The sequence below is a fragment of the Mycolicibacterium sp. MU0053 genome, assembly GCF_963378095.1.
Taxonomy (GTDB): Bacteria; Actinomycetota; Actinomycetes; order Mycobacteriales; family Mycobacteriaceae; genus Mycobacterium; species Mycobacterium burgundiense.
Window position 1 is genome coordinate 964254 of sequence record NZ_OY726397.1, and the last position, 57549, is coordinate 1021802.

General features: G+C 66.5%; 50 protein-coding genes, 1 tRNA gene, 3 pseudogenes and 1 other annotated feature (2 of these 55 running past the window's edge). Of the genes and pseudogenes, 30 read left to right on the forward strand and 24 right to left on the reverse strand.

Annotated features, from left to right (window positions below; genetic code table 11):
• The 3 genes in view from efeB to efeU are tightly spaced (each overlapping or abutting the next) and all read right to left on the reverse strand, a layout consistent with a single transcriptional unit that may run on beyond the window.
• Positions 1-708: the 5' portion of an iron uptake transporter deferrochelatase/peroxidase subunit gene (efeB, locus tag RCP80_RS04495; protein ID WP_308481202.1), read on the reverse strand. 609 nt of this gene lie to the left of the window's left edge; the window shows 708 of its 1317 coding nt (coding positions 1-708); it begins with the start codon at positions 706-708; its stop codon lies off the left edge, out of view.
• Positions 689-1855 carry an iron uptake system protein EfeO gene (gene efeO / locus RCP80_RS04500; protein ID WP_373693447.1) on the reverse strand — a complete coding sequence of 389 codons (1167 nt, stop codon included), beginning with the start codon at positions 1853-1855 and terminating at the stop codon, positions 689-691. Before efeO ends, efeB begins: the two co-directional genes overlap by 20 nt.
• The gene (gene efeU, locus RCP80_RS04505; RefSeq protein WP_308481203.1) at positions 1852-2772 is read right to left on the reverse strand and encodes an iron uptake transporter permease EfeU; all 921 of its coding nucleotides are present in this window, start codon (positions 2770-2772) and stop codon (positions 1852-1854) included. Before efeU ends, efeO begins: the two co-directional genes overlap by 4 nt.
• 231 nt (positions 2773-3003) lie before the next feature.
• Between efeU and RCP80_RS04510 the strand changes: the two genes are divergently transcribed.
• From RCP80_RS04510 to RCP80_RS04545, 8 genes are all read left to right on the forward strand, one after another.
• Entirely contained in the window at positions 3004-3678 is a 675-nt protein-coding gene (locus tag RCP80_RS04510; protein ID WP_308482703.1) for a lytic transglycosylase domain-containing protein, read from the forward strand.
• Positions 3679-3783: 105 nt separating this feature from the next.
• Positions 3784-5067, forward strand: a complete 1284-nt coding sequence (gene eno, locus RCP80_RS04515; RefSeq protein ID WP_308481204.1) for a phosphopyruvate hydratase — start codon at positions 3784-3786, stop codon at positions 5065-5067.
• A gap of 19 nt (positions 5068-5086) precedes the next feature.
• Positions 5087-5797, forward strand: a complete 711-nt coding sequence (locus tag RCP80_RS04520; RefSeq protein ID WP_308481205.1) for an FtsB family cell division protein — start codon at positions 5087-5089, stop codon at positions 5795-5797.
• On the forward strand, positions 5790-6281 hold the full coding sequence (locus RCP80_RS04525; RefSeq protein WP_308481206.1) for a DUF501 domain-containing protein: 492 nt from the start codon (positions 5790-5792) through the stop codon (positions 6279-6281). Before RCP80_RS04520 ends, RCP80_RS04525 begins: the two co-directional genes overlap by 8 nt.
• Positions 6278-7219 (forward strand): Ppx/GppA phosphatase family protein, encoded by a 942-nt coding sequence (locus tag RCP80_RS04530; RefSeq protein WP_308481207.1) that lies wholly within the window; start codon positions 6278-6280, stop codon positions 7217-7219. Before RCP80_RS04525 ends, RCP80_RS04530 begins: the two co-directional genes overlap by 4 nt.
• A complete protein-coding gene (locus tag RCP80_RS04535) occupies positions 7219-7749 on the forward strand; it encodes a YdcF family protein (protein WP_308481208.1) in 531 nt (176 codons plus the stop codon). Before RCP80_RS04530 ends, RCP80_RS04535 begins: the two co-directional genes overlap by 1 nt.
• Before the next feature lie 117 nt (positions 7750-7866).
• Entirely contained in the window at positions 7867-9363 is a 1497-nt protein-coding gene (locus tag RCP80_RS04540; protein ID WP_308481210.1) for an FAD-dependent oxidoreductase, read from the forward strand.
• On the forward strand, positions 9360-9962 hold the full coding sequence (locus RCP80_RS04545) for a TetR/AcrR family transcriptional regulator (RefSeq protein WP_308481211.1): 603 nt from the start codon (positions 9360-9362) through the stop codon (positions 9960-9962). Before RCP80_RS04540 ends, RCP80_RS04545 begins: the two co-directional genes overlap by 4 nt.
• Before the next feature lie 413 nt (positions 9963-10375).
• Here RCP80_RS04545 and RCP80_RS04550 read toward each other — a convergent pair whose 3' ends face one another.
• The 4 genes from RCP80_RS04550 to RCP80_RS04565 form a co-directional block, all read right to left on the reverse strand.
• Positions 10376-11350: an ImmA/IrrE family metallo-endopeptidase gene (locus tag RCP80_RS04550; RefSeq protein WP_126332650.1), complete on the reverse strand. Its 975-nt coding sequence runs from the start codon at positions 11348-11350 to the stop codon at positions 10376-10378.
• The gene (locus RCP80_RS04555; protein WP_308481212.1) at positions 11347-11940 is read right to left on the reverse strand and encodes a hypothetical protein; all 594 of its coding nucleotides are present in this window, start codon (positions 11938-11940) and stop codon (positions 11347-11349) included. Before RCP80_RS04555 ends, RCP80_RS04550 begins: the two co-directional genes overlap by 4 nt.
• A 450-nt stretch (positions 11941-12390) precedes the next feature.
• Positions 12391-15513: an MMPL/RND family transporter gene (locus RCP80_RS04560; RefSeq protein ID WP_163902113.1), complete on the reverse strand. Its 3123-nt coding sequence runs from the start codon at positions 15511-15513 to the stop codon at positions 12391-12393.
• Positions 15514-15786: 273 nt separating this feature from the next.
• On the reverse strand, positions 15787-16428 hold the full coding sequence (locus RCP80_RS04565; RefSeq protein WP_067773629.1) for a TetR/AcrR family transcriptional regulator: 642 nt from the start codon (positions 16426-16428) through the stop codon (positions 15787-15789).
• A 104-nt stretch (positions 16429-16532) separates the two neighbouring features.
• Between RCP80_RS04565 and RCP80_RS04570 the strand changes: the two genes are divergently transcribed.
• Positions 16533-17402 (forward strand): metal-dependent hydrolase, encoded by an 870-nt coding sequence (locus RCP80_RS04570; RefSeq protein ID WP_308481214.1) that lies wholly within the window; start codon positions 16533-16535, stop codon positions 17400-17402.
• Positions 17403-17514: 112 nt separating this feature from the next.
• On the opposite strand, the gene RCP80_RS04575 is transcribed toward RCP80_RS04570, so the two are convergent.
• From RCP80_RS04575 to RCP80_RS04590, 4 genes are read right to left on the reverse strand one after another with little or no spacing between them, the layout of a single operon-like run.
• Positions 17515-18405 (reverse strand): alpha/beta fold hydrolase, encoded by an 891-nt coding sequence (locus tag RCP80_RS04575; RefSeq protein WP_126332654.1) that lies wholly within the window; start codon positions 18403-18405, stop codon positions 17515-17517.
• A gap of 58 nt (positions 18406-18463) precedes the next feature.
• The gene (locus RCP80_RS04580) at positions 18464-18916 is read right to left on the reverse strand and encodes a PaaI family thioesterase (RefSeq protein ID WP_126332655.1); all 453 of its coding nucleotides are present in this window, start codon (positions 18914-18916) and stop codon (positions 18464-18466) included.
• The gene (locus tag RCP80_RS04585) at positions 18901-19062 is read right to left on the reverse strand and encodes a hypothetical protein (RefSeq protein ID WP_163792016.1); all 162 of its coding nucleotides are present in this window, start codon (positions 19060-19062) and stop codon (positions 18901-18903) included. Before RCP80_RS04585 ends, RCP80_RS04580 begins: the two co-directional genes overlap by 16 nt.
• Before the next feature lie 26 nt (positions 19063-19088).
• Positions 19089-20285 (reverse strand): cytochrome P450, encoded by a 1197-nt coding sequence (locus RCP80_RS04590; protein WP_308481215.1) that lies wholly within the window; start codon positions 20283-20285, stop codon positions 19089-19091.
• 73 nt (positions 20286-20358) lie between these two features.
• On the opposite strand from RCP80_RS04590, the gene RCP80_RS04595 reads away from it, so the two are divergent.
• Both RCP80_RS04595 and RCP80_RS04600 read left to right on the forward strand, forming a co-directional pair.
• Positions 20359-20955 (forward strand): TetR/AcrR family transcriptional regulator, encoded by a 597-nt coding sequence (locus tag RCP80_RS04595; RefSeq protein WP_308481216.1) that lies wholly within the window; start codon positions 20359-20361, stop codon positions 20953-20955.
• Entirely contained in the window at positions 20952-22001 is a 1050-nt protein-coding gene (locus RCP80_RS04600; RefSeq protein ID WP_126332658.1) for an LLM class flavin-dependent oxidoreductase, read from the forward strand. Before RCP80_RS04595 ends, RCP80_RS04600 begins: the two co-directional genes overlap by 4 nt.
• Before the next feature lie 42 nt (positions 22002-22043).
• Here the strand turns inward: RCP80_RS04600 and RCP80_RS04605 are convergent, their stop codons facing one another.
• The 3 genes from RCP80_RS04605 to RCP80_RS04615 form a co-directional block, all read right to left on the reverse strand.
• Positions 22044-22508, reverse strand: a complete 465-nt coding sequence (locus tag RCP80_RS04605; RefSeq protein ID WP_308481217.1) for a DUF6188 family protein — start codon at positions 22506-22508, stop codon at positions 22044-22046.
• Positions 22509-22585: 77 nt separating this feature from the next.
• Positions 22586-23257, reverse strand: coding sequence for a TetR family transcriptional regulator (locus RCP80_RS04610; RefSeq protein WP_126332660.1), 672 nt, complete (start codon positions 23255-23257; stop codon positions 22586-22588).
• Complete coding sequence (locus tag RCP80_RS04615) at positions 23254-23766, reverse strand: PaaI family thioesterase (RefSeq protein WP_126336679.1); 513 nt, start codon at positions 23764-23766, stop codon at positions 23254-23256. Before RCP80_RS04615 ends, RCP80_RS04610 begins: the two co-directional genes overlap by 4 nt.
• A gap of 103 nt (positions 23767-23869) precedes the next feature.
• Here RCP80_RS04615 and RCP80_RS04620 point away from each other — a divergent pair, with 103 nt between their 5' ends.
• The 3 genes from RCP80_RS04620 to RCP80_RS04630 all read left to right on the forward strand — a co-directional run bounded on the left by RCP80_RS04620 (position 23870) and on the right by RCP80_RS04630 (position 26409).
• Entirely contained in the window at positions 23870-24562 is a 693-nt protein-coding gene (locus RCP80_RS04620; RefSeq protein ID WP_126332661.1) for a TetR/AcrR family transcriptional regulator, read from the forward strand.
• A gap of 544 nt (positions 24563-25106) precedes the next feature.
• Positions 25107-25424, forward strand: a complete 318-nt coding sequence (locus RCP80_RS04625) for a hypothetical protein (RefSeq protein ID WP_064927654.1) — start codon at positions 25107-25109, stop codon at positions 25422-25424.
• A 118-nt stretch (positions 25425-25542) separates the two neighbouring features.
• The gene (locus RCP80_RS04630; RefSeq protein WP_163902132.1) at positions 25543-26409 is read left to right on the forward strand and encodes a hypothetical protein; all 867 of its coding nucleotides are present in this window, start codon (positions 25543-25545) and stop codon (positions 26407-26409) included.
• Positions 26410-26413: 4 nt separating this feature from the next.
• Here RCP80_RS04630 and RCP80_RS04635 read toward each other — a convergent pair whose 3' ends face one another.
• The 3 genes from RCP80_RS04635 to RCP80_RS04645 all read right to left on the reverse strand — a co-directional run bounded on the left by RCP80_RS04635 (position 26414) and on the right by RCP80_RS04645 (position 28849).
• Entirely contained in the window at positions 26414-26875 is a 462-nt protein-coding gene (locus RCP80_RS04635) for a transposase (protein ID WP_126332663.1), read from the reverse strand.
• Positions 26876-26954: 79 nt separating this feature from the next.
• The gene (locus tag RCP80_RS04640; RefSeq protein ID WP_163902134.1) at positions 26955-28517 is read right to left on the reverse strand and encodes an AICE element replication initiation protein; all 1563 of its coding nucleotides are present in this window, start codon (positions 28515-28517) and stop codon (positions 26955-26957) included.
• A 134-nt stretch (positions 28518-28651) separates the two neighbouring features.
• Complete coding sequence (locus RCP80_RS04645) at positions 28652-28849, reverse strand: helix-turn-helix transcriptional regulator (RefSeq protein WP_013471006.1); 198 nt, start codon at positions 28847-28849, stop codon at positions 28652-28654.
• 195 nt (positions 28850-29044) lie between these two features.
• Between RCP80_RS04645 and RCP80_RS04650 the strand changes: the two genes are divergently transcribed.
• The 9 genes and pseudogenes from RCP80_RS04650 (at position 29045) to RCP80_RS04690 (ending at position 36990) form a co-directional block, all read left to right on the forward strand.
• Positions 29045-30256 (forward strand): tyrosine-type recombinase/integrase, encoded by a 1212-nt coding sequence (locus RCP80_RS04650; RefSeq protein ID WP_064927108.1) that lies wholly within the window; start codon positions 29045-29047, stop codon positions 30254-30256.
• Positions 30257-30276: 20 nt separating this feature from the next.
• Positions 30277-30350, forward strand: a tRNA-Leu gene (locus tag RCP80_RS04655).
• Positions 30351-30500: 150 nt separating this feature from the next.
• Positions 30501-31145 (forward strand): TetR/AcrR family transcriptional regulator, encoded by a 645-nt coding sequence (locus RCP80_RS04660; protein WP_308481219.1) that lies wholly within the window; start codon positions 30501-30503, stop codon positions 31143-31145.
• 144 nt (positions 31146-31289) lie between these two features.
• Positions 31290-32915: a flavin-containing monooxygenase gene (locus RCP80_RS04665; protein WP_308481220.1), complete on the forward strand. Its 1626-nt coding sequence runs from the start codon at positions 31290-31292 to the stop codon at positions 32913-32915.
• 32 nt (positions 32916-32947) lie between these two features.
• Positions 32948-33325 carry a nuclear transport factor 2 family protein gene (locus tag RCP80_RS04670; RefSeq protein WP_308481221.1) on the forward strand — a complete coding sequence of 126 codons (378 nt, stop codon included), beginning with the start codon at positions 32948-32950 and terminating at the stop codon, positions 33323-33325.
• A complete protein-coding gene (locus tag RCP80_RS04675; RefSeq protein WP_308481222.1) occupies positions 33325-34872 on the forward strand; it encodes an AMP-binding protein in 1548 nt (515 codons plus the stop codon). The genes RCP80_RS04670 and RCP80_RS04675 overlap by 1 nt, the downstream gene beginning before the upstream one ends.
• A 127-nt stretch (positions 34873-34999) precedes the next feature.
• Positions 35000-35956, forward strand: coding sequence for an SDR family NAD(P)-dependent oxidoreductase (locus tag RCP80_RS04680; protein WP_308481223.1), 957 nt, complete (start codon positions 35000-35002; stop codon positions 35954-35956).
• Between the two features lie 380 nt (positions 35957-36336).
• Positions 36337-36444 (forward strand): annotated as a pseudogene (locus RCP80_RS04685) (TetR family transcriptional regulator); the annotation flags it as partial.
• Positions 36445-36585: 141 nt separating this feature from the next.
• Positions 36586-36990 carry a DUF2628 domain-containing protein gene (locus RCP80_RS04690; protein WP_308481224.1) on the forward strand — a complete coding sequence of 135 codons (405 nt, stop codon included), beginning with the start codon at positions 36586-36588 and terminating at the stop codon, positions 36988-36990.
• Between the two features lie 91 nt (positions 36991-37081).
• Here the strand turns inward: RCP80_RS04690 and RCP80_RS04695 are convergent, their stop codons facing one another.
• From RCP80_RS04695 to RCP80_RS04705, 3 genes are all read right to left on the reverse strand, one after another.
• Complete coding sequence (locus tag RCP80_RS04695) at positions 37082-38419, reverse strand: hypothetical protein (RefSeq protein ID WP_308481225.1); 1338 nt, start codon at positions 38417-38419, stop codon at positions 37082-37084.
• A gap of 258 nt (positions 38420-38677) precedes the next feature.
• The gene (locus RCP80_RS04700) at positions 38678-39265 is read right to left on the reverse strand and encodes a hypothetical protein (protein WP_308481226.1); all 588 of its coding nucleotides are present in this window, start codon (positions 39263-39265) and stop codon (positions 38678-38680) included.
• Between the two features lie 39 nt (positions 39266-39304).
• Positions 39305-40566 (reverse strand): IS3 family transposase gene (locus RCP80_RS04705; RefSeq protein ID WP_308481227.1). Its coding sequence is split into 2 segments (ribosomal slippage): positions 39305-40263 and positions 40263-40566, totalling 1263 coding nucleotides; the frame shifts between segments, so codons are not numbered across the junction.
• Positions 40136-40267 (reverse strand) — a sequence feature (AL1L pseudoknot). Its footprint overlaps the gene before it by 132 nt.
• 49 nt (positions 40567-40615) lie before the next feature.
• On the opposite strand from RCP80_RS04705, the pseudogene RCP80_RS26050 reads away from it, so the two are divergent.
• The 5 genes and pseudogenes from RCP80_RS26050 to RCP80_RS04730 form a co-directional block, all read left to right on the forward strand.
• Positions 40616-40948 (forward strand): annotated as a pseudogene (locus RCP80_RS26050) (helix-turn-helix domain-containing protein); the annotation flags it as partial.
• A gap of 690 nt (positions 40949-41638) precedes the next feature.
• On the forward strand, positions 41639-43588 hold the full coding sequence (locus RCP80_RS04715) for a hypothetical protein (protein ID WP_308481228.1): 1950 nt from the start codon (positions 41639-41641) through the stop codon (positions 43586-43588).
• A 163-nt stretch (positions 43589-43751) separates the two neighbouring features.
• Positions 43752-44612 (forward strand): formate/nitrite transporter family protein, encoded by an 861-nt coding sequence (locus tag RCP80_RS04720; RefSeq protein ID WP_308481229.1) that lies wholly within the window; start codon positions 43752-43754, stop codon positions 44610-44612.
• Positions 44609-45058, forward strand: a complete 450-nt coding sequence (gene cynS, locus RCP80_RS04725) for a cyanase (RefSeq protein ID WP_308481230.1) — start codon at positions 44609-44611, stop codon at positions 45056-45058. Before RCP80_RS04720 ends, cynS begins: the two co-directional genes overlap by 4 nt.
• Before the next feature lie 125 nt (positions 45059-45183).
• Entirely contained in the window at positions 45184-46836 is a 1653-nt protein-coding gene (locus tag RCP80_RS04730) for an acyl-CoA synthetase (RefSeq protein WP_308481231.1), read from the forward strand.
• A 24-nt stretch (positions 46837-46860) separates the two neighbouring features.
• On the opposite strand, the gene RCP80_RS04735 is transcribed toward RCP80_RS04730, so the two are convergent.
• From RCP80_RS04735 to RCP80_RS04750, 4 genes and pseudogenes are all read right to left on the reverse strand, one after another.
• On the reverse strand, positions 46861-47496 hold the full coding sequence (locus RCP80_RS04735; RefSeq protein ID WP_308481232.1) for a carbonic anhydrase: 636 nt from the start codon (positions 47494-47496) through the stop codon (positions 46861-46863).
• Positions 47497-47602: 106 nt separating this feature from the next.
• Positions 47603-55387 (reverse strand): PE family protein, encoded by a 7785-nt coding sequence (locus RCP80_RS04740; protein WP_308481233.1) that lies wholly within the window; start codon positions 55385-55387, stop codon positions 47603-47605.
• A 208-nt stretch (positions 55388-55595) separates the two neighbouring features.
• Complete coding sequence (locus RCP80_RS04745; protein WP_308481234.1) at positions 55596-56075, reverse strand: DinB family protein; 480 nt, start codon at positions 56073-56075, stop codon at positions 55596-55598.
• A 48-nt stretch (positions 56076-56123) separates the two neighbouring features.
• A pseudogene (locus tag RCP80_RS04750) lies at positions 56124-56744 on the reverse strand (1-acyl-sn-glycerol-3-phosphate acyltransferase); the annotation flags it as partial.
• A gap of 199 nt (positions 56745-56943) precedes the next feature.
• Between RCP80_RS04750 and RCP80_RS04755 the strand changes: the two are divergent.
• Together RCP80_RS04755 and RCP80_RS04760 are read left to right on the forward strand one after the other, a co-directional pair.
• The gene (locus tag RCP80_RS04755; protein ID WP_308481235.1) at positions 56944-57270 is read left to right on the forward strand and encodes a hemophore-related protein; all 327 of its coding nucleotides are present in this window, start codon (positions 56944-56946) and stop codon (positions 57268-57270) included.
• Between the two features lie 27 nt (positions 57271-57297).
• Positions 57298-57549, forward strand: partial view of a lytic transglycosylase domain-containing protein gene (locus RCP80_RS04760; protein ID WP_373693504.1) — the 5' portion only. 675 nt of this gene lie beyond the right edge of the window; only the first 252 of its 927 coding nucleotides appear in the window; it begins with the start codon at positions 57298-57300; the stop codon falls past the right edge of the window.

Here is a 57549-nt window from a genome sequence, read left to right on the forward strand (position 1 = left end):
GCGGGTGGTCGAGGAGGTGCGGCCAAAACCCAACTGCGAATAGCGAACCGCGGCGGTCCCGAACGCCACCCGGGCCAGATTGCGCACCGCGTGCACCGCGACCTGCGGATCGTTGGCGCAGGCCTGGATGCAGATGTCGCCGCCGCTGCGGGCCGGGTCCATGGTCTCGTTCGGGAACTTCGGCAGATCCTTGAGCAGGGCCGGTCGCTGCCCGCCGAGACCGAAGCGGGCCCGGTTGTCCTTGGCGAAGAACGTCGGGCCGAAGCCGATGGTCAGAGTCAGCTGTGAGGCCGGCAGGCCCAGGGCCTCCCCGGTGTCGGTGGGCGGCGCGTACGGGTTGAGGCCGACGGCACCGGCCTCGGTGGTCTCCTCGCCGCGGGTCATCCGCTCGGCCATCTGCGTCCACTCGCGCAGCATCTGCACGACCTCGTCGCGGCTTTCGGTGGTGACATCGAAGGCCGCGAAGTGCATCCGGTCCTGCGCCGGGGTGACGATCCCGGCCTGGCGCTGCCCCCGGAACGGCACCGGGCTCTGCAGGACGACGTGCCCGGTGTCGGCGGCCGAGGCGCGCCCGGCGACGACGCCGGCCCCGGCGGCACCGGCGAACGCGACGCCCACCCCGGCCGCGCCGAGCAGCTTGCGCCGGGAGAATCCCGTCCGCTCGCGCTGCGTCACCGAGTCGTCGGACTCATCGGCCGGCGATGACACCTTGCACCTGGCTCACCTCTTTGCTGAGCGCGTCGATCGCGCGCGAGAGTTCTTGACGCTGCGGTTCGGTGACCGTGTCGTAGGACACGAAGCCGTCGCCGGCGCGCAGCCGCATCAGCAGGGCCTCGACTTCGGCGAAGCGCTGATCGACCCGCTTGCCCAGTTCCGGATCGCGCTCATCGAGGATCGGGCGCACCGAGGAGACCGCGGTCTGCGATCCCTGGACGTTGGCGTTGAAGTCCCACAGGTCGGTGTGGCTGAAGATGTCTTCCTCGCCGGTGATCTTGCTGGTCGCGATCTCGTCGAGCAATCCCTGTGCGCCACCGGCGATCTGGGTGGAGTCGATCTTCCAGCTGGGATCCTTGACCCCGGCGTCGAGTTCGCGGATGTCGGCCAGCAGCTGGTCGGCGATCTCGCCGGAGTCCGGCTGCAGGCCGTCGACCCACAGATCCTTCTCGAGGCGGTGGAACCCGGTCCACTTCTGGCCCTCGGACAGGTCCGCCTCGCGCAGGTCGATCCGCGGGTCGAGGTCGTTGGGGAACGATTCGGCGACCGGTTCGATGCGCTCGTAGTAGGTGCGCGCGATCGGGAACTGCGTCTTGGCCTCTTCGACGTTGCCGGCCTTGATCGCGTCGACGAACAGCTGGGTGGCCGGGATCAGCGCCTCGGTCTGGCTGTTGACGTAGCGCTTGTAGCTGTCGGCGGCCTCTTTGAACTTGCCCTCGGTGTCGATCTCGACGGCGTCGCCGGTGACGGTGAACTCGCTGCGCAGGCCGTCGCCGACCATGCCGGGCTTGCACGCGGTCTGATAGGTGCCGGGCTCGCCGAGTTGCACGATCAGCTTGCGGTTCAGGCCGGGGGAGATGTTCTCGACCTCGCCCATCACCCGGTCGCCCTCGCCGTACACGTAGAACTCGGTGACCTTGTTGCCCTCGTTGGTGACGACGAAGGTGTTGGCGCCGGTGGTGCCCTGCGTGCTCGACAGCTCACACGAGTCGTCGGTGGCGGTCACCTTGATCTCGGCTGCCTGGGCCGCGCCGTCGGCCGTGTCGGCCTCCTTGGCGGCGCAGCTGGTCAGCGCGAGTCCGGTCAACAGGGCCGCCGCTGCGGCGACGCCGGCCTTCGCGGGCAAGGGAAAACGATTCACGTGGTTGACCTTTCGGGTTCTGCAATGGTTTCCGGGTCCGTACTCGGATCGGGTTCGGGGCTGCGCCGGCCAGGACGCAGGAACAGCACGAGGACCACCGCGACATAGGTCAGCCAGCACAGCAGCTGCAGCACCGTCGGTGTCGGCGTGATGTTGAAGATGCCCTGGATGACCTCGCCGTACCAGGACGACCAGTTGAACCAGGACGTGATGTCGAAGGCCCGGGTGGTCAGGCCGGGCAGCCAGCCGACGGTTTGCAGCGCGCCGACGCCGTAGGACAGCACGCCGGCGGCCACCAGGATCAGGAAGACGCCGGTGTAGGAGAAGAACTTGCCGAGATCGAGCCGCACCGCGCCCTTGTAGAGGCCGTAGGCGATCGCGGCGGCGATCAGCACCCCGATGATCAGACCCGTGAGCGGCCACAGGGTTTCGGCGTCGGCGTAGCCGACCATGAACAGCGCGGTCTCCACGCCCTCGCGGCCGACGGCCAGGAATGCCAACGCCGTCACCGCCAGTGCCCCGGTCTCCAGGGCGGAGGCCATCTCGGAGCGCAGTTGGCCCGACATGCCCGCGGCGGCCCGCTTCATCCACAGCACCATGGTCGTGACGATCACTACGGCGATCAACGAGGCCACCCCGGCGATGGCCTCGGCCGCCAGGCCCGTGACGGTGTTCTCACCGAGTTGGATTCCGAGGAACACCACGACGGTCATGGCGATCGCCGCACCCACGCCCAGCCACACCCATTTCAGGGCGTCGCGGCGGTCGGATTTCACCAGGAAGGCCACCAGGATCATGACGATCATCGAGGCTTCCAAGCCCTCGCGTAGACCGATCAGACCACTGCCGAACACCTGCGATGGGACACTGGGACCGGCAGCGATTATCGCGACAGGAATGGCGCCGTCGAAGCTCATATAGGTGTCCTTGCTGCGGCGCGGTGCAACGCTGACGTTGCTGGGCCGATATCAGGTATGGCTCACCTTAGCAGCGGGGGAAAACCGGCGGAATATCTACGATCCGCTGCGCCGGGACGGCGTTGTGCTCGGTGGGCATGGGACGATATGCCGGACAGAGAAGGGTGAGGGAGGCCTGTGTCGAAGCGTTGGCTGCAGGCTGCCGCGGTGCTGGGCGTGGCAGCGGTGCTGATGGCTTCGAGTTGTTCGTGGCGGCTGGGAAACCCCATCCCCGACGGCGTGCCCCCACCGACGGGTGACCCGGTCCCGGCCGTCGACATCGAGGCCGACGGCAGGCCCGCCGATCAGTTGCACGACTGGGCCGCCGAGCGGGCCCCGGGGATGAACATGCCGGTCACAGCGCTGGAAGCGTATGCCTACGCGGCCCGGGTTGCCGAGGTGGTCAACCCGAAATGCAAGCTGGCCTGGACCACGCTGGCCGGGATCGGGATGGTGGAAAGCCATCACGGCACCTACCGGGGCGCGACCCTGGCCCCCAACGGGGACATCACCCCACCCATCCGCGGGATACAACTCGACGGCACCGGCGGAAACATGCACATCCCCGACACCGACGGCGGGGTCTTCGACGGTGACGCCGAATTGGACCGGGCGATGGGACCCATGCAGTTCATCCCGGAGACCTGGAAGCTCTACGGTGTCGACGCCAACAACGACGGCGTGGTGAGCCCGGACAACATCGACGATGCGGCGTTGTCGTCGGCGGGCTATCTGTGCTGGCGGGGCAAGGACCTGTCCGAGCCCAAGGGGTGGATGGCCGCGCTGCGCGCCTACAACCACTCCGATTCCTATGCGCGGATGGTGCGCGACTGGGCGACGGCCTACGCGAGTGGCGGCGTCCTGTAGCGGTGGTTCCCCGAGCCATTTCGGTGTTGGCCGTGGGCACGCCTTAGGCTGATGCCTGGATTTCGAGGCCGGGTCTGTCGGCCCTCACTCGCAAAGGAGACTTCAGTGCCCATCATCGAGCAGGTCGCGGCCCGGGAGATTCTCGACTCACGCGGTAACCCGACGGTCGAGGTCGAAGTCGCGCTCACCGACGGAACCTATGCCCGCGCGGCGGTTCCCTCCGGCGCCTCCACCGGCGAGCACGAGGCCGTCGAACTGCGTGACGGCGGCGAGCGGTACGGCGGCAAGGGCGTGGAGAAGGCCGTGGAGGCCGTCCTCGACGAGATCGCGCCCGCGGTGATCGGCATTTCCGCCGATGAGCAGCGCATCGTCGATCAGGCCCTGCTCGATCTCGACGGCACCCCGGACAAGTCCCGGCTGGGCGCCAACGCCATCCTGGGCGCGTCGCTGGCCATCGCCAAGGCCGCCGCCGAAAGCGCCGGGCTGCCGTTGTTCCGCTACCTGGGTGGCCCCAACGCCCACATCCTGCCGGTGCCGATGATGAACATCCTCAACGGCGGCGCGCACGCCGACACCGGGGTGGACGTGCAGGAATTCATGGTCGCCCCGATCGGCGCCCCGACCTTCAAGGAGTCCCTGCGCTGGGGCACCGAGGTCTACCACGCGCTGAAGTCGGTGCTCAAGAAGCATGGCCTGGCAACCGGACTCGGCGACGAGGGCGGTTTCGCCCCCGACGTCGCCGATACCCGCGCGGCGCTGGACTTGATCAGCACGGCCATCGAGTCCACCGGTTTCAAGCTGGGCACCGATGTGGTGCTGGCGCTGGACGTGGCCGCCACCGAGTTCTACACCGAGGGCACCGGCTACGCGTTCGAGAAGCAGACCCGCACCGCCGACCAGATGTCGCAGTTCTACGCCGAGCTCATCGACGCCTACCCGCTGGTGTCCATCGAGGATCCGCTGTCCGAGGACGACTGGGACGGCTGGGTGGCGCTGACCACCGCGATCGGTGACCGGGTGCAACTGGTCGGCGACGACCTGTTTGTCACCAACCCCGAGCGCCTGGAAGAGGGCATTGTGCGGGGTGCGGCCAATGCGCTGCTGGTGAAGGTGAACCAGATCGGCACGCTCACCGAGACGCTGGACGCGGTCGCGCTGGCGCACAACAGCGGCTACCGCACCATGATGAGCCACCGCTCGGGCGAGACCGAGGACACCACGATCGCCGACCTGGCCGTCGCGGTGGGCAGCGGCCAGATCAAGACCGGCGCGCCGGCGCGCAGCGAGCGCGTCGCCAAGTACAACCAGCTGCTGCGGATCGAAGAGACCCTGGGTGATGCCGCGCGCTACGCCGGTGACCTGGCCTTCCCGAGGTATGAGGCGAAATAGCCGGTAGCCTGGCCTATTGATGTCCGACGCGAAGCGGCCCGACCCGAAACGACGGTCTCCGACCTCACGGCCGGCGGCCGGCGGTCGTGGCGGGCCCGGGGGTCGCGGCGCGCGCAAGCCCGTGGCGAAGCCACCGAGTTCGTCGACCGCGCGCAAGGACACCAAGCCCAGCTCCAAACCCAACGACGAAAAGGCCAAACCTGAGGTCATCGAGCCGGTCCGACAGTCCATCGCCGAGTCGGCCGAGCAGCAATCCGAGCAGCGCATGGGTTTCACGGCGCGGCGGGCCGCGGTGTTGGCGGCGGTGGTGTGCGTGTTGACGCTGACCATCGCCGGGCCGGTGCGCACCTACTTCGCCCAACGCACCGAGATGCGGCAATTGAGCGCCAGCGAGGCGTCGTTGCGCGCGGAGATCGCCGAACTGGAGGAGCAGAAAGCCAAGCTCGCCGATCCGGTGTTCATCGCCGCGCAGGCCCGCGAACGGCTGGGTTTCGTAATGCCCGGCGACATTCCGTATCAGGTGCAGCTGCCCCCCGGGGCGATCGTCACCGACGATCTCGACGACGTGCCCACGGCGCTGACCAACAACGATCCCTGGTACACGTCGCTGTGGAAAACCATCGCCGACGAACCGCACGGCGCGCCCCCGCTGCTGCCGGCACCGCCGGTGGTCCCCGGTCAGGTGCCGCCCCCGCCGCTGCCTCCCGAGCCCGGGCAGCCAGGTGGTTGACCCCGCGGATCTCGCGGCGGTGGAGCGGCAGCTCGGACGCGAACCGCGCGGGGTGCTGGAGATCGCCTACCGCTGCCCCAACGGTGAGCCGGGTGTGGTCAAGACCGCGCCGAAATTGCCTGACGGGACACCGTTTCCGACGTTGTACTACCTGACGCACCCGGCGTTGACGGCCGCGGCGAGCCGGCTGGAATCCTCCGGGTTGATGCGGGAGATGACGGAGCGGTTGGCCGCCGACCCGGAACTGGCGGCGGCCTACCGGCGGGCCCACGAGAGTTATTTGGCCGAGCGGGATGCCATCGAGTCGCTGGGCACCACGTTCTCCGGCGGCGGCATGCCGGACCGGGTCAAGTGCCTGCACGTGGTGATGGCGCATGCACTGGCGAAGGGACCCGGGGTGAACCCGTTCGGGGACGAGGCGTTGGCGATCTTAGCCGAAGAGCCCGCCATGGCAGGCATTTTGGCGAAAGGACAGTGGACATGACGCGGCTTGCGGCGGTCGACTGCGGGACCAATTCCATTCGGTTGTTGATCTCCGAGGTCGGCGACGACGGCGCCCGCACCGATGTGCATCGGGAGATGCGGATCGTGCGGTTGGGCCAGGGTGTGGACGCGACGGGTCAGTTCGATCCCGAAGCGATCGCCCGTACCCGCGCGGCGCTGCAGGACTATGCCGCGCTGATGCAAGCGAACGAGGTGACCCGGGTGCGGATGGTCGCGACCTCGGCGACCCGCGATGCCGCCAACCGCGATGAGTTCTTCGCGATGACCGCCGAGGTGCTGGGCGCCGTCGTTCCGGGCACCGTCGCCGAGGTGATCTCCGGCACCGAGGAGGCCGAGCTGTCCTTCCTCGGCGCGGTCGCTGAATTGGATCCGGCCGCAGCGGCTTTCGTTGTGGTGGACCTGGGCGGCGGCTCCACCGAGGTGGTGCTGGGGGACCGGCACGTCGCGGCGTCCTACTCGGCCGACATCGGCTGCGTGCGGCTCACCGAGCGCTGCCTGCATTCCGATCCGCCCACCGACGAGGAAGTGTCCGAGGCCCGCGCGGTGGTGCGTGCCCGGTTGCAGGAGGCGTTGTCGGCGGTTCCGGTCGAGAAGGCGCGGACCTGGGTGGGGGTGGCCGGCACCTTCACCACCATTGCCGCGCTGGCGCACCGGTTGACGACCTATGACTCCGATGCGATTCACCTGCGGGAGGTGGGCTTCGGTGATCTGCTGCCGGTGTGCGACGAGCTGATCCGCATGACCCGCAAGCAGCGCGCCGCGCTGGGCCCCATGCACGAGGGCCGGGTAGACGTGATCGGCGGCGGCGCAATCGTGGTGCAGGAGTTGGCCCGTGAGCTTCAGGAGCGCGCCGGCATCACCAGCCTGACGGTCAGCGAGCACGACATCCTGGACGGGATCATCGGGTCGATCGCCTGATGAGGCGGGTGGCCGCGGCGCTGTTGTCGCTGGCGGTGCTCGTGGGGGCTGTGGCGGCGGCCGGCTATCCCGTCTTCGTCGCACCCCAGGTCGACAAGCCGCGCCCGGCCGACGCGATCCTGGTGGTCGGGGGCGATGCGCCGCAGACCCGGTACCGGGCGGGGCTGGCGCTGGCGCGGCAGGGCTACGCGCCGCATCTGGTGCTGTCCAACCCGGCCGGTCAGGTCGACCAGTACTGCGATTCCGACGGCCCCGGGTTTTCGGTGGAGTGCTTCGAGCCGGTGCCGCCCTCGACGCAGGGGGAGGCGCGGGAGTTGGGACGGCTGGCCTCCGAAAGGGGCTGGCGGACAGTGATTGTGGTGACCTACACGCCGCACGTGTCGCGGGCTCGCTACATCATGAGCCAGTGCTTCGACGGTGAACTGGTGATGGTGGGTGTGCCGACGCGGCTGTCGGTGCCGTACTGGGCGTGGATGTATGTCTATCAGGGGGCGGGGTTTGTGAAGGCGTTGGCGCAGCGCGGCTGTTGAGGGGCCATGTGGTCGGCCACTCGGCTGGGGACCGTCATCAATTGTTAACGCGCGGCTCTCGCAGGTCTTTAATTTACGGAACGGTACCGTTATGTTAGTAGGGTGATTGGATCCGAGATGAACACGGACGTCGTCGTAGTGGGGGCGGGGCCGACCGGGCTGACACTGGCCTGCGCCTTGCGGTTGCACGGGTTGTCGGTGCGGGTGATCGACCGGGCGGCGGCGCCGGCGACGACGTCGCGGGCGAACTTCATGCATGCCCGCGGCTCGGAGGTGCTGGCGCGGCTCGGAGCGCTGGGCAGCTTGCCGGAGGAGTCGCTGCGCGCCATGCGCGTCACCACCTACGTGGGTGAGCGTCCGATGATGAAGCTGAAGTTCGGCGATCCCGGGATGGGCACCGCCGCGCCACCCATGGTGGTGTCGCAGGCCAAGGTGGAGGCTGCGCTGCGCGATCGCCTTGCCGACCTGGGCGTTGTGCCGCAGTGGGGCAACGGGTTAACGGGCCTGCGCCAGGTTTCGGACGCCGTCATCGCCGAACTGGAGGACGGGCAGCGGATTCGTGCGCGCTGGCTCGTCGGCTGCGACGGCACGTCCAGCACCACCCGCAAGCTGGTGGGCATCGACTTTCCCGGCGTCAAGCTTTCCGAACGCTTCCTGCTGGCCGATGTGCATCTGGACTGGGATCTGGACCGTGGCGGCACCAGCGGGTGGGTACATCCCGACGGGCTGGTCGGGGCGATGCCGATGCCAGACAAGACTGGCGGCAACGACCTGTGGCGACTCTTCGTCTACGACCCCACCGGCGGCGAAAAGCCCAATGAGGCCGAGATTCTGGAACGAATGAAGGCCATCGTGCCGCAGCGGACCGGCCGCAAGGTGGTCTTCGGCGAACCCGAATGGCTGTCGCTGTTTACGGTGCACCGCCGGCTGGCGCCCACGTATCGGCGCGGACGGGTGCTGATCGCCGGCGACGCGGCGCACGCGCACGCACCGTTCGGCGGGCAGGGCATGCTCACCGGGGTGGGAGACGCCGAGAACCTGGCGTTCAAACTCGCGCTGGCAGTGCGGGGTCGGGCGGAGGAGGCGTTGATCGACACCTACGAGGCGGAACGACGGCCGCTGGCCACCGACGTGCTGCGCGGGACCAGCGCGATGACCCGCATGAATATAGCCAGCAGTCCAATCGGCCGGTTCCTGCGGGACCAGGTGGCGATCCGCATTTTCGGGCTGACCCCGGTGCAGCGGTGGGCGACGTACTCGGCCTCGCAGCTGTGGGTCAGTTATCGCAAGGGCCCGCTCGGCGGCCGGGGCCGAAAGCCGCGGACCGGTGACCGGATTGCCGACCTGGCGTGCACGCGGGCCGACGGCACACCGTCGCGGCTGCACAGCGAACTCGGCGGGCGTTGGGCACTGCTCGAAACGGCTTCTGCGGGTGGGGGTGTCGAGGTGGCGCGGCGTCGGCTTGGCGACTACGTCGTGCCGTTGCGTTACGACGGCAGCGAGGTGATGCTGGTCCGCCCCGATGCGCACTTGGCCTGGCGCGGGGAACCCGGCGACGTCGCGGGGCTGGACCGTTGGCTGGCCGCCGCGCTGCACAGCGGAAAGGCGCGATGACCGAGCCGGCCGGGCGGGGGCGGCCCCGCGACCGCGAAACCGACCTGGCGATCCTGCGGGCGGGGCTGGAGCTGTTCATCGAGCGCGGTGTCGAGGGCACCAGCGTGGAGCAGATCGCCAAGCAGGCCGGGGTGGGCAAGCCGAGCATCTACCGGCGGTGGTCGAACAAGGAGGAGTTGATCGCCGCGGCCATCGAGACGTTGGTGGTCGACGAGGTCCAGTGGGCCTCCGCGGAAGAGGTAGACGCGGAATCGCCCTACGCGCTGGTGGAGGCGGCCATCGACAGTGCGGCAGCCGCCGTCACCGCGCCGCAGTACCGTGCGCTGGTGGCCAGGGTGTACGGGTCGGCGGTCAGCCACCCGGCTTTGATGGCCGCGTACTGGGAGCGCTACATCCTGCCGCGCCGGCAGGTCGCGGCCCGGCTGATCGAACGCGCGCGGGAGGCAGGAACCGTCGCTGCCGACCTCGACGTGGATGTGGCGATCGACATGATGGCCGGCGCGGTGGCTTACCGTGTGCTGCAACCCGATCCACCGGATATCGACGAGATGCGGCGGTACCTGCGTGCGGTGTATCGGCAGGTGGGATTGCTGCCGTAGGCGGAGCCGATGGGGTAGATGACGCGGTCTGAAATAGCATCTGTGCTGCAATGCCCCCATAGCCCAATTGGCAGAGGCAGCGGACTTAAAATCCTCTGAACTGGGCGTTTGTTGTGTTCGCCCGCGCTGATTGATGACCGAGAAATTGGCCCTAGCTGCGACTATAGCGTTGGGCGTGTTGGTGAAGATTGGCGAGCAACGAATTACTGCGGTATCTGCTGCGGTACCGACTGCGAAGGACCGCGCAGTCAGCGGCACACCCGGAGGGACGGGGTCACGACTTTTCGTTCCACCCCGGCAATTCGCCATGTCGAGCTGAATCTGCTCGAGTGTCTCCGACTGCAAACATCAGGACCATCCGGTTACGCGCCGACGATGTTCGTGACAACGACGTGCGTCCGCCTGAGCGGCGTTCACGCCAACCGCAGATGGCTCCAATTCAACACCTCGCCGAGGTGTTTCGGGTTAACCCCAAGCTGCTTTGCGACGTCCTGAGTGCCACCGTGCAGCTCAACGAGCCGCGAGAAAAGAACGCCCGTCACAGGTTGAAATCCGCCCGGCTCGCTTCGACGCCATTTTGACATCTGGATCTGCAGAGCGCGGTACCGAGCGTCGTCGATGAGCCCGCGTTCATGCGCGCGATAGATGATCGCTGCGACCGACACCCCCCATGTCTGCTTGAGCGCAATGAAATCGGACAACTTGGGCCTATCGGGCATCGCAGCGTCGAAGTCATCGGGTGGAATCAGCAGAGCGCCTGCGAATAAGTTGGCTTCGCTTTCGACCGAGTCGTGGCGTCGATCGTGGAACGCCAAATGTCCGCACTCGTGGCCCAAGCTGAACCGGAAACGGTCGCCGGGAACATTAGGATCGAGTCCTATCACTGGCACCCCGTTCACCCATGCGGAAAGCCCGTCGAGGCCCGGCAAATGTGGGATCGGAACGAGGCAGACGCCCGCGCGTTCCACCAGAGCCGTCAGATTCCGGATCGGCCCGGATTCTTCCTGGCCGAGGATCGCGCGCACTTCAGTGGCAGCATCTTCAATTTCGTCTCGGCTGGTGACCGGTGCTCGCCGGCGCAGGAGGATGTCCGGAGCCTTGGGAGTCGCGTCGACCAGCTCTCCGAAGACTTCTCCGGCCAGGCGGAGAAGCTCCTTGGCTTTCTTCTTCGCCGCGGAGGACGTGGACGAGCGCGCGCGATGAATGGGCTCAGACATGTCGGGCAGCGTCAGCCTGCGATCGGCATAGCCGAGCGCCGTGAGCTCACCATTGAAACTTCGCCGACCGCTTTCAATCGCAGAGACCATGGGAACCGACATCCCTAGCTTTTCCGCCAGGTCTGCCTGGTTAATGCCCTCGATGTCGCGAAATGACCGAAGCCTGTTCACAAGCCCTCGGCCTCACCGAAGTCCACGTCGTCCCCCAGATCGTTAAACGGATCCGGTGCACCTTGATCGAAAGTTAGCCCGCCGCCATTATCTGGTGAAGGCACGCCCTCGAAGGGCCAGAAACCGACGTACTCAAGACTCCCGGCGGGTATAAGGCGCTTGCCGGTGGCCGCCTGCTTCGATGCGCTCGACCACAGGTGCATGCCTTCACGTTCGAAGCCGTAAGCCACCATGTTTGGGACGGCGGTTGAGTTCCGAGTGCGGAGTTCGAAGGGAAACGCCAACTGTTCTGGCTGCCCCATTGCCGCCTCGATTTCGATGGCAGCCTTGCTCCTGACCAGGTAGCTGTCGTTCGCTGTGATATCGGTGACCTGCACCCGTCCCAGCTCGGCGAAATCCGGATGGAGCATGAAGCGCTCTGACTGCGTTACCTGTGCCTGCGCGATTGAGCGCATCCAGTGCGACTTGTGCGTGCGCGTGGGTGGAATCCCCCACTCCTCGGTGAAGCTCCTGGCCCCAGCTGCTGCGCCTAGGTATGCCACAACCAGGATCTGGGCGAAAGGGTCAACCTGATCTCGCTCGAGCTGCATGCGAGAGATACTACATATGGAGTAGAAATTCTACGGCGAATGTAGCATCTGGCGTGTCATGGCTACTGAGCCGATGCTCCTTCTCGCCACTTCATTACGGCGGCTTGGTGAAGCCGGAGGTCACCTTCCAATGTGTGGGGCGATCGTACGCATCACGCGTCGATGTCATGACGGCACGGTAGCGGGTCGGCGGTGTCGAACCAGGCTCGCGAGCTTGAAACCGAACTGACAGAGACGGCGCTTCGGTGTCATTCGTGGCGGCTCTACCGCGATGAGATCTCCGACGTTCTCAGGCCTCGCCACCCTCGCGACTCCGGCGGCAAGAATGCACCTTCGAACTTCGTCCGTCGATCACCGGCAGACTGTGCTGGCGTAGGTTCCTATTCGTTTAGGGTGAAAACGCCCTCACGCTGGACGGCATGTAACGCCGGGCATTGCCCTGTTCGCTTCTCACCGATCCTGGACCAGCACGTGAGGTGCGTCCTTCATGCCTCCTGCGTTGGTCTGACCACGTCGCGGGGCTGTTGCTTTAGTGGGCCACCAGCTGGCTTCGCGTAGGAGTGTGGCGATCGCGGGCACGGTGAGGGTGCGCACGAGGAAGGTGTCGAGCAGCAGTCCGAAGCCGATGATGAGGCCGGCTTGGACCATGATGGCGACTGAGCCGACCATGAGGCCGAACATGCTGGCGGCGAATATAACCCCGGCGGAGGTGATGACGGCTCCGGTGTTTGCCACGGTGCGCAGGACGCCGACGCGGATGTTGGTCCCGGATTCTTCGCGGAGCCGTGAGACGAGCAGCATGTTGTAGTCGGCGCCGACGGCGACGAGGATGATGAACGCCAGCAGCGGTACGGGCCAGGCGATCTCTTGGCCCAGTACCCATTGGAAGACCACAACGCCGATGCCGAGCGAGGCGAGGTAGTTGAGCAGAACCGTGCCTAACAGGTAGATCGGTGCCAGGAGAGCGCGCAGTAGCAGGACCAGGATGACGCCGACGATGATCGTGGTGGCGATGGCCAATTGTGCGAAATCCGCCCACAGGAATCGTTGGATATCGGAGTTCACAGCCGGGAAGCCGGCGACGGACACGGTGGCGTCGGCGAGTGACGTGTTGGGTCGTGCGGTGTTGGCAATGTCGGTGATGTGGTTGGCGAGGTCCATGGCTTCGACGCTGTAGGGGTCGTTGCTGGTTTCGATCATGAAGCGCGCGGTCTTGCCGTCAGATGAGAGGAACTGTTTGGCGACGTCGGTAAACTGTCGGTTCTCGAATGCGTTAGCGGGCAGGTAGAACCCGCTTGAGGAGTCGGAGTCAGCCGCTGCGCGCGAAGAGTTCTGTAGTTGGGTGGCGATCTGGCTCATGCCGGACAGCATTTCGATGTTGCTGTCGGCGAGGGTGCGGACGCCGGTGGCGAGTGCTTGGGCGCCGGAGGCGAGCTGCCCGATTCCGTCCTGCAGTCGGCGGAGGTTGGTGGCCAGGTCGGCGGGGTTGCCGAGGGCTCCGAATGCCTTGTCCAGTGAGGCAACCGCGTTTTGGACATTCGCGAGGGTGCCACCGACGGTGGCGTTGGTGGCGGGATCATAGCGGTCGCCGAGGTCGGCGATCTGGTTGAAGAATCCGCTGTCGCGCAAGGTAACCAGGATCTTCACCTGGTCGCGGATTTGGGCGCATTGTGGGGTGGTGGCACACCACGGTGAGGTGTTGAGGGCGCCGACGAGTGGGTCGAGCTGGGTGATCGCGTTTTGGGCTTGGTTGGCCAGCGGTCGTAGTCCTGGGCCGGATTGAATGGCTTGGTCGACGGCGGGCGCGGTGGCGGAAAGCTGTTGCAGCAGCGGCCGGAATTGGTTGACCTGAGTTCCCGCGGATTGGGCTTGGGTGAGGATTCCGGCCAGTGGCGTGAGGGCGGTGCGCACCGTGCCCTGCAGTTGGGCGAGGCCGTCGGCGAGCTGGTCGGCGCCGCCGGTGAGTTTGGCGAGGTCGTCTTTGCGTGAGTTGCCCTCGGCGACCGCGCCGGCCATTTTGTCGCCGATCTGGCCGTTCTGCCAGGCCAGCTCTGCTTGGTCGAGGCGCTCTCCGGTGGGGCGGGTGACTCCGGAAACTTTGGTGACGCCGGGGATTTGGGAGACGCGGGAGGCCATCTCGTCGAGATCGGCCAGTCCTTTCCCGGTCCGCATGTCGGTGGGGTTTTCCACGACGAGGAACTCGGTGATGACGACGTCTTTGCGGAAGTGGCGGTCGAGAAGTTGGTAGCCCTGGTTGCTGGCTGTGGTGTCTGGTTGTCCCTTGCGGTCGTCGTAGCTGATTTTGATGGTTGTGGCGGCTGCCGATAGGGCGAGCAGGATGACCAGGCTGACGATGAGTAGTGGCACGGGACGGCGGACCACGGCGACGGCGACGCTGTTCCAGTAGCGGCGGGTGCGATCGGGTTTGGGTTCACCGATGCCGCGTTTGGCGGCTAGCGACAGCACGGGTGGCAGCAGGGTGACGGTGGCCAGAAATCCGAACAGCACGGCGATGGCACATGCGGGGCCCAGGGCGGCGAAGACGCTGAGCCGCGCGAAGACCATGGCCAGGAACGCGAGTGCGACGGTGGCGGCGGAGGCGAGGATGACGCGCCCGATGCTGGCGGTGGCGTGGATGATGGCCTGATCGGCGGGTACTTCGGCGCGGCGCTGCTCGTGGTAACGGCTGATCAGAAATACCGTGTAGTCGGTTCCGGCGCCGAGCAGAATCGCCGTCATGAAGGCGACGGTGAACTGGGAGACCGGCATGCCCAACTCGCCGAGGACAGACAGCACACCGCGCCCGACTGCCAGGCTCAACCCGATTACCAGGAGCGGCAACAGCGCGGTGAAAACCGACCGGTAGACGATCAGCAGGATCAGCGCGATCATGCCTGCGGTAGCGATAGAGATCAGCAGCAGGTCGTGCTCGGCGGAGGCGATCATGTCGCTGAAGGTCGCCGGTGGTCCCGTCACTTGGACGGTCGTGGTCGAGCCGGTGAACACCTCCGCTGCGATGTCGCGCACTGCGTTCACGGATTCTGAGGCCGTGGGGTCTCCGAGGGTGCCGGTGACACCGACGGGCAGGTACCAGGCTTTGCGGTCGGCGCTGACTGCCTGGGCTTCGGTAATCGGATCGGACAGTAGGTCCTGCACCAGCAGGACGTGGTTGCCTTCGGCCTGCAACCGGCGCACGAGTTCGCTGTAGCCCTGCCGGGCAGTCGGAGTCAAGCCATTGGGGTCTTCCATGGCGACGAACACCATGGTTTTCGAGCCTTCTTCGCCGAAAGCGGCGCTCATGCGGTCAACCGTCTGCAAGGACGGCGCATCGCGAGGAATGAGGTCCACCGACTGTTGGCGCACCACGGTTTCCAGCTGGGGGAACAGCAGCGCAAGGACCACCGCGGCGCCTAGCCATGCCCCGATGACCAGCGCTTTGTGCCGGAGGGTGAATCGGGCTAGCGCTGCCAACCGTTCGCTGTACTCGCGGGTGTCGGCCGGGTCGGGGGATCCGTTGGCCCGCCGGCCACGGCGCGTGGCCTGGCTTGGGGAATCTGCAGTGCCGTCGGCCACTGGACCTCCACTGGTAGCGAATCGTATCGATACTGTCGGTATCGCTACGCTACTGCATGTAGTGCAAGTTGGTGCGGCCGCTATTCAGTCGGGCCCCGGCCGCCGGTCACAGTCGGCAGAGGAATCGTCGAAACTCAGTTGGCTTCTGAAGCCAGGCCGACGTTGTTCAGTCGACGACACTGGCCTTGGCTGCCGTTCAGGGTCTTGCTGTTGCTGGCCCAGACGTTGGCATCGAGGCACGCACGGCCACATCGCGTAGCGGGCCGCGGGCCGCTACCTGTGGGGTCGGGCTTCGGTCGTGGCCGACTGGCCCGTGTTCTGCAGCAGCACGTAATTGCCGAGGCTGCCCAGGAAACCTGCGCAGTGCTGAACGAGTTCATCGGTGGTGAACTCCAGTTCTCCGTCGAGTCGGCGGCGCAAGACTTCGAATAGCCCTCCCACGCCCAAGGTCGAAGCCAAATGGGCAACCCCCACGGCGGAGTCGGCGATGTCGAGGTGGAGTCTGGCCTCGCGCAAGACGAGGTCGGTGAAACCGGCCATCAGTTCGCTGCGTAGCTCCCGGAGCAGCGGCTCGGTTGCAGATTCCACGAACAGGATCCGACCCAGCCGAGGGTCGTCGTCGATCATGCTGACCAGCCTGCGGATCGGCGCGTACGCGAGCACCTCCGGTGGCTCACCGGCATCGGGGATCGCGTCGACTATCACCTCCTGGAAGGTGGCATAGAGCTGCTGGTAGACAGCCCGCAGGAGTGCGTCTCGGCCGGAGAAGTGCTGGTAGAAGTAGCGTGACGTGACACCCGATTCAGCGCAGATGGCAGTCACAGTGGCGGCGGCAACGCCGCGCGTGCCGATCAACTCCGTTGCGGCCTCGATGAGACGGGTGCGCCGGTTCCGGTGACGCTCCTCGGCGGACATCCCGCTATACACCCGCGCCGAAACCACGTGGATAGCTTGCCATCTAATTCTGACAAGGCTTAGAGTCAGATCGCCAGCGTGCCCTTGACGAACGGGAGAACAACATGAGCGACGATTCGTCCACACGGCCCACCACGCGGGTCGTCCCGAAGCCCCGCCGTGTTCGATTCGACATGCCTGCTGGAACCAGTCGGCAGCACTTCGTCGACGGCGACTTGGTGATGAGCCACTTTGTGTCCACCTTGTCGGCCACGTTCCCCGAAGGCGAAGACTTCTTCATCCGGTCAGTCCGCGAGTACCGGGACCACATCAGCGACGCTGACCTCAAGGAGGCGGTCAAGGGATTCATCGCACAAGAGGCCACCCACCGACACCAGCATCGGCTGCTCAACGATCGGCTCCAAGCGATGGGCTATCCCACCGAGGGTATCGATCGGCATATCAAGAAGTTGGTTGGCCGACTTGAGAAGCGTTTTTCTCAAAAGATGCGCCTGGCTGTGACGGCCGCCCTCGAGCACTACACGGCGACATTCGCCGAGATCATTCTCACCAGCGACGAAGCTCAAGAATTGATCGGCGACACCGAAGTGCGGCCTATTCTGCTCTGGCACGCACTGGAAGAATGCGAGCACAAGGCCGTCGCTTTCGATGTCTACGAGACGGTCGGTGGAAGCGAACGCACCAGGGTCTGGGGGATGCGGATCGCCAGCCTCCTCTTGTTCAGCGAGTTGGTCATCCAGACCACCCGCTCTCTGGCCGGTGACCGTGCCGCCTACAACCCGGTGCGGTTGCTGCGCAGCCTTCGAGCCTTCCGTCATAACCCGCTATTCAGCCCAGCAGCAATTGAGCGCTTTCGTTCCTACACCCGCGCCGGATTTCATCCCGACGACTGGGACAGCGCAGAAATCCTCGAACGCTGGACCAAGGAACTCTTCGACGCCGATGGTGGCCAACAAGTGCGTAGTAACGTCTAGCTCGACCAGAGCCCGTCGCGGTCAAAGTCGGCCTTAAGCGAAGAACAATTCATGGGCTTCGCTCCGCGCTTCTTTCTACTGGCCGCTCGATGGTGCTCGATCACGTCGCGACCTACAGGAAGCTCCGGCCGAGGAACTCGGTGACGGCTGAGCCGAAGGCGTCGTTGTCGTCGCCGGCGATCATGTGTCCGGTGCCGGATACGTCGACGGTCTCGGCGTGGGGAACCAGTTGCTTGAACTCGTCGACGGTGGCTTGGGAGACCACGTCGGACAACAGGCCCCTTACGAGAAGTGTTGGGGCGCTGACCCGTCGGGCTCCGTCGAGCAGCAGGTGGCTGATTGCGTCGAATTGCTCCGTTCCCGTGGTCGATTCGTCGCGGAGGAAGTCGAAGTTGGAGTGAATGAATGCCGGGTCCCACCGCCAGATCCAGCGGCCGTCGTGACGCTGCCGTAGCACCTTCCGCAGGCCGTCGACGTCGGCCGGGCGCGAGCGATGGGGGTTGTACGCGGCGATCACCTCGGCGGCGTCGGAGAGGGTGCCAAAGCCATCGGGATGTGCGGCCATGAACGTCACCACGCGACGAGCGCCCTGTAATTCAAGCCGCGGGGTGACGTCGACCAGGACGACCGCCGCCCACGACGCCCCGGATGTCAACAGATGCGTGCCGAGCACGGTCATGCCCCCAAGGGATGCACCTACGACGGCAGGGGCGGTATCGGCGCTGAAGTGCTCACGCACGGCGAGGAGATCGGTCGCGAGTCGCTCGATGTCGTATCTGCCGGCTGGGTCCCAGTCGCTGTCGCCGTGACCGCGGGTGTCGTAGGCGACGACTGTGTATCCGCACGCGTGGAGGCGACGCGCTGAAGTGCTCCACGCGTGCCGGTTCTGGCCGCCGCCGTGCAGGAGCAGCACGACGGGACGGGCGTCCTCGTGGTCGTAGCAGTCGGCGGCCAGGGTGATCCCGTCCTGGGTTCGGACCCGATGCTGCACGGCGGAGGTCATGACACCTTCCTGGCGAGATCGGAGTCCGCCCGAAGCGTGCGACCGGCTACAAGCGCCTTCATTGTGCGGTGCCCGCGGCGTTTACGATCGTGACCGTGCCCTGGGCTACGCAGACGGCTTTGTCGCCGTTGCTGATGTCGATGCGCGCTACTCCGCTGCGCTTGCCCAGCGACACGATGTCGGTGACGGCGACACACACCCCGCTGGACACGGGTCGCAGCAGGTTCAGCTTGAATTCGGTGGTGGCGACCCATGATCCGGCCGGTATGACGGGGTAGAACACGACTCCGAGACAGTGGTCGACCATCGCCGATAGACATCCGCCGTGCAGGGTGCCGAAGGGTGTGAGCAGTTCGGCACGGGCTTCCATCTCTGCCACCAGCCGACCGGCGGCGAGTTCGGTGTGCCGAAAGCTCAGGAACGTCGACAGTCCACCGGCTGTGTTCGCCGATCTGAGCAGCTGGTCGGCGATCTGCTCATCGAAGTGCGCGAATGTCACTGCCACCACCATGCCCCTTTCTCCTGTCCGGTCATGTGTCGATCACCGTTCGAGCCTGCGAATCGTTTGAGCATGTCGCCGAATGCGCCGACGTCGCCGTGCGCGGCGGAGGGCTCGACCTCGACGGCGATGGACCTGGCCGTCGCGGTGAAGCGCACGACGCGTCGTTGAAGAGGGGCACGGGCTAGACCGGTGTGGTCCAAGTGATGGGCAGCGATGTGTAGCCGCGGATCGGTCCGGACCGCAGCCGCCGCGCCGATTCAAGATCGACCTCCCAGTCAGGCACCTTGTCCAACAACGCATCCAGAGCGATGCGGGCCTCCATCCGCGCCAGCGCCGCACCCAGACAGAAGTGAATGCCGCGACCGAAGGCGACCTGGTGCTCACTGGTGCGCTCGATGTCGAACACGTCCGGATCGGGGAAGGCACGCTCGTCGCGGTTGGCCGACCCGAACAACAGCAGCACCTTCTCACCTTGACGCATCGTCGTCTCGTGCAGGGTGACGTCGCGGGTCAGGGTTCGTGAAAGTCCCTGTGCAGGTGAGTCGTAACGCAGCAACTCCTCGACCGCAGGCCCCAACAGTGTTCGATCGGCGGCCAGGCGTCGGCGGGTTTGCCGATGCTGGGCCAGCACGACCGCGGAGTTCCCCAGCAGATTGGTGGTGGTCTCGTAGCCCGCGACGAGCAGCAGCGCGCAGAAGCCGAGGACTTCCTCGTCGGTCAGTCCGATCCCGTCGACTGTGGCGTTGGCCAACGCCGACATCAGGTCCTCGCGGGGGTTCTTGCGGCGGTCGGCGAGAAAGTCGGTGAAGTAGGCGTAGATCGCGGCGGCGGCGGTCAGTGCGTCGGTGGTTTGTCCGTGGTTGACGTCGACTTGGACCAGCCGACTCGACCACACTCGGAACTGATCACGATCCGTGGCGGGAACGCCGAGCAGATCAGCGATCACCGCGGCAGGCAAGATCGCGGCGAAGTCGGTCACGAAGTCCGCTGACCCCGACCCCTCGTCGAGCCGCTCGAACAACTCCGCGGCCATCTGTGTGATGGCGCCCTGCAGCCCGGCCACCCGCCGGGGACTGAACGCCCGGCTCACCAGGGCACGCAACTGGTCGTGGCGCGGAGGGTCCATCACGATCATCATCCGCAGGAACGAGCCGATGAAGTCCGATCCCGGCGGGGTGGGGAAGATGCCGTCCACCGAGGAGTACGTGCCGTGATCCAGTCCTGCGGCCTGGACGTCGGCGTGCCGGCTCAACACCCAGGTATGGGATTCCTCGGCGCGGTACACCGGAGCCGCGTCACGCAATAACCGATACGTCGGATAGGGGTCGTTGAGGATCGTGGCGTCGAACGGGTCGTAACGAATCTGCACCGAGACCACAAGACCTCCTACCACCAAAGTAACGACGGTTTAGACTGGCAGTCTAAACCGGCCGAACGGGACAGGTGGGGCAATGCGCAAGATTCCACGTCAGATCTCTGACCGGCTTCCCGCCGCGGCGGACTTGTTCGCCGAGAAGGGGCTCGACGACTCCAAGATCGAAGACGTCGCCGCGGTAACCGGTGTGCCGAAAGCGACGCTGTACTACTACTTCGCCGGCAAAGAGGACATCCTTGCCTTCCTGCTCGAAGACCTCCTCAAGGACATCTCCGATGCCGTGACCACGATCGTGCACACCGACGGCACCGGTGCCGAACGCCTCGAACTCGTCATCCGCGCACAACTGCGGGCAATGGCGCAGCGGCCAGCGGTATGCCGTGCACTCATCGGCGAACTGGGACGAGCGGCCCGCATGCCGGCCATCGCCGAGATGATCAATACCGCCTACCAACAACCCGTCGAAACTCTGCTCGTCGAAGGGGCCCGCGACGGCTCCCTCGTCGCTCAGCCCGATGCACGATCGACGTCCATTGCGCTGTTCGGCGCGGTCACCATCAATGCACTCATGTACCTGGTCACCGGGAACCACCTCGACGAGACGGTGGTCGCCAGCACCCTCAGCGCCGTCATGTTCGACGGCCTGCGCCCGCGCACAGGAGACCAGTCATGAGCACCTACGGCCTGTCGGTTCTCGGCGCGGATTTGAAGTCACTGGCCCAGACCGCCCAGGCCGCCGACGCGGCCGGGTTCGACGCCGTATGGGCCTCGGAGTTCTACTCCCGGTCCGGATCGATCTCCATGGCCGCGATGGCCAACAGCACACAGAACTGCCGGATCGGTTCCTCCATTCTCTACGGCGTCGGCCGAAGCCCCCTGGTGCTGGCCACCGAGGCACGCGATCTCGACGAACTCTCCAACCGACGACTGGTACTCGGCATCGGCAACGGCACCAAACGGATGATGAGCGACTGGCACGGCGTGCCCGACACCTCCGCACCCGCCCTGCGGATGGAAGAACTCGTGATGCTGCTGCGCCGGATCTGGAACCTGCATGAAGGCCCGATCCATCACGAAGGCCGTTTCTACAGAATGAATCTCACCCCTACCGGCGACGTGGGACCCCCCAGCCGGCCGATCCCGATCGTCACTGCCGGTGTCCGGCCCCGGATGTGCGAGGCGGCCGGGCGGGTGGCCGACGGCCTGGCCGGACATCCCCTGTTCACCACCACCTACGTCGAGGAGATCGTCCGGCCCGCTATCGCCAGGGGTGCCGCGCACACCGGCCGCGACCCCAATGACGTGGAAATCATTTCCATGGTGATGTGCGCCATCCACGACGACGTCGAAGTCGCCAGGCGCGAACTGGCGCAGCAGATTGCGTTCTACTCCTCGGTCAAATCCTACGAGACGGTACTCGATGCGAACGGCTTCGCCAGCGAAGGCCGTACCATCCGAGAAGCATTCGCCCAGCGCGATTTCCCGGCGATGTTCGCCGCGGTGTCCGACGAGATGATCAACACCATGGGTGTCGCCGGGACGGCACACGAAGTCCGTGAACAACTGAGACGCTACGACGGCGTCCTCGACCACATCATGCTGTATTCACCCTCGGTCGGCATCGCCCCGGAACGCGTGCAGCAAAACCTCGACAGCATCATCCGGGAATGCTCGCCCGCCTCGATGTCGCCAGGGCGGTCCGGTCCACGTCCAACCTAATCCACGTATTGCCGCCCACGTCGACCCGTCGCCGCCTCCGCATTAGTCGGTCTGCCGCGCCGACCCCGCCGATGATTGCGTGGCGCTGTTGACGATGTTGGCGTCGTCGGTGTCGGGGAGGTCATGGCGGACCACGCGTACCCGTCCTTGAGGCAGGCAGGCCATGTAGCCGTGGCGCATGCCATAGAGCTCCCACGCTGTCTGTTCAGCGTCGGGATCGACATCGATGCGATGTCCGCGCGAGAACCTCAGGTGTAGCCCTCCATCGTCGCCGGACCAAGCCTGGGTGCACACCGCGCCGGCGAGGTTCAGCAGTGGGCGTTCGTGGGTCGCGATCCTGAGGGGGTCAATACGCACCGCCTCGATGGGGTAGGTGCCGACGGCAGGAAGGGTCAATAGCAGGGGGCAGGAGATCACGATTTCGTTGTAGTCATCGAAATCCAGAACCAGGCCTCCACGTATCGAGAGGCGTTGTACGACAAGGTTTTCGATCCATTGGGTGTACATGGCAGTCTCTTTCGACGCATCGTTGAGCCGTATTTACAAAGAGTACGCTAGGTAGCGCTGCGATACTAGTAGTATCGTTATCGGTTCGCGGTGGGCCTAGCGGCGCTGGTGACGACGCGCCTGGTGGCTCGGTCAATGCGGTCGCGGGTGTCGGCGGCTGTCGCGCGGTGGCCGCTGAAGGCCACGAGGTTGGCCAACCAGATGTCGGAGATAACGCCAGCGACGTGCAGATCGGTGGGGGTGGGCTCGCCGCCCCTGAGCGTGCGGGCCAGCAGGATCTGGATCTCATCGGCGGCGCGGTCGAGTTCCGCGGCGGCGCGGGTGTCTGCGACGGCGAAGGCCCGTGTCATGGCCGTCGTCAGCCATGGGTCGCGCTGCCAGCGGTCATGCAGATGCGCGGTGAGCCGTTCGAGCCGTTCCAGCGGTGTGCCGTCACCGGCTGCCCAGTCCCCGGCTGAGTCGAGTCGACGGAATTCACGCGTCAGCGCTGCTACCAACATGTGGGTTTTCGCCGGGAAATAACGGTAAAGCGTGCCGACGGCGATGCCGACTCGCTCGGCAACGGTCCGCATCTGGACCGCCTCGTAACCACCCGACGCAGCCACGGCCAAAGCTGCATCCAGAATCGTTTCCCGGCGCTGTGCGGAGGCGCGCGAGCGCGACGCGGTAGCGGCCCGCTTCTCTGCAGCGACCGAGTTCGCTTCCGAGCGTCGGGTTTTGCCGTGGCTGCGGGCCTGAGGGAAAGTCATGACGGCCCCGGGTTGAGACCGCCGCGGCGCGAGAACTGCTCCAGAAGATCGCCGAAAGCGCTGACATCGCCGTGTGCGGCGAAGTGCTCAGGGCTGACTACGACGAACACTGCACTGGCGGTGAAGCGGGCGAGCCCATCCTCACCCCTGCCTGTGGCCGTGACATGCAGCGCCCGTCCTTCACGAGAGGTGATGTGGGCAGTAATCCGGTGGGTCTGATGCAGCGGCACCGGCCGCAAATATTCCACCGTCAGGGTGCGGGTCACCGCCGGGGTGCCGGCGATCCACAATGTGAAGCCCAGGACGTCATCACAGGCGGCGGCCACCGCCCCGCCATGGGCCAGGCCCGGAGCCCCGATGTGGCGCTCGTCGAACGTCACATCGGTGTACACCGCGTCGCCGCTGCGATGCACCACCAAACGCAGTCCATGAGGGTTGTCCGGGCCGCAACCCATGCACGTCGTGGTGTGCGAGGGCAGCCGCTCCGGCGGCAACACGCTTTCGGGCACCATCACCCTCCAATACGAGCGGTTTCGCTGCGCTACCGTTAGTACCACACTGCTAGACTGCTGTGACAGCATCGCGTGAAAGATCGACCGCCGAGGTGAATGAGTGAGCGACAGTCAGTCAGTGCCAGTCCCTGACGACGACGTGGACCCTCGGCGCATCCGGTCACGCACCCGGCTGCTGGATGCTGCTGCAACGCTTCTGAGCACCGGTGGGGTGGAAGCAGTCACCATTGATGCGGTCACCAAAGCATCCAAAGTGGCCCGAACCACGCTGTACCGCCACTTCCACAGTTCGTCGCATCTGCTCGCAGCCACGTTCGAACGCCTGCTTCCACAAGTGACCACTCCGGCACCGACCAGCGGACCCCTCCGTGACCAGCTGATCGAATTGCTTAGCCGCCAAGCCGCTCTCTTCAACGACGCGCCGCTGCATGTCACGACACTCGCCTGGCTCTCATTGGGGCCCACCGGCTCCACTAACGAAGCGGATGAGCGCCACACATCCGGGGCGCTACGGGCCCGAGTCGTTGACCAATACCGTCAACCATTTGACGCCATACTCACTAGCCCGAGAGCACAAGCCCAACTCGACGACTTCGACCGGGAACTGGCGCTCTGCCAACTCGTCGGACCACTCGCCTTCGCCCGAATGACCGGGCTTCGCACCATCACTCACAATGACTGCGTGAACATCGTCGATGACTTTCTGGCCGCCCACCGCAAGACCGACAGCGACGCCAAAGAGTCGAAGACCGCCACCAAGAAGACGGGCCGCCCCGCGCGCTTAGCTCGCTAGGCAGAACGAAATCACAGCGTCCAGCCGGCTGGTCTTCGGACCCTTTTCGCCTTCTCGCAAATCGCGTCGGCGATGGCATCGAAGGACCGTTCGGTGCCATCATCGGCGAGGCCGTGCGCGCAGATTCCATGGGCATCCGCGTGACGATTCGTGCCGGCAAAGTGAGTGCACCACCCCAGTGTTCGGACCGCCGTTTCCCGCGTTGAGAACTCTTCCCCCTACGTCCGTGAGGTGTCTCGCGGGCAACTCCTCCCATCCGCGGTCTCGCACTGCTTGGGGCGCGGGGTGTCCGCGCCGCGGATCTTTACCCGAATATCGTCCGTCGTTAAGTGATCGTGCTGGCCCCGGAGTGCAAGAGGTGTGTGCCTGTCTGGCCGTTGCCGCTTGGCCGTGCGTGAAGGCGGCAACACGCCCTTGGAAACGGCACGTCGGGATCACGTGCGGTTGAGTAGCCCTCGGGGAGCCTGTCGGTGGCTCGCTTTACTTTGGGCGAATATGGCTGTGGTGGTGGCCGCCGACAGGAGCGGGGTCCTATCGTTCGGCCGTGGATAGGAAAACGCGTACCGACAATGCCGACGCCGAACGGGAGTTGGCCAATATGGCCGATGGCGTGATCCTCACACGTGCACTGGCTGGCGTTGCCGAGGTGAAAGTGTGGAAGCTCGAGACTCTCTCGGCGGCTGGCGATGACATCGATGACCATGAGCGCGTTGAGGCTTCGGCGGAACTCACCATGTCTCTGTGCACGTACAGCAAGCAGGTGAAGCAGATGGTTGATTCCGGACAATCGTTGGCCGACATCGCCCACCTAACGGGCCTGGAAGTCGATGAGCTTCGGCTGGCTGTGTCGTACGCGCCTTGACCGGTGGCTACATAGGCCTCGGGGCTGTGCCTGTTGGCGAACGCACACGAATCTGGGTTGTAGGCGAATGTGGCTGTGGTGGTGGACTATTTCGTCCGTCGGTTCGTAGGTTGCAGGCATGGGAGCGAACGAGAAGCTGAAGGCCCGGTATCGGGCGGTCGAACTGCAGCGCAAGAAGAATGCTGAGCGGGCTCGGCGGGATCGCGCCAATGCGTCCGATGCCGAGTCGATCCGTGCAACGCTGCATAGAGTCGGTGCTGTTGATTCATGGGAGCGCAAGCGTTTTGACCAGGCGGCGGAGAACATCCGTGCTGATGCCGTAAAGCGCAGGGCCGGTCACTTTCGTGGTCTGCAGGCGCTGGTCGGGCAGATGCGTGGTCGTGGTCTGACCTTCGCGCAGATCGCTGAGCTTGTCGGTGTCGATGTCCGTGAGATTCAGGCACAGCTGCGCCGGGCCGGGGGCGAGGGTGGACATGATTCGGCAATCTCCCCGGCAGCACGTTCGAGAGCTGCTGATGTCGTACCCGAAGGCGCTGCAGTCAACGATGATCCGATCTGTGATGGTGTTGAAAGAAATGAGAGCGAGGGCGGCGCCTACGATCCGACTCGGTGTGTCCGCTGCGATGCGGTGATGCTCGATGAGGACGCCACTCCTAGACGTGGCCGACGCCGGCTGTATTGCTCGGATACGTGTCGTCGGGACGCATCGGCGGCCCGTATCGCCGCACAGCGATACGGGGCGCCGATTCGCGTGATCGAAGTCCCGAAAGCCGCTGCATCGCAGAAGCAATCTGCGGGAACACCCGAGCCGCACCGGCCCGTCGCACCGGTGGATGCCGCCAACAGCGTCCTGGACGATGGCGAGGCTTTACGCGGGTTGCTTACTCGCTTGGCAGAGCAGGCTCGGCTCAAGAAACTTGATCGTGCCACGCTGACGGCTGCCCGTGACCTGTCCAATGCCGTTCATCCGCGCCGTAGTTGGTGAGAAGTCATCTGATTCGGCGAGGGCCATTTCTATGGGAACGTCGTGCGGCGGGACTGCACCCGGTCATGCTCGCGACGGTACGGCCAGCGGTGTGCGTAACCGTCTGAGCGAGGTCATCGGCTAGGTACTCGATTCTGGCCTCCAACTCGTAAACGGCGTCCTTTCGTGCTTTGGTGATCATCGTTGATGCGTACTCATGATGAGGCAAGTACCCGTTCTGCCGGCCGAAATCGTCGATCATGACGTCGATGGCGTCGTCGAACCGGGTGGCCAATCGTTGGGCTTCGGTGTCGGCGCGTTCCTCGATGAACTCATCGCGCTCGTCCGGGGTCCAGGATGGCGGGAACCGCAGATGCGTCCGGTATAGGTCGCGGATCGCCGCATCAAGCCGGCCGGAGAATACGATCTCGGGCCAATCGCTGACCGCGGCAGTGGCCAAGTTCTCCAGGTCGTCATCAAGGCTCATCGCAGCTGCTCCCTCTCGGCTGCTCCTGATACTGCCTGCAGGCACCGACAGCTCGTCGAATCTGGACCGCGGGGTGCCGTTATGCGGAGAGGTCGTCGCGGCGCTCGTCGGCGCTAGAAGGGGTCGGGTTCTCTCGGGCGGGCGCTGCGGGGGGACTGGGCCGTAGCAGCGAGGGACGCGAGGGCTGCGAGGCTTGATGGGCAGCCACATCTTTGTGTGGTGGATAGATGGTCCACAGCAGGACGTTGCGGTGGTTGCGGGCTCCGTCGTTCTCGATCGCCCATCCCAGGTTTCGCAGCGCCGGCGCGTGTCTACGGAGCAGGCTTGTCACATCGCGGCCGTTCTTGGGCCATTCCTTGGGGCGTCGCCAGTGATCGCCTGTCGGGGTGAAGAGGGCGAGCAGGTCGACACCGGACTGTCCGCGCAGCGGTTCTAATATGTGGTGGCGCAGCTGTTCGATGAAGAGATCGCCGGACAAGCTGTCCTCCGCGAGCTGATCTGCGCGGGACATGTAGCGGCGTAAGCCATGAGTCGACAAAAGTTCGTCGACGGCCGCCAGCACGCGACCAAAGTCCGCCATGCGTGGCGCATCATCGACCACGATGGTTTCGAGGCGTTGATGAACGGTGGCGGCCAGGTTGAGGAGCCCACTTAAAATGCCTGGTAGAGCCGTGCGCCACTGTTGTCGCAGAGTGGCCTCAGACTGTCGCATGTGGCGTTCGATGCGTCGCAGATCAACCATTGCCATGCGTTCGGCGAGGTCGGGACGTATTGCGCCGACGTCGATGCCGTTAACGATGATGCAGCGGCGGAACTTGATCACTGCGAGGTCCGCATCGGTGTAGAGCGCGCGTTTGACGTTGCCGTCGCCTGTCGCAGCTCGACACAGCGAGTCCGACAACCACGGTGGGATCGCGGACAAATTGTCCAGGGCCACTACCCAGGAACCGGAGGCAGCGGTCACCCACGAGTCGGCGTCGCGGGGCGCCTGGCGCACTTCAATAGAGGAGGGGTCGATGAGATCGACCAGCATGCGCGTCGTCGTGGTTTTGGCGCTGCCTTGCTCGGCGAACAGCGCCAACACAGGGTGCGGGACATCGCACTGGACGAGCGCAGCGATGAGCACTGCAAGCAACACGGGTTGGTCCTCGACGGCAACGTTAACGAAGTTCCATAGCTTGTTGACGTCACCGTTGGCGGGTGGGAGAGGCATCTCGGCGGTCAGCGCTGTCCGCAAGAACCGAACCGGAGCTGAGTCGGCGACTGTCCATCGACCCTGGCCGATGCGGATGACCTTTCCGTCTTGTCGGCCGGTGTCGATGTAGCTCGTGCCGTGGTGGTCGGCGATGCGCAGGTGCAGTTTCTCCGGGGGCTGGTTGGCGGCCAAGCCTTCGAGGACCAGGGTGGCGTCGGTGAGGGCCTGGCCGCCGGCAACGGTCCCGGTGTCATTGAAGTACCGGGAGGCGAGTTCGGCGCGCAGGCCAGCTTTTCCTGCGCGCAGTAGTATCGCCAGATGGGGCCGGCTGCGTTCGGCGCCGAAGGGCTTGCCGTCTTCGGAAACTCCGAGGAGATAGCGTTCTTGGGCCATAGTGACCAGGCGTGCGGCGACGGATTTCTTGTCATTATCTGCGTTGCTGCTCATAGGCAATCAAGCCTGTGGTGCTTCCGCAGGCTGGCATGACGGGTTAGTCTCATGGGGAACTTCCGTTTTGGGTAATCGGGTGGTTCGAACGAAAGGCCTCGGCTAGACCCCGAGGTCTTTCTCATACGTCGGCGTCACGCGGCGTCGCCGCCTCCGCGCCGGGTTGTGCTCTCCCGCTGGGAGATCCATCGCAGAACCTCATCGCGTCGATAAACGACCCGGCGGCCCAAGGTGAAGCTCGCTGGACCGATGTCCGAATGACGCCAGTACCTCAGCGTCCCAACCGGGACACCGGTCAGGTCCGAGACTTCCTTGGCTCCTAGCAATTCCATCAGATTCCTCCTGAATTACGGTTGGTTTGGCTGAGCCAACAGTGACTGCGGCTATGGCGCCGTGTCCACCACCACAGCCACATTGACCGAAAAGTATTTCCGGTCATGCTGCTTCGGATTGAGTTGGCCGAAGGTCGAAGAACGATGGATCGCAAAGCGGACGGATGACGCGGATTACTGCGGTATGTTCGATTCGTGATCACCCGGAACGAACGGGCGGGAATTGATGACCGCTGGCACAAGCGCGTCAAGGAATTAGACGGCACCATGCGCACGGAGCGGTCTGCGGTATACGGCAAGGTTTCGCGGTGGCGTGTCAGGTGGGTCGACAGCACGGGCGCTGAGCGCACCAAGAGTTTTCAGCGCAAGCCGGATGCGCAGGCATACCTCAACGGACTGACCGCTGATCTTCAGCGCGGTGAATACGTTGATCCGCGAAAGAGCGCGGAGACGTTCGGGTCGGTCGCCGAGCAGTGGTTCGCCACCAAACAGCACCGGAAGCCGAAAACGGTCGCAGGCTATCGCTCGTTGCTCGACACCGTAGTCTTGCCGAAGTGGGAAGGTGTTCCGCTGAAAAGGCTTGACTACGAGGCCTATTCAACGTGGTTGGGGTCGCTGTCGGTCGATGGTGGGCAACGCGGAGCCGGTCTATCGGCAAGTCGAATCACCCAAGCGCATCAGCTGGTAGGTGCTGTCCTCAAGTACGCCCAAAGGACTGGCAAGGTGGCGAAGAACGTCGCGTTCGAGATCAAGCGGGACGAGGACCTTCCCGAGCAAGCCGAGCGCGAGCGGCGCTACTTGACTCATGCAGAGCTGTTGATGCTCGCCAAAGCCGCTGATCGTTTCGAGACTCTGACACTGGTCCTGGGCTACTGCGGGCTGAGGTTCGGCGAAGCGGTCGCGTTGCGGCGCCGGCATGTGGGGGATCGGGTACTCACGGTGCGCTCGTCCGCAACCGCAGTCACCGGTAAGGGCATCGTGGAGTCGACGACCAAGACGAAGCGGGATCGCCACGTGCCAGTGCCTGAACCTGTCTGGAAGAAACTAAAGACTGAGTTGCCCGCCGACCCGAACGCGCTGGTGTTTCCCAGTCGGAAGGGCGGGTTCCTACCACTCGGTGAGTACCGCTGGGCATTCGACAACGCGTGCGAAGACGTCGGTATCGACGGGCTGGTACCCCACGGCCTGAGGCACACCACGGCGTCGCTGGCGATCAGCGCAGGCGCTAACGTCAAGGTCGTGCAGAGACTCCTGGGGCACGCAACCGCCGCGATGACGCTCGACCGTTACGGCCACCTGCTCAACGACGATTTGAGCGGTGTGGCAGATGCGCTGGGCAAGGCCATCGATAGCACTGCGGTATCACTGCGGTATTCAGGACGTCAGAATGAGGCTGAAACGGCCTGAACTATGTTCTGAACTGCGACGCCCCCATAGCCCAATTGGCAGAGGCAGCGGACTTAAAATCCGCCAAGTCTGGGTTCGAGTCCCAGTGGGGGCACCGGAGAGCGTCGCTGACTTCTACGCGTTCGTCGCGGATTAGCCCAACCGCGCGTCCCCCGAGTCTCGGTACCGTACCCGCGACCCCGACGCAGTGGTCACCGTCCTGGCCGGCTACGGCTAACGGCACCATGCGATACCGTGGCCCACCATGCCGAAGCCCCTTCCAACGCGTTCGCGACATACCGGTGGGCCATCGCGAGGTGAGGTCCGACGTGAACTTCTCCTCCAAACGCTGGAGGACCTACTTCGCACGCACGCGTTCGCGACTATCGAGATTGCTGACATCACCCGTGCTGCCGGCGTCGCGCGGTCGAGTTTCTACTTCTATTTCCCCTCCAAAGCCGCGGCGGTCGGCGCAATGCTGGGCGACGTTTTCAGCGAGGTCACTACCATCATCGAGACTTGGACAGGGCTCGGCGAAACCCTTGCTGAGCGTCGAAGCCAGCTCTTTGACAGCTTCGAGCAGATCGTGGCGATCTGGCGGGAGCACGCTCACCTGATGGCAGCGATGTTCGACGCGGCTTCTACCGATGACGAGGTCCGGGGCATGTTCGACGACCACATCGAACGGTTCGCGACCGACTCGGCCACCCGCATCCAGCGTGAATGGGAAGTGCGCCTGGCCCCGTCGGGACCCGCACCCGAAGCGCTTGCCCGGGTTCTGGTCGGAATGAACGTCAGGGCGCTCGAGCGGGACATGCGTCAGATCGCGAGTGAGGAATCCGCCGGCGACGACGGCCTTGCCTACGTTCTCGCCTATGTATGGGATCAAATCCTCTTCGGCGCCAACTGATTACCAACCCCCTCGCCGCCGTTCGTCCCGACCGGAGGCTGGAACGAACGCGCGTCAAGTATTCCCAACGCGCGTAGACACCTCTTGACGCGCGTCGATAAATGGCATAGCGTGTGACCCACCGCACGCGAGATAGGAAACGCAATGACCCGGGCAGAATCCAAGCCGTCTGAACAGTCCCATTTCGACGTTCTCGTCATCGGTGCCGGCTTCGCCGGGCTACGGATGCTCATCGAGATGCGCGCAAAGGGACTGAGCGCGCATCTACTCGAAGCGGGTTCCGATGTCGGTGGGACTTGGTACTGGAACCGATACCCGGGGGCCAGGACTGACACCGAGAGCTGGGCATACTGCTACAGCTTCGATCCGCAACTCCTTCAGGAATGGGATTGGCGCGACCGCTATCCCTCACAACAGGAGGTTCAGGCCTACCTCTCGTACGTGACCGACAGGTATGGCTTGCGCGGAAGTATCGAACTCAACTCCAAAGTGGCGGCCATTGTGCATGATTCGACCGGAAACCGGTGGGACGTCACGACCGACGACGGTCGCGCTTACCGAGCCAAGTTCGTCGTCGCTGCCACCGGTGGGATAGCAGCCGGCTACCGTCCGGATCTCCTGGGGTTCGAGGACTTCAAGGGTCAGTGGTTCATGTCGTCCGCCTGGCCCAAGGAGCCGGTGGACTTCACCGGCAAGCGGGTGGGCATTATCGGCACCGGATCGACCGGCGTGCAGCTCATTCCACAGATCGCGCACACCGCCGAGCACCTCACAGTTTTCCAGCGGACGCCCAACTTCGTGATTCCGGGACGGAACATGCCCCTCGAAGAGGAGCAGCAGAAAGCCATCAAGCAGAACTACGAGAGGGTCTGGGAGCTCGCCCACAGCCAGGTGTTCGGATTCCCGATGCGCCAGGCCGGGCGCAACGCCAACGACGTCACGGCCGAGGAACGCGACCGGATCTTCGAACAGGGTTGGGAAAAGGGCGGATTCAGGTTCATCTTCGAGACCTTCGACGATCTCTTCGTCGACGAGCAGGCGAACGAATATGCCGCGGAGTTCGTACGGAACAAGATCCGGGCCATTGTTCACGACCCCGACGTCGCTGAAATGCTCTGTCCGACGAACCATCCGATCGGCACCAAACGCCCGCCGATCGGTAGCCAGTACTACGAAACGTACAACCGCGACAACGTGACGCTTGTCGACATCAGCGTTGATCCGGTCGACCGGGTCACCGAGTCCGGCGTCAACACCACCAACGGCGTCTTCGACCTCGACATCCTGGTCTTCGCCACGGGTTTCAAGGTGGGAACAGGCTCGCTGGAGCGGATCGACGTTCGCGGTGAAGGTGGACTCAAACTCAACGACGTGTGGGCGGAGGGTCCGCAAACCCTCATGGGCGTCGGCGTCACCGGCTTCCCCAACTTCTTCCTCGTGGGCGGACCACATTCCACGATCGGCAATGCACCGCCAGTCGCCGAGCGCGTCACGACGTGGGTCGGTGAGGTCATCGACTACATGGACCAGACCGGCGTCAGCATCATCGAGCCGACCCAGGAAGCAATGGACCAGTGGGGGCACCTGCTGCAGGCCATCGTCGACACCACGCTGCTGGAGAAGGGCAAGGCAGCCGGGTCGTGGTTCTTCGGCGCCAACACACCCGATGGGCCCAACCGAATCGTGCTGTACGCCGCCGGCGTGCCGGGTTACTTCGTCGAACTCGAACAGTCCGCTAAGGCCGGCTATCCCGGCTTCAAATTCCAATAGAACCCCAACGACTTTCGACAAGGGAGCACGCCATGACCGACTTCGTGAAGATCTCGGACGAGTTTTTCGACGCATACAACAGCGGCGACATCGACGCGGTGGAACGAGCGCTGTCGCCCACACTGGACTTCGCGCACAACAACCGGGGATTCGCGACACAGAACCGCGCTGAGTTGATCGCTGTGCTACGTCAATTCGTCGAATCGATCATGCCGGACCGCAACTTCGCCACCCCGTCCCGCGTCACCGCCCTGGGCAACGTCGTGATCAGGGAAGCCCGCTGGACCGGTAATCCCAAGCAGGACATCCCGGGATTCGGCGCCGCCGGCGAATTCCTTGATCTCCAGTTGTGCAGCGTCCTCCGATTCGACGACGACGGGATCATCGTGGAGTGGAAAGACTACGGTTGATGATTCCCGCCCTGTCGACCACGCCGCGGACGCCGCTGGACTGGGTTTCTCAGCTCGAAAGGCATGCGAACACCAAGCCTGACGAGGTGGCGATAACCTATGTCGGCTCGGAATCTCTCACGTGGCTCGAGTTGCGCGAACGGGTCAGCCGGTTGGCCGCCTCGCTGAGAGGGCTCGGCGTCTCCCGCGGCGGCCGAGTCGGGATGGTTCAATCGAACGAACCCGGTTACCTCGAGTCCCTGCTGGCGATCCACCGTCTCGGCGCCATCGCTGTTCCGATCAATTTTCGGCTCTCTGCCAGCGAGATCGCCTACATTCTGTCGGACTGCTCGGCGACGGTGGCGCTCACGGACGCTACGTTGCACGCAAAGACCCAAGAAGCAGCGGCCACCGCCTCGGTCACCGTGGGGGTCGAAGATGTGCGGAAGCTTCTAGCCGATGCGCGAACCGAGGACACGATCGACCACGGGGGCGCGCCCGAACCCGCGTCCGCCGACGAGGCAGTGCTGATCGTCTATACGTCCGGGACGACAGGAAAGCCCAAGGGGGCCGTGCTTTCCCGGGAGAACATGATCGCTCAGACGATCTCCTACCTACAGGTGTTCTCCTCGACCAGAGACGGTGACGTCTCGCTCATCAGCACCCCGCTGTTTCATATCGCTGCACTCGGCGCAGTGCTTCCGAACCTGGTCGTCGGCCACACCACCATAGTGCTGCCCAGCGGTGCGTTTGATGCCGAGACCTTTCTCGACACTGTCGAACAACACGGTGTGACATCGGCATTCCTGGTGCCCACCCAATGGCAGGACGTGTGCGCAAGCCCGACGCTGCCGCAACGCAACCTGCCGCTGCGCGCTATCGCCTGGGCCGCGGCCCCAGCGTCACTCAGCTTGCTGCGGCGCATGATTCAGTCATTTCCGGGCGTCGACATCGTCTCCACCTTCGGCCAAACGGAGATGTCCCCGAATACCACTGTCCTTCGCGGCGAAGACGCGACGCGGAAAATCGGGTCAGTGGGTAAGGCCCTACCCTTGGTAGATCTGCGCATCGTCGACACCGAGATGCGCGACGTCCCCACTGGCGAGGTCGGCGAGATCGTCTACCGGGGGCCCAACGCGATGCTGGGCTACTGGAATCGGCCGAAAGAAACCGCCGAAGCCTTCGCCGGCGGGTGGTTTCACTCCGGGGATCTGGTGCGACGCGACGAAGAGGGCTTCATCTACGTCGTCGACCGGCTGAAAGACATGATCATCTCTGGCGGGGAGAATATCTACAGCGCTGAGATCGAAACGGTCATCGCCGAAGACCCCCGCGTCGAGGCGGTCGCCGTGATCGGCGAGCCGCATGCTCGTTGGGGAGAAGTTCCCCTGGCGATCGTCACCGCCGGCGACGGCAGCAACCCGCCGGTGGCCGAGAAAATACTGGAGCTGTGCCGGGAACGGCTCGCCCGATACAAATGTCCAGCGCGGGTTCTCATCGTGGACGAACTACCGAGAAATGCGACGGGGAAGATTCTGAAGAATGTTCTGCGAGAGAGCATTCCGTGAGCGCCACCTCGACGCCAAGCACCGATAAGTTCTGACTGATTTCGGGCGCTCCGTCGGCGCCTTGCGGCTGCACTATCGGGAGGCGCTCGCTGCTCGCCACCCGTAACAACGATCCCGAGGAGACGATATGCCGCAGAACGAAGAGCTCAGGTTTGACGGAGAGGTTGTCATAGTAACCGGCGCGGGCCGTGGGTTAGGGCGGCAGTATGCGCTGCTGTTCGCCGAACGTGGAGCAAGCGTGGTGGTCAATGATGCTGGCTTCACCCCGGATGGAGGCCCCGGTGATGACGACGTTGCTGGCGCGGTCGTTGCGGAGATCCGTGAACGAGGCGGTCGGGCGCTGGCGGACACCACCGACGTATCGATCGACGGCGGAGCCGAGTCGATCGTTCAGGCGGCGATGGACGCTTTCGGCACGGTCTCAGCGGTGGTGAACAACGCGGGGGTGATCACCTACGCGTCGTTCGACGAGCTGACTTTGGCTCAGTGGCAGCGAATGGACGAAGTGACAATGGGCGGCGCATTCCGCATGTCGAAGGCGGTGTGGCCCGTCTTCAAGAGGAACGCTTGCGGACGTATCGTCAACACCACATCGGCCGCCGGCTTCGCCGGCAGCGATTTCCTCGCCCACTACGGTGCCGCGAAACTGGGCGTCGCAGGGCTGACCAAGTGCTTGGCCATCGAAGGTGCGAACAGCGGTATCAAAGTCAACGCCATCGCTCCGATGGCCGTCACCCGGATGAACAGTGAACAATTCTTCGGAGGAGCGCAAACCCCCGGCGATGACTGGCAAGACGACATTCGAAAGGGTGTTGTTCCCATCGGGCCGCCATCCATCGTGGCCCCAACCGTTGTCTGGCTGGCACACCGGAGTACCGAAGTCTCCGGTGATGTCTTCAGCACTACCTCCGGCAGAGTCGCGCGGGTCGGATTCGTGATCGGTTCCGGATATTTCAATCCCATCCACCGGCCAGAAGACCTGAGAGACAACGTTGAGCAGATCCGAGACCTTTCAACGTTCATCGACCCGGTAACACTCAACGATGAAGGCCCCGTGATCGCGAAGTTGTTCAGTGCCGATTGAGTTGGATGTGGGGCAGCTACTCTTTTCGTGAGGTCAGGTCATACGACTCGAAGACGTGCTGAGGCGGCGAGTGTGCTCGTCACTTGGGCACCGCGCCTCGTGCGTGTGCTGCGCTGCCTGAGGCGCCGAGAATCGGGGGGGCGGATCCGCACTGCTCTCGCCGCCAGACAGCAGGGTGAACGCTTCGTAACCGTCCTCGGGCCCCGGGCTATTCCTCGAGTTTTCGGCCAGCCCTAGAGCCGACGATGGCCCGAAGCCACCCGCCTAACAGCACAATGGCGGCTCAGCACCGAGGATTGCTGCCAAATAGTGGCAGCAATCCTCGGCGTTGGCGGCATCCTTCGTCCCGGGACAGGTCCTGCGCGGCAGACCAACTTCCAGCTGAACCGCTGCTCATCGCCAGCGCAATGCGGGCGGTCGATGGATTCATCGACCAGGTTGCAGAACACACCCGAGGACTCACCGATCCGGTTACCGCAGTCGTCGAGTGAGTGTCCTTCGGAGCTGGAAGTCTGACCGGCGATCTGATTTCGAGAGATCCGCAAGTCCCATTTCAAGCCTTGACGCGCTGTCCACAGCCTGCGAAATTGGTGCCGGGGCCACCGCCGGTGATCAGTATTGTCACACCCATGCCGAATGCACCGGATTCCACCGAGTTTTCGACTGCCTGGCAGCAGCGGTTTGCCTTCTACCGGCAGTACGGCCCGATCGGTTCCACCCAGGCGGCTAAGGACGCCTATCGCACGCTGCCGCTCGGTACAAAGCTGTGCCTCGGGTTCAATATCTGGGCGTTTCTGTTCGTTCCGTTCTACTTCCTGGCTAAAGGCATGTGGCGCAAGGCATTGACGTTGCTGGGCGTATCGGTGGCGCTGGGAGTGATGTCGGTGCTGCTGGGGTTGCCGGACAGTTGGGACCGCGCACTTGCCGCCGGTTATGCCGGTGCCATTGCGACGGTGGCGAACTGGGCCTATTACCTCCACGTGGTCGAGGGCAGCCAGTCCTGGAATCCGCTCGAGGGACTTCGGCGCAAGTGACCTGTATGGGTTCAGTCGACGCACGCAACCAACAGGTCAACTGAGTCGCGCGGTGTCCGCGTGGACCGCCTCAAAGTATCTTCGCGGACCTTTACATTAGCTGCGCCCACTGCGTCACGACCTGAACGTATTCGCCGTAGTGCGTGATGTCGGACCACTCCGCGTTGTCTCCGAACGGCAACTGCTGCTCGGCGTCATCGCTGATCGTGGTGTACCAGTTGCCTTCATGCGTCTCGTCGTCGCTGATGTTGATCGCCGCCAGATAGCGGCGGTTGATGGTGAACCGCACGACGGCAAGGTGCTGACGTACGCGCGGATCATCGTGCGGATCGACCGGAGCCCACGCGGAAGCGATGTCGAACTTGGCAACCTTGGGCGCCAGGTCGTGCCAGAGCATAACTTCGTTGATCGAGCCCCAATCGCCGGTCGCCGTCGTCTCCCATCGGTCGCCGCGACGGACGGCCACGTAGTTGTAGTGGCGCCCCTTCACGAATCGCACCAGGGAGCCATCGGGTGGCTCCGCCGGTATCGGCGCCGACACGGGTCGTACAAGGGGAAGAGGGCGGAGACGCCCGCGCATGGCGGAAAGGTCGTAGCGATCTAGGTCCGACACCTCCGGCAGGAGCGGAGGCACCGTTACCGGGGCGCCGTCCAAGACAGTAGGGGTTGCCTCGTTGGCCTTCACGGCATCGATGCGAACCTCGGCGGCGACGGCGGAGCCGGTGATGTCGCCCCAGGACGCGGCGACAAGTCCCCTGTCCTGCAGGCGTCTGATCATCGGCAGGAACCGCTGACTCATCGACGGGGTGAGCTGTCCAACGCGCCTATCGTCGATACGCACTTCGACGTGCGGTTTGCCTCTGACCCCGGATACCTGCTCGTGCAGCGTGACGAACAACGTTCCGTAGCCGCCTGCAGGCACGAACTTCAGCAACTCGCCGAAGTGTTCGTCCTCCTTGGTCACCTGCACGATTGAGGACCTCGGCAGCATGGTGAACGGGACCGCTGGCGGGTCGTTCAGCGGCAGCGCTTCTCTGGGCTTGCCAAGAGCGATGCGCATCCAGGCCCGGAACTCCGGTCCGTCCCAGCCGTCGTACTCGTAGGCACCGATGCGACTGCTAGTGGTCGGGACGAACCCCGACGCAATGACGCGCCGAATGACCCCGGCCCAGGCGGGAGCATCCTCGGCGTCGAGGTATCCGACCGTCCGTCCATCAGCTCGCACGGAAATCCCCCACGGGCTTCTCAGCCCTTCTGGCTCTGGGATCAGCTCGACGTCTGGCGAGACCTCTTGATTCCCTCCGGGCCACTCCGGCGGGAACAGACTGCGAATCGCCGGTAAGAACTCATTGTCGACGGTCACCTCGTAGTCGCACCACGAACGTCCCTGCGTCCACAGCCGGTACGCCTGCACCACTTCGCCCACCATCCCCCTGTCCGACACTCGGCCTGTAGCTAGTAGACCGCGTCCCCATCCTGCGGTTCAGGCGATTCTGCATTATCGCCGGCGCCCACGAGCACGTCGCGCGGGCCCAGAACTCGGCAGGATAGGGGCGGGGCATGGCTGTCAGCCTTTCGTACAGGCTGTCAGTTAGTCACCAAATCTGGAACCCAAACGGTAAGCCAGGTCATCAAGGAGTCAGCCAAATTGGGGGCAGTCCCAAAACACTCACGCATGACGGCCGTTCTAGGTCGCTCCGACTTTCCGTTTGAGCTTCTCGCCGCACTGCTCACAGACAAAGGACTGCTGCGCGACGGGAACGTCCTGAGAGTGTTGGCATTTGAAACACTTCACCCGCGCCAGCTCGTCGTTGTCCGAGATTCCCGCAGGCAGCGATTCTCGGCTCTGTTCTAGGGCCTTCGATCCCGTGGCGCGTTCGACCCGTTTGTCGTCGCGCCGGAATAGGTAGATGCCGATCACTTCGCCGGTCACAACCACGTGTTGACCGGACGCCAGGAATTTGTCGCGGCTGTTCTGCCCGGTCTGGATGTAGACCCAGTCGGCATGCACAAGGCGCCAGCCGGTCTCCTCGATCTGACCGAGCAGGTCGGTTCGGGTCAGCTTTTGGCGGATCGTTCCCTTGGTGGCGGAATTGAACGCAGCATTGGTGAAGCCTGTGATCGATGAGTGAGGTATCTCAATCTGCAAGAACTCATCTCCTCGCGCGAACCCTTGGGCGGCTTTCCCTTGTGGTGATGCCCTGTATGCGGCTTCAGCCTGTCTTGCGGCGTCGGCTGCGCGCTCTTCGTCGGTCTTCGTGCTGAACAGCGCCATATCCAAATTGAATCGCCCTGGATTTGCTGGAGGCTCGAGCTATTGGATTCCGACCAGGGCTTGGTCGGTCCGTGATGCATCGTAGAACGCGGCTTCGAACTCCGTCGGAGGTAGGTCGTCGAGGTAGCTGTGGAGTCGGCTCGTGTTGTGCCAGTACACCCAGCTGAGGGTGGCAAGCTCGACATCCTCGACGGTCTTCCACGGCCCGGTGCGGGCCGGTCCGTAGATCAACTCGGCCTTGTAGTAGCCGTTCACCGTCTCCGCGAGGGCGTTATCGAAGCTATCGCCAACGGTTCCGATTGAGGGCACCGCGCCGATCTCTGCCAGACGCTCTCCATAGCGAATGGACGTGAACTGAGACCCGGCATCGGAGTGACATACCAAGTGTGGCAGCGTGTTTCCGCGTGACCACCGCGCCATTTCGATTGCATCGAGCACCGTCGAAGTGCGCATATGCGAGGCTACTCGCCAGCCCACGATCATCCGTGAGTAGGCATCGACGATGAAGCACACATACGCGACCCCGGCCCAGGTCGGCACGAACGTCAGATCGGTCACCCAGAGCTGATTCGGGGCGATCGCGGTGAACTTGCGCTTGACCAGATCCGGATGCCGGGCCGCCGTCGGATCAGGTTTGGTGGTGCGGATACGTTTGCCGCGCCGGACTCCTTCGATGCCTGCGGCCCGCATCAGCCGGGCCACCTGATCGCGGCCGACGTCGTGACCAGCACGCCGGGCGGTTTTCCAGAGTTTGTGGGCGCCGTAGACGCAGTAGTTGTCCTTCCAGAGTTGATGCAGCGCCGGCCCCAGGACCGCATCGCGCTGCGCTCGCGCCGACAGGGGGCGGGTTTTGACGTCGTAATAGGTGCTCGGGGCCACCTGCAGACCTGCGCTACGCAGGACGGTGCAGATGGGCTCGACCCCGAACTCGCCCCGTTGGGCGTCGATGAAATCGACTATTTCTTGTGTTGGCGGTCGAGCTCCGCCCCGAAGAAACTCGCCGCTCGTTTCAGGATCTCGTTGGCACGCTTGAGTTCTCGAATCTCCTGCTCGAGATCCTTGACCCGCTGAGACTCGGAGGTAGATACCCCAGGTGCATGTCCGTCGTCGATGTCGGCCTGACGCACCCAAGATCGCACCGACTCGATGCCGTACCCGAGCTGGCGAGCGACCCGCGCCACCGTGCCCTGCTCGGTCCCCAACTCTTCTCGCAGCGTGCGGACCATCCGCACCGCGGCAGCCTTCTCCTCAGCACTGTAACGGCGTGTCGTGGGCTTCCCAGGCGACTGTTCTTTCGGCATACCTGCATCCTCGTTTCCAAGGTCAGGAGCCTCCAGCATTTCCAGGGCGATTCACTACCGCAACGGCGTCGAGTTTGGGTTCGTCCCGCCGCTGGATCCGCTAGCGATCCGCCGGATCAGCACGCGGTACCTGTTCCAGGACGAACGCATTGAGATCGCCGATCTGCGTCGCTGTGGGCTGAGCATGCGCGCGATCGCCGATCGCCGATCGCCGATCGCCGATCGGCTCGGTCGAGCGCCGTCGACGATTTCACGGGAACTGCGGCGAAACACGCCAGTCGGCCGCACATATCAGCCCTTCGAGGCCCATCGGCGCGCTACACACCGATGGCCCGATGGATATAGCGGTGCTCAGTGTCATGGCCGCCTCCGCCCAACTCGAACGGGACTGACAGGGACACCATGATTGAGCGGATGGACCGCTACGACAATGACGGGCACCTCGTATTGCCCCCCTGGGGCCGCAACTTTGTCGTTACGCCAGGTGGTGAGTGAGCGGCGGCGGCGCACTATGGGTGAGCGTGGTGCTCTTCCCGACCCGATTATGGGCATCCGGTACGGGCAACAATGCAGCTGCGGCCAGTACTGCGATTGCCCCACAAGCGACGGTCCGTCAAAGCACTACTACATACCGAGCGAGCCGAAGCCGAGGCCAGAGCCGACACCGCGTAGTTTGTGGAACCGGATCGTCACTTGGTTCTCGTAGCATCTACGCGGACAGTCGCTGGAAGTAGGGATTAGTCGGCGCAACCTCAGAGGTCCTGCGCAACCGACGGTCCGTTGGGCAAGGCGATGCTCACAACCATGCCGCGTTCGCCTAACTTGAAACGCGACACGATGATCGAGCGCACCCGCGCCGGTGCTGTTGTGGCAGCAGCTAACGGACGCAAGGGTGACGGTGCCCGCATTCGCCGCGATAGCAACCGCTTTGTTCACACCGATCCGGACCGCTTGACGGGATCTGCTCCGCCGAGCCCGGGGTATCAAGGTCAATCTCCTCGATTCCGGCCCGTTGGGCCCGTCCGGCCCGTTACCGTGCTCATCGGTCGAGGAACCATCACAGGGGCGGGGTATGACGCGAGTAGCAGCGTGGGTTGGGGCCGGAGTTTTCACCGCGGGGATGTCGGCGGCAGTGCTCGCCGGGGCCGGGGCCGCACACGCCGAGGACGACGGCGCCACCAAACAGGACGCCAAACCCGCGACCGCACAGGACCGGTCCAGCCCCGGCACGCCCCGCAACTCTGTGAAACAGGCTGCCAAATCCAAGGTTTCGGATACGAAGACCACCCAGACGGCCGACACCAAGACCCGAGCCGAAACCAGACAGTCGCGATTCGAGCGCAGCGACCGACCGTTGCGCGACGCTGCCGACTCGCTGCGCACCCAGGTGCGCGGTGCCCTGAAGGACTCCACGATCCGCATCCGGGAGACGGCGCGCGAGATGCGCGAAGACGCAACCGAACCCCGGGAATCGGCCTTGGGCGCGTCCTCGTCGTCGCGCGCATCCACCGAGGACACCGACGCCGTGCAGATCCGGGTCCGCCCGCCGATCAGCATCCGGTCGGCTCTGGACCAGTCCCGCACCCGGGTGGCTGCGCCGGCGCAGCAGGCCCAGCCGACCGCCGCGGCACCGGAACGCAAGGTCCTGGAAACGCTGCGCGCGCAGCCGGACTCGGCCACCACCGTCGAGAAGCTCGCCGCGGCTGCCCCGGCCCGCAACGATCCCGTCGAGGCCGTCCACGACCTGTTGCGCGGTCTGGGGGCACTCGCGCTCAACCCCGAGCCGCAGAACTACCCCAAACCGCTGTCGGTGCTCGGCGACGTTGTCTTCGACACCGTTGCCGCGCTCGAACGCATTGTCGGCGGGGACCCCGTGGTGCCACGCCAATTGCGCGACTCCGTCGAGGTCAGCACCTCCACGCTGGTGGTCTCGCCTGGCCATGAAGTCGAATCCAATTGGTATCTTCCCAAAACCGGTGAGGGACAGCCCGCACCGACCAGGCTGATCTACTTGCAGCACGGGTTTCTGGCCAACGGCCCGCTCTACAGTTACACCGCCTCGTATCTGGCCACCCAGACCAACAGCATCGTCGTCACCACCACCTACACCTCCAACCCGTTCGAGGCCGACGGGATGTGGCTCGGTGGCGACAATCTGCATGAGGCCGTGGCGCAGCTGTTCCTCGACCCGAACCGCACCGCGCTCAACGCCAGCCTGGACAACGCCGAACTGAAAGCCGGCCGCGCCGGTGAAATCGAGGTGCCGCAGCAGTTCGTCCTGGTCGGGCACTCGCTGGGCGGTGGTTTCGGTCCCGGTGTCGCCGGCTACTACGCCGAGGGCCTGTTACGGCGCCGCGATGAGGACCCGGCCGCACCCAACGATCTTGCCGGCGTTGTCATTTACGACGCGGTGCCCATGGGTTCGATCATCCCCGACGCCATGGAGCGCCTCGACGCGCTGGAGACCAACGGCACCGCCGATCCGGCTGACGACGACCCCAACGACTACATCCCGATCTACGAGATCGGCGCCCCGCTGAACTACCTCAACGTGTTCAGCGACGTCAACGATCAGCTGACGCAGGCCCGGCCCGGCCAGTTCACCGGCGTCGTGCTCGAGGACGGCGTACACATGGACCCCATGCAGGGCGGTAACCCGCTGATCCAGGCGGTCGCCTATCTCATCGCCGGGTTCCCGCAGCCGCAGAACCCACTGGCCGTGCGCGAGTTGTCGTCGGGCTGGATCAACGACATGTTCGACGAGAACATCGACCCGGCCACCGGGGCGTGCCTGCCAGGTGCCGACTGCGCCGGCTACTACGGCGACGGCGGAGACTCCTTCCTGATCAGCACCGTAGAGGGAGACGCCGTCGCGGTGCTGATCGGTACGCGGCGGGCCACCGATCTCACCTCGCTGCGGGCGATCAGCGTGACCGACTTCATCTCTGCCATCCCCGCCAACGTCCTCAACGGTCTGGAGACCACCTGCGACCTGTTCTCCGGAGGCCAGTGCCCGGTGTAGCCCGCCGTTGAACCTCATAGGCCGAGCCTCGCCCCGGATCTCACACCCCACACCCCGGCGCTGTGCACAGTCTGCAACGCGGACGCATAACCGAAGTCGCCTACCGGAAATCGTGGTGCGAAACGGTGGACCCTGAACCGTCCATCGAGCAGAGGTTGCACCGATGTCCTATGTCAGCCCGACCGACTTCGTCGGCAAGATGATCGACTCCGGCGAGTCCAAGGCCCACATGTCCACCCGCGACATCCTGATCCGGGCCTACATGGCCGGCGCGATCCTGGCGATCGCCGCGGCCTTCGCCGTCACCATCACCGTGCAGACCGGCAGTGCGCTGCTGGGCGCGGTGCTGTTCCCGGTCGGCTTCTGCCTGCTCTACCTGCTTGGCTTCGACCTGCTCACCGGGGTGTTCACGCTGGTGCCCCTCGCGCTGCTGGACAAGCGTCGCGGCGTGACCGTGCGCACGGTGCTGCGCAACTGGGGCTGGGTGTTTCTCGGCAACCTCGCCGGCGCGCTCACCGTCGCGTTCATGATGGCGATCGTCTTCACCTACGGGTTCAGCATCGATCCCAACGAGGTGGGGCAACGCCTCGGCGAGATCGGGCACAGCCGCACCGTCGGATACGCCGAGCACGGCGCCGCAGGCATGCTCACCCTGTTCATCCGCGGCGTGCTGTGCAACTGGATGGTTTCCACCGGGGTGGTCGCGGCGATGATGTCCACCAGCGTGTCGGGCAAAGTCCTCGGGATGTGGATGCCCGTCATGCTGTTCTTCTACATGGGCTTCGAGCACTCGGTGGTCAACATGTTCCTGTTCCCGTCGGGCCTGATGCTCGGCGGCGACTTCTCGATCGCCGACTACCTGATCTGGAACGAAATCCCCACGGTGTTAGGCAATCTCGTGGGCGGCGTGGCCTTCGTCGGGCTTACACTGTTCGCGACCCATGCGCGCACGGCGGCGCCCAGGTTCGGGCTGCCCGTCGTGGCGCCAGCCGAGCCCGTCGAACCGAAGAAGGTCAGCGCATGACACCCATCATGGACAAAGCCGAGGCCGCCGCCCTGGTCGTCGCCGCCCGCATCCGCAAGAAACTCCGTTGGGCCGACATCGCCGCCGAACTGGACGCCCCGCCGGCCTGGTGCGTCGCGGCGCTGCTGGGCCAGCACCCGCTCTCCGCCGAGCAGGCCGAGCGGGTCTGCACATTGCTCGATCTGGACGACGCGGTGCGCGAGAGCCTGCAAGTGCAGCCGGCGCGCGGAATCGACCCGGCGCTGCAGTCCGACCCCACCATCTACCGCTTCCACGAAGCGCTGGCGGTCTACGGGCCCGCGATCAAGGAGCTCATCCACGAGGAGTTCGGCGACGGCATCATGAGCGCCATCAACTTCAAACTCGATGTGAGTCGTCGCCCGGACCCCGACGGTGACCGGGTGGTGGTCACCTTCGACGGGAAGTTCCTCGACTACCGCTGGTAACCGGATCGGGCCTACGTGCGTCCCGCGCGACGATGCGGCAATCACGTAACTGTCCGCGGTCCGTTATGGGAGGATCAGCGAAAGCGTCTCGCCTAGTCACCGCAGACGGCGCCGGAGGGGACCCAATGATCAACGGACCGAGCGGTTTTCGGCAGCAGCTGCAGCATATCTCGGAGGCGGGGCGGGCCGCGAAGCGACTCGTCGGCACCGGCATCCTGGATCTGAGAGATCTGCCCGGCACCGTGCGGGGGGCCAAGCTTGTTCGGGTCTACGGACCACAAGCGACGATGGCCATCCAGGGCGGCCGCAGGTTCCCCGCCCTGCCGGCGATCGTCGACGAGCGCGGGACGCTGACGTACGGACAGGTCGACGAGCAGTCCTGGGCGTTGGCGCATGCCCTGTCCTCGCTCGGTGTCGTCGAGGGCTCGGTGGTCGGCGTGCTGTGCCGCGATCACCGGGGCCTGGTCATCGCGATGGCCGGGTGCGGCAAGCTCGGCGCCCGGATGGTGCTGATGAACACCGGGTTCGCCAAGCCGCAGTTCGCGCAGGTCTGCGAACGGGAGAAGGTGACGGTGGTACTGCACGACAGCGAGTTCGTGGGCCTGCTCGACGCGCTGCCCCCGGACCTCCCCCGCGTGTTGACCTGGGTGGACGACGGCACCGAGTTGCCCGCGGGCGCGCACACCCTCGACGAACTCGTCGCCTCGAACTCCACCGCGCCGCTGTCGCCGCCGAGTCGCGCCGGCGGCTCGGTCATCTTGACCAGCGGGACCACCGGCATGCCGAAAGGCGCGCCACGCGACACCGTGTCACCGCTGGCGACGGCACAGATCGTCGACCGAATTCCGTTCCCCCGCAAGGGAACCATGGTCATTGTCTCGCCGATCTTCCACAGCACGGGATGGGCCACCTACACCGTGGGCGCCGCGTTGGGCAACAAGATCGTGACCGCCCGCCGGTTCAACGCCGAAGGCACCCTGAAGCTGATCGCCGACCACCAAGCCGAAATGCTGGTGGCGGTCCCGACGATGCTGCACCGCATGGTCGAACTCGACGCCGAGACCCGCGCCAAGTACGACACCTCGTCGCTGCGGGTGATCCTGATCGCCGGCGCGGCGCTGAGTCCTGACCTGTGCGCCCGGGTCCAGGACACCTTCGGTGACGTGCTCTACAACATGTACGGCTCCACCGAGTGCGCCATCGCCACCGTGGCCCAGCCGGCCGAGTTGCGCGCCGCGCCCGGCACCGCCGGGCGGGCCCCGATCACCTGTGAAGTGGTGCTCTACGACGACAACGACCGGCGCGTCGAGGGCGCGCACCGTCGGGGCCGGATCTTCATCCGCAACGGTGCCCCGTTTCAGGGGTACACCGACGGCCGCACGAAACAGATCATCGATGGCTACATGTCCAGCGGCGACATGGGCCACTTCGACGAGAACGGACTGCTGTTCGTCGACGGCCGCGACGACGACATGATTGTCTCCGGCGGCGAGAACGTGTTCCCGCAGGAGGTGGAGAACCTGCTCGAGGACCGCGCCGACATCGCCGAGGTGGCCGTGGTCGGCGTCGACGACGTCGAGTTCGGAAAGCGGTTGCGGGCCTTCGTCGTTGCCGAGCCCGGCGCCGCACCGGACGCCACGCAGATCAAGCAGTACGTGAAGGACAACCTGGCCCGGCACAAGGTGCCCCGCGACGTGGTGTTCATCGACGAGTTGCCCCGCAACGCCACCGGCAAGCTGCTGCGCCGGGTTCTCGTCGAGATGGACGTCGACGGCTGACCGCCAGGTGCCCCACGCGTTACCTCAGGTGATCGCCACCGTGCCGTCGGCCAGGCTGTAGTAGCCGAGCACCACCTTCAGCTTGCCCGAGTCGAACGCGGGCTTCAGTTCCCCCGACGCCATGATCTGGTCACGGGACTGCTCCATGTTGGCCTGGATGGAGTTGGTCAGCAGATTCCCCGAGCGCTTCTGGGCCACCGCCACGGCGGGGGTGATCGCAGTGATCAGTGCCGCGACGTCACCGTGCGGCTCCGCATGCTGCTGGATGGACTCGAGGGTCGCCGACACCGCACCGCAATTCTGGTGCCCGAGGACCACGATGAGCGGCGTGCCGAAGTGCCCGACCGCGTATTCGATGCTGCCCATCCCCGCCGGGTCGACGATGTTGCCGGCCACCCGGACGACGAACAAGTCGCCGAGACCCTGGTCGAAAACGACCTCCGGCGGTAGCCGGGAGTCCGAGCAGCTCAACACGATCGCGAACGGCGACTGACCCTGTGACACCGACTGCCGGGCTTCCAGCGACTGGTCGGGGTGCATCATGCGCCCCTCGACGAATCGCTGATTGCCCTGTTTCAACTCCGCCAGCGCCAGGTCGGCATCCGAGATGTCGGCTCGCGGTGTCTCGGTGCGGATGGTGAGGTCCGCGGGGACCGTCACGGTTGCCGTGGCGGTGGTCCCTTGCGGCGCGCCGCACGCGCTCAGCGCCGCGGCGGCTGCGGCAGTGCCGGCTACTCCGAACCAAGCCCGTCTGGACAGCATCATCTCAGGCCGGGCCGCCGCTGCCGCCGCTGCCACCGGCCCCGCCCGCGCCGCCGTCGGATCCCGCGGCGGAACTGCCCGCGGTGCCCGGGCTGCCCGCCTGGCCGGGGCCACCGGAACCAGCGCCGCCGTTTCCGCCCTGGCTGCCGTTGCCACCGCTGCCGCCAACCCCGTCGGTGCCCCCGGCGTCGCCGCCGCTGCCGCCGCTGCCGCCGGCTCCGCCGGTGCCGCCGACAGTTCCGGCGGTGCCGGTGCCGCCGGTCCCGCCGATGCCACCCGCGCCGGCATTGCCGCCGTTGCCCGACGCGGTGTCGCCGGCGCCACCGTGGCCGCCATTGCCGCCGGCGCCGGCGTTGCCGCCGGACGGGGCGATGCCGCCGCCGCTGCCTTCGGCGCCGTACCCGCCGTTGCTGCCACGGGTGCCGTTGCCGCCGTTGCCGCCGGTGCCGGTGAACCCAGCCCCGCCGTTGCCGCCGCTGCCGCCGGCCCCGCCGTCCTTGCCGTTCTGGCCGGCGCCGGGTGCATTGACGACGTCCAGTGCTGAACCGCCGTCGCCGCCGTTTCCGCCGATACCCCCGGCACCGTCGCCGACCGTGCCCGTACCGCTGCGGCCGGCGTTGCCGCCGTGGCCACCGGTTCCGCCCGCCGGCGCGGCATCGGTGTTGCGGTAACTACCGCCGTTACCGCCGGTGGCACCGTGACCACCGTTTCCGGCGTTGCCGCCGATGACGCCGTCGCCGCCGTCGCCGCCGGTGCCACCGTCCCCACCGGGATTGCCCGGCTCGCCCGAACCCATGGTGGACCCCGCTGAACCCCCGTTGCCGGCGTGGCCGCCGTTACCGCCGTTGGCCCCGGCGCCGTCTTGCCGGGTGCCGCCACCAGCCGTGCCGGCGTTGCCGCCGTGTCCGCCGTGCCCACCGCGCGATCCGAATCCTCCACCGGCATTGCCGCCGCTGCCCCCGTTACCGCCGACCCCGGCGTTGCCGCCGACGAGGCCGATTCCACCGTTACCGCCGTTGCCGCCGGCACCGCCGGCCTCACCGACGCCGCCGAAACTGCCGTTGAGGGCGGCGGTGCCATTACCGCCGTTGCCGGCGTTGCCACCGTTACCGAGTGCGCCCTGGTCGAGCATGCCGGTGCCACCCGCACCTCCAGCGCCGCCGTTTCCGCCGCGACCGCCCGAGGGAGCAACCCCGGTACGGGCGGTGTAGGTACCGCCGTGCGCCCCGGACCCGCCGATTCCGCCGTTGCCGCCCGCGCCACCGGTACCGGTGAACCCGTTGCCACCAGCACCACCCGCACCGCCGTGGCCGCCGTTATAGCCGGGCCCGACCCCGCGGTTGTTGCCGCCCGTCCCGTCGCCGCCGTCGCCGCCGTTGCCGCCGACACCCCCGACACCGCCCGCGCCGTCCCCCTGCGCGCCGATACCGATCTGCCCGGCGTCGCCGCCACGTCCGCCACCACCGCTGCCGTGGGACCCGGACCCTCCGAGCGGGTTGGCGGCCTCGCCACCGACACCGCCGGTGCCGCCGGTGCCGCCGGTGTTGCCCGCGCCATCGACGACCGCACCGATGCCGGCCGTACCCGCGGCGCCGCCGTGGCCGCCGGCACCGCCTGACGATCCGCCCCCGCCTTGCAATCCGTTGCCACCGTTGCCGCCGTCGCCGCCGCGGCCGGCATCGCCGCCGACCGCACCCGCGCCGCCGGCCCCGCCGGTGCCTCCGATTCCGCCGGCGCCGCCGTCTGCACCTGCGCCGCCGTTACCGCCGTCGCCTCCTCGACCGGCATTTCCGCCGGTTCCACCGTGGCCGCCGACGCCGGCACCACCTTGGCCGCCGTTGCCTCCGGTTCCGCCGGTAGCACCGGGACTGGCGGTCAGGCCGTTTCTGCCGGTGGCGCCGCTTCCGCCGTTGCCGCCGCTTCCGCCTGTCCCGGCGGCACCCGCGCCGCCCGCGCCGCCGCCGGCCTGACCCGCGTCGCCGCCGCTTCCGCCGTGTCCGCCCGACGGAATGATGGTGCCCGCATTAACGACGACGCCGCCGGCACCGCCATGGCCGCCGTTGCCCCCGTCGCCGGCGTCGCCTCCGATGCCGGTGAAGCCGTTACCGCCGTTACCACCGTTGCCGCCGCGGCCACCGTTGCCGCCGTTGCGGCCATCTTCGGTGTTTCCGCTCCAGCCGGTGCCGCCGTCGCCGCCGTTGCCGGCGGTGCCTGCAGCACCGTCACTGACCGATCCCACGCCGATCTTGCCCGCGTCACCGCCGTTACCGCCCGCACCGCCGGCGTGCCCGTTCAGGCTCGGATCGCTGCCGCCGTCACCCCCGCGACCGCCGTTGCCGCCGTTGCCCGCGTTGCCGGCGATAACCCCGTCTCCGCCGTCGCCACCCGTGCCGCCACGGCCGCCCGGATTACCGTCGTAGAAGCGACCGCCGAAGGCGCCCTGGTTGCCGTTGCCGGCGTTGCCGCCGTGACCACCATTGGCGCCTACGCCGTTCTGACCACCGGTGCCGATACCGGCTATGCCGCTGTCACCACCGTGGCCGCCGTTGCCTCCGTTGGGGCCACCGCTTTCTTGTCGGGCGGTGCCACCGTTGCCGCCATTGCCGGCATTGCCGCCGCTGCCGGCGTTGCCGCCGATGACGCCGGCCCCACCGTTGCCGCCATTTCCGCCGTTGCCGCCGGAATCGCCGCTCTGGCCGGTATCGCCGTCATTTCCGTTCGCGCCGTCGCCCGCGTTGCCGCCGTGGCCGCCGTTGCCGCCAAGCCCATCGCCGGCTGCGCCGGCCCCTGCCGTGCCGGCGTTGCCGCCGTGGCCGCCGTGGCCACCGGACGGGGCGGCTGTGTTGCCGTCACCGGTGTCGATGCCGCCGTCTTCACCGTGGCCGCCGCTGCCACCGCTGCCGGCGTTGCCGCCCGTCCCGGTGAACCCGTTGCCGCCGTTACCACCGTGGCCGCCGTTGCTGCCGTTCTGACCGTTGACACCGGGACTGGGGGAGTCATCCCCGCGGCCATGGCCGCCGTTGCCGCCGTCCCCGCCCCGACCTCCGAGCCCGTCGCCGCCTTCGCCCACGCCGATTTGACCCGCGTCGCCGCCGTGGCCACCCAGGCCCCCGCCGATATCGAAACCGGCGCCGCCGTGGCCGCCGTGGCCACCGTCACCGGCGTCGCCGCCGGTACCGGTGAAACCGGCACCACCGTTGCCGCCGATGCCGCCCTGGCCCCCGCTCTGACCCGGGGCAAACGAACTGACGCCGGGACTGCCATCGCCGCCATTGCCACCGTTGCCGCCATTGCCGCCGGTGCTGCCGGCACCGTCGGCGACCGTGCCGACGCCGGCCTGACCGGCATCGCCGCCGTGTCCGCCGCTGCCACCTGCGGTGCCGGTGTCCTCACCCCCGGCCCTGCTGCCGTTGCCACCGTTTCCGCCATCGCCACCGAAGCCCGCGCCGCCGCCGATCCGACCGTCGCCGCCGTCACCGCCGATGCCGCCGCCGCCGCCCGCAGCGCCCGTGCCCCGGAACTCGCCACTGCCGCCATTGCCGCCGTCGCCGGCGTCGCCGCCGTCGCCGCCGGTACCGGTGAAGCCGTCGCCACCGTTTCCGCCATTGCCGCCCATGCCGCCGCCGCTGGTCAACACACCGCCGTTGTAACGGCCATCGGTGCCGTCGCCGCCGTCGCCGCCGTGGCCGCCGAGACCACCGGCACCGCTGCCCAGTGCGCCGTCGCCCACCTGGCCGGCGTCACCACCGTTACCGCCGTTGCCACCGGACGGAGCGTCCGCCCTACCCGTGGTCAGGGCCGGTCCGCCATCGGCGCCATCGCCGCCGTGGCCGCCGTTTCCGGCGTTACCTCCCGTGCCGGCACTTCCGGAACCGCCGTCGCCACCGGCCCCGCCGTTGCCGCCGTTGCCGCTGCCGGCGACGGTCTGGGTATAGCCGTTGCCGCCGTTGCCGCCGTGGCCACCACGGGTAACCGTTGCTCCGGATGCCCCGTCGCGTCCGGCGGTACCGTCCCTGCCACCGATCCCGGCCAGGCCACCGGTGCCGCCGCCACCGGCATTGCCGGCATCGCCACCATCCCCGCCGGCGCCACCATCGGGGGTGGTCGCGTCGCCGTCGGCGCCGTCACCGCCCTCGCCGGGAGTGCCCGCGCGGCCGCCGTCACCGCCGGCACCGCCATCGCCGTTGACGCCGAGTTCGCCGTGCGCGGACGCGCCGCCCGCTCCGCCGGCCCCGCCCGCGCCGCCGGATCCGCTGTCGCCGCCGTGGCCGCCGTGGCCGCCGGCGGTCCCGGCCGCACCCGCTGTCGTCGCGTCGTCACCGGTGGTACCGGCGGCACCGTCCCCGCCGGCACCACCCGCCCCGCCGAAACCGCCGTTGCCGCCGTCGCCGGAGACCGAACCGCCGGCACCGCCCGCCCCGCCGGTCCCACCCGCAGTGCCATCGGTGCCGCTCTCGCCGGCACCGTTGGTGCCGATACCGTCGGCGCCCTGTGCGCCATCGCCGCCGTTGCCACCGGCTCCGCCGTCGCCGACGTTGCCGCCCGCACCGCCCGCGCCGCCGTTCCCGCCGGGACCGGTGTTCGCGACCGTCCGAGTGAAGCCATCGCCGCCGTCGCCGCCGTTGCCGCCGTGAGTGATTACGGCGCCCGACACGCCGTCCAGACCCCTCGAGCCGCCCGTGCCGCCGATGCCGGCCAGACCGCCGCTCCCGCCGCTCCCGGCGGTGCCCCGATCCCCCCCGGCTCCGCCGGCACCGCCGTCGGGGGCCGAAGCCGTCCCGTCGGCGCCGTCGCCGCCGTCGCCGGGAGTGCCGTTGAAGCCGCCGTGGCCGCCTGCGCCGCCGTTGCCGTTGTGGCCGAGCGCGCCGTGTGCGGATGCGCCGCCGGCTCCACCGGCGCCACCGTCGGCACCCGATCCGCTGTTCCCGGCGTCGCCGCCGGCCTGTCCGGCCAGCTCTGCCGTGGTCGCGTCGTCGCCGTTGGCGCCGGCACCCCCGGCACCGCCTGCGCCACCCGCACCGCCGACACCGCCCGCGCCGCCGTCGCCGGAGACCGCACCACCGGCACCGCCCGCTCCGCCGTTGCCGCCCGCAGTGCCGTCGGTCCCGCTGCCACCGCTGCCGCCGGCGACGGTGGCACTGAGACCGTCGACGCCGTTGGCACCCGCCCCGCCGTCGCCCCCGGCGCCGCCGTTGCCGATCGCGCCACCGTCACCGCCGGCGCCGCCGTTCCCGCCGGGTCCGCTGTTGGCGACCGTCCGAGTGAAGCCATCGCCGCCGTTGCCGCCGTGTCCGCCTTGAGTGACCGTCGCGCCTGACGCACCGGTTGCGCCGGTGCTACCGTTTCCGCCGACTGTCGTGCCCGCCGCCCCGCCGTGCGTGCCCGCACCGGCCGTGCCGGGATTGCCGCCCTTGCCGCCGGCGCCACCATCGGGGTTGAGGGCACTGCCTGCCGCGCCCGCGCCGCCGTCGCCGGGAGAGCCCGCGGCGCCACCGGTGCCGCCGGCCCCGCCATCGCCGTTGGTGCCGGTCTCGCCGATCCCTTGTGCGACACCGGCATTGCCGCCGTTGCCGGCCACGCCGCCGTCCCCGCCATCGGCTCCGTTACCACCGTCGAAGCCGGGATTGCCGGCAATGACAGCGCTCGTGCCGTTGGCCCCGTTACCGCCGCGGCCACCGCCCCCGGCCGCGCCGCCGGCCCCGCCATTTCCGCCGTCTCCTGAAGTCGTACCGCCCAGGCCGCCGTTGCCGCCGGCCCCACCGGTGCCGCCGATACCGCCATCGGTGGCGGCAGCACCCAACGGGATACCGTCCGCTCCGTCGACTCCGTCCGGTCCATCGCCGCCCGCACCGCCGTTGCCGCCATTGCCGATCGCGCCGCCGTTGCCGCCGTCGCCGCCCCTGCCGCCTCGCGTACCCGCGGCGGTGCCGACGGTGATGACATCGAAGCCATCCCCGCCGTCGCCGCCGTTACCTGCCGGACCGGTCACCGCCGCACCGACACTGCCGCCCGCGCCGGCGTTGCCGCCGCCACGCGGTCTGGTGCCTGCCACGCCGCCGATACCGCCGATACCGGCAGTGCCGGGGTTGCCGCCGTTGCCGCCGTTACCGCCGTCGAGGGTGAGCGCGTCGCCCGCCCCGCCCTTGCCGCCGACGCCGGGGATCCCCGCGGCACCACCGGTGCCGCCGGTCCCGCCGTCACCGTTGCTGCCGACCGACGTGAACAGACCCCGGCGTGCGCCGGCATTGCCGCCCGCCCCGCCGGCCCCGCCCGTCCCGCCGTTGGCGCCGTCGCCGCCGGCGCCGCCCACGGCGCCGGCAATGAGTGCGTTCAGGCCCGCCACGCCGTCGCCGCCACGACCCCCGATACCGCCCGCCCCGCCCAACCCGCCGCTCCCGCTGCGTCCGAAGAGCACGCCGCTGGCGCCACCATTGCCGCCGGCCCCACCGTCACCGGCGTTGGCACCGTTGGTGCCCGAGGGATGGGTGGTGGTGCCGTCGAGGCCGCCTGCGCCGTCGGCGCCTGCGCCGCCACGGCCCCCGTTGCCGCCGTTACCGATCAGCCACCCGCCGTTACCGCCGTTACCGCCGTTACCGCCGGCGACACCGGCACCGCCGTTACCCCCGTTGCCGACGAAGATCGCGTTGCCACCGTTGCCGCCGTTGTAGCCGGACCCGCCGTTGCCCAGCATCCCGCCGCGGCCGCCGTGACAGGCCGTGACCCCAAGGCAGGTGGCGGCGTCGAAGCTGAACCCGTTGCCCAGCAGCAATCCCGCATCAGGATGAGTCGCGGTGCCGTTGCCGATGAAGAGCCTGATCAACTCCGCCAGCGGGCGCGCCCCGGGCGTCGGCACGGCCAGCGCGGTGGTCGGGCGGAGGTCGGCACCCGTGGAACCGATACGCGCATCGTCGGCGGGTGCACCCGGATCGAATTCTTGACGCGCGAACGCCAACGCGGCCCATGCCGCCGGCGTTCCGAGCGGGGCGCCTTGATCGTCGGTCATGGAATGCAACCCGGCGTCGGGGGAGATCGACGGTGCCGCGGTCAGTGCCAACATCCCGTCACCACTGGCGGCCGGTGCGGGGGCGTCGTCGGCCGCGTGCGTCGGATCCGGCTGGGCCGCTGTCGATCCCGCTGCCGCGTCGACATCCGGCAGTGGGGTGTCCGTCGTGCCGGTCGACTCCGGACCGATCTCGTCCGTGGCCGGGGTTTCGGTCGCATCCGGGGTCGCGGTGTTGGTCCTGCCGAACCGATGCCGACCCAGGACCTCGTGCCGACTCGACCAGTCCGGCCTCGCCGATGTCGGTCGATCTGCCGAATCACCATGTGGCTGAGGGGCATCCGACGCGGTTGTCGCTTGCCCCGAGGTGCCGTCCGCGGCCTGGGGTGCTGTCGCATCCGGGGCCGGGGTGGTGGTCCTGCCGAACCGATGCCGGCCCGACGCCCCGCGCCGGCTCGACAAATCCGGGCGTGCAGTTGTCGATCCAGCTGCCGCATCCGAGGTCGACGTGTTGGTCGGGCCGAGTCGAGGACGGTCCGGCGCGGACCGTTTCGACGGCCCGGTGGACGGTTGGCTCGAGCTATCCTCGCCGGTGGTTGCACCCGGATCCGTCTCATCGGCGTATGCCAGTGCCGGCAGGCTGGCGATCGCGACCCCGATTCCCAGGGCCACCGCCAATGCGCCCAATCGCCCCACGTACCGCGCGCAGCCACGCGAGTCCACCGATGTGCGTCCCGGCGGCGTTGCGCCTGCCGCCGGACCCCACGCACGCCGAATTTGCTGAGTCATGCCTGTCCTCACGGTCGTGGCGCGAGGGCGCACACTCAGCAATGCTTTGCGCAACGCCATGGGACCGGTGTCCCAAGCCTGGGAGCACGCTACCGTGTAGTTTCCGTCGGTTCGCGGCAAACGCTAGTTTTTTTCCTGCCGGGCGCGCCGAACGGCCCCGCGTTTCGGGCGACGGTCGCCACGGCACCGGTCTAGGTGCCAATAGTGCTCAGCCGGTCAGCAATTGTTCGCGCAGGATGTCGGCGTGCCCGCAGTGCTGGGCCAGTTCGCGCAGGACCTGCAAGTACACCCAGCGCAGCGTGCGCGGCCCGGCGCGATGGCCGACCGCGACCATTTCCAGCGGCAGGTCCGCCACCCGCGTTCGGGCCGTCGCGCAGGCCGTCAGATACGCCGCTGTGACCGATGCGATGGTGTCGTCGTCGGTCAGCCGGAAGGACTCGTCCACGCTCGCCACCAGCCCGAGTTCCCGACGGGTTCGGCCGCCCACGCATTCCTCGAACCACACTCGCTGCATCCACGTCACGTGCTTGACCAGTCCGAGCACCGTCGTGGCCGACGGGACGAGCCGACGACGAGCCTGCTCCTCGGTGAGGCCGTCCAGGGCCCGCTCGAACTTGGCCCGGTACTCCTCGACAAACGCGTCGAGCTGGGTGCGTTCGTCGTCCAGCACTACCCCGAACGCACCCATCAGAGCCTCCCTCCACGGCAACTGGCGCAACCCTATGCGCGCCTGTGGTCAGCCGAGCACGGGGAACCGCCGCTGGGATGCCAGCCGGTCGAGCGCCTTCTGCATCTCGGCCCGCACATACCCGTCGACCGCATCGATGTCGGGATCGTCGCCGAACTGCGCGGCGATGTCGATGGGCTCGAGTACCTCCGTGACGATCTTCGACGGCAGCGGCAGGTTCGGCGGGAAGAACACGCTGAGGCCGAACGGCCACCCGACGCTGACCGGCACGATATCCAGCCGAAACTTGTTCAGAAACAACATCTTTGCGAGGCGGTGGCCGCGGGTCAGGAAGAATTGTGTCTCCTGGGCGCCGATCGAGACGACGGGCACAATGGGCACGCCCGTCTCGATCGCCGTCCTGACGTAGCCGGTGCGGCCGTTGAAGTCGATGACGTTGGCCGCCGAGGTGGGCCGGTAGGCGTCGTAGTCCCCGCCCGGGAACACCAGGACCGCCGCGCCCGAATGCAGCGCGGCGGCGGCGTTGTCCGGACTTGCCTCGATGACCCCGAGCCGGTTCATGAGCAGAGCCAACGGACCCATCAGGACGCCGTAGTGGGCGAGGGTGTGCAACGGTCGGTCGTAGCCGAAATTGCGGTAGAAGGCCGGCGCGAAGACCAGGACGTCCGGAGGGGTACCCGCAACGGCGTCAGCGCACCGCTGTTCGGCTCGGGGTACCTCGTAACGTTTGCCGCAGCGGGTCCGAAAACCAACTGTGCGACCAGCGCTGGACCCGGATGAACCACGCGGGGGCCAGTGGCGCTGGTGGCGCAATCGCCGACCGTGTCCGGTACGCCGATGCGTAACCCTGCTGCAGAAGGAATGAAGTATGAAGACCAAGATCTTTCTCACCACCGGCGTGGCGGCTGCCGCGGTCCTGCTCAGCGGCGGCACCGCCGCGGCGCAGCCCGATGTGGAAGCGATCGTGACTTCGACGTGTTCGTATCCGCAGGTCGTGAGCGCGCTGGGGGCGACCTCGCCCGGGGTGGCCGCCGAACTCGAGTCAAGCATGCTGGCCACCGGCTGGATCCAGAACCTGTTGGCGGCCGGCCCGGATGAGCGGCGTTCGATGCTCGCTCAACTAGAGGCGTACCCCCAGCTCAACGAGTACACCTCGGTGATCAATTCGGTGGCCTACAGCTGCCAGAACTACTGACCCGTTTTTTTTCGGTACCGTACGGGCATCACAACGCACCACCCGGATCGAGCGAGACGGCGGACCACTGTCCTTGCTGTCACAGTCCTGCTCGCCCTGGCCGGTTGTTCGCAGCCGGCCGTGCCCCCGGCGGAGACCACCGCCACCGCGGCCGCGCCGCGACCTGCGGCCGAACCCGCGCCGCGGCGGCCCGCGTCGGAGCCTGCGCGGCTGGCCGACGACCTGGTGGCCGACGAACTGGCGCTACGTGACCCGTCCTCGTCGGAGGCGGTGCTGTTG

Bases quoted from the DNA above. Each gene is read 5' to 3' on its own strand.
- efeU (WP_308481203.1), bottom strand. From the start codon at position 2,772: ATGAGCTTCGACGGCGCCATTCCTGTCGCGATAATCGCTGCCGGTCCC.
- RCP80_RS04510 (WP_308482703.1), top strand. From the start codon at position 3,004: ATGGCTTCGAGTTGTTCGTGGCGGCTGGGAAACCCCATCCCCGACGGC.
- RCP80_RS04520 (WP_308481205.1), top strand. From the start codon at position 5,087: ATGTCCGACGCGAAGCGGCCCGACCCGAAACGACGGTCTCCGACCTCA.
- RCP80_RS04530 (WP_308481207.1), top strand. From the start codon at position 6,278: ATGACGCGGCTTGCGGCGGTCGACTGCGGGACCAATTCCATTCGGTTG.
- RCP80_RS04535 (WP_308481208.1), top strand. From the start codon at position 7,219: ATGAGGCGGGTGGCCGCGGCGCTGTTGTCGCTGGCGGTGCTCGTGGGG.
- RCP80_RS04540 (WP_308481210.1), top strand. From the start codon at position 7,867: ATGAACACGGACGTCGTCGTAGTGGGGGCGGGGCCGACCGGGCTGACA.
- RCP80_RS04545 (WP_308481211.1), top strand. From the start codon at position 9,360: ATGACCGAGCCGGCCGGGCGGGGGCGGCCCCGCGACCGCGAAACCGAC.
- RCP80_RS04555 (WP_308481212.1), bottom strand. From the start codon at position 11,940: ATGCAGCTCGAGCGAGATCAGGTTGACCCTTTCGCCCAGATCCTGGTT.
- RCP80_RS04565 (WP_067773629.1), bottom strand. From the start codon at position 16,428: ATGTCCGCCGAGGAGCGTCACCGGAACCGGCGCACCCGTCTCATCGAG.
- RCP80_RS04570 (WP_308481214.1), top strand. From the start codon at position 16,533: ATGAGCGACGATTCGTCCACACGGCCCACCACGCGGGTCGTCCCGAAG.
- RCP80_RS04575 (WP_126332654.1), bottom strand. From the start codon at position 18,405: ATGACCTCCGCCGTGCAGCATCGGGTCCGAACCCAGGACGGGATCACC.
- RCP80_RS04580 (WP_126332655.1), bottom strand. From the start codon at position 18,916: ATGGTGGTGGCAGTGACATTCGCGCACTTCGATGAGCAGATCGCCGAC.
- RCP80_RS04595 (WP_308481216.1), top strand. From the start codon at position 20,359: ATGCGCAAGATTCCACGTCAGATCTCTGACCGGCTTCCCGCCGCGGCG.
- RCP80_RS04600 (WP_126332658.1), top strand. From the start codon at position 20,952: ATGAGCACCTACGGCCTGTCGGTTCTCGGCGCGGATTTGAAGTCACTG.
- RCP80_RS04605 (WP_308481217.1), bottom strand. From the start codon at position 22,508: ATGTACACCCAATGGATCGAAAACCTTGTCGTACAACGCCTCTCGATA.
- RCP80_RS04610 (WP_126332660.1), bottom strand. From the start codon at position 23,257: ATGACTTTCCCTCAGGCCCGCAGCCACGGCAAAACCCGACGCTCGGAA.
- RCP80_RS04630 (WP_163902132.1), top strand. From the start codon at position 25,543: ATGGGAGCGAACGAGAAGCTGAAGGCCCGGTATCGGGCGGTCGAACTG.
- RCP80_RS04635 (WP_126332663.1), bottom strand. From the start codon at position 26,875: ATGAGCCTTGATGACGACCTGGAGAACTTGGCCACTGCCGCGGTCAGC.
- RCP80_RS04640 (WP_163902134.1), bottom strand. From the start codon at position 28,517: ATGAGCAGCAACGCAGATAATGACAAGAAATCCGTCGCCGCACGCCTG.
- RCP80_RS04645 (WP_013471006.1), bottom strand. From the start codon at position 28,849: ATGGAATTGCTAGGAGCCAAGGAAGTCTCGGACCTGACCGGTGTCCCG.
- RCP80_RS04660 (WP_308481219.1), top strand. From the start codon at position 30,501: ATGCCGAAGCCCCTTCCAACGCGTTCGCGACATACCGGTGGGCCATCG.
- RCP80_RS04665 (WP_308481220.1), top strand. From the start codon at position 31,290: ATGACCCGGGCAGAATCCAAGCCGTCTGAACAGTCCCATTTCGACGTT.
- RCP80_RS04670 (WP_308481221.1), top strand. From the start codon at position 32,948: ATGACCGACTTCGTGAAGATCTCGGACGAGTTTTTCGACGCATACAAC.
- RCP80_RS04675 (WP_308481222.1), top strand. From the start codon at position 33,325: ATGATTCCCGCCCTGTCGACCACGCCGCGGACGCCGCTGGACTGGGTT.
- RCP80_RS04680 (WP_308481223.1), top strand. From the start codon at position 35,000: ATGCCGCAGAACGAAGAGCTCAGGTTTGACGGAGAGGTTGTCATAGTA.
- RCP80_RS04690 (WP_308481224.1), top strand. From the start codon at position 36,586: ATGCCGAATGCACCGGATTCCACCGAGTTTTCGACTGCCTGGCAGCAG.
- RCP80_RS04695 (WP_308481225.1), bottom strand. From the start codon at position 38,419: ATGGTGGGCGAAGTGGTGCAGGCGTACCGGCTGTGGACGCAGGGACGT.
- RCP80_RS04700 (WP_308481226.1), bottom strand. From the start codon at position 39,265: ATGGCGCTGTTCAGCACGAAGACCGACGAAGAGCGCGCAGCCGACGCC.
- RCP80_RS04715 (WP_308481228.1), top strand. From the start codon at position 41,639: ATGACGCGAGTAGCAGCGTGGGTTGGGGCCGGAGTTTTCACCGCGGGG.
- RCP80_RS04720 (WP_308481229.1), top strand. From the start codon at position 43,752: ATGTCCTATGTCAGCCCGACCGACTTCGTCGGCAAGATGATCGACTCC.
- cynS (WP_308481230.1), top strand. From the start codon at position 44,609: ATGACACCCATCATGGACAAAGCCGAGGCCGCCGCCCTGGTCGTCGCC.
- RCP80_RS04730 (WP_308481231.1), top strand. From the start codon at position 45,184: ATGATCAACGGACCGAGCGGTTTTCGGCAGCAGCTGCAGCATATCTCG.
- RCP80_RS04740 (WP_308481233.1), bottom strand. From the start codon at position 55,387: ATGACTCAGCAAATTCGGCGTGCGTGGGGTCCGGCGGCAGGCGCAACG.
- RCP80_RS04745 (WP_308481234.1), bottom strand. From the start codon at position 56,075: ATGGGTGCGTTCGGGGTAGTGCTGGACGACGAACGCACCCAGCTCGAC.
- RCP80_RS04755 (WP_308481235.1), top strand. From the start codon at position 56,944: ATGAAGACCAAGATCTTTCTCACCACCGGCGTGGCGGCTGCCGCGGTC.